Genomic DNA, 56,439 nt, shown 5'->3' with positions numbered 1-56,439 from the left:
CTGGCGCAATGTCGTGCTGGGCCTTCCTGGCTCTCCGGACAGGGAGCGGGCCATTGCCGCGCTCGAGGAGGTCGGCATTGCCCAGCGCGCGGACCAATGGCCGAAGGTGCTCTCCGGCGGCGAGGCGCAGCGCGTATCGCTCGCCCGCGCGCTGGTCCGGGAGCCGCATCTGCTGCTGCTCGACGAACCTTTCGCCGCCCTCGACGCTCTGACCCGTATCAAGGCGCAGGAGCTTGTCGGCGAACTCTGGCAACGGCACGGCTGCGCGGTGCTGCTCGTCACCCATGACGTCGAGGAAGCCCTGCTGCTATCCGACCGCGTGCTGGTCATGAAGGACGGCGTCATCGCCCATGAAGAGCGGATTGCGCTTGAAAGACCGCGCGATGTCGCCGATCCGGAATTTGCCGCGCTTCGCGGCCGGCTGCTCGGCTGGCTCGGCGTGCGCCATGGCCGTCATGAAGAGGTGGCGTAGGGAATAATCAATGTCGGGACACCAGGACGATCTCGTGGATTTGAGTGCAGACGTGCTGGTGGTCGGCGGCGGACTGGCGGGCAACTGGGCGGCGGCCGCAGCGCGGCGCGCCGGCGCCTCCGTCATCCTTGCCGACAAAGGCTATTGCGGTACGAGCGGCGTGACGGCGACGGCTGGCCCCGGCCATTGGTGGATACCGCCCGATCCGGCCGACCTGCGTGAGGCGGCGATTGCAGCCCGCCGCAAGAGCGGCTTCGGCCTGAATGACGCCGAATGGATGGCGCGCACCCTTGCCAGGACCTGGGAAAGCCTGCCGACGCTGGAAGGGCTCTACAAATTCTCGAAGGACGAAAAGGGTGTCACGCAATACCGGGCGCTGCGCGGGCCGGAATACATGCGGGCGCTGCGGCAGCAGAGCGAGAATCTCGGCGTCAAAATCCTCGATCACTGTCCGGCGCTCGAGTTGCTCCAGCGAGGGGACGGCACCATTGGCGGGGCGCAGGGCATCCGCCGGCAGGCCGGCGGCCGCTGGCGGGTGAATGCGGGCGCCGTCATCCTGGCGACCGGCGGCACGTCCTTCCTTTCGCGGCTGCTTGGCTCCCATACGAATACGGGTGACGGTTATCTGATGGCGGCGGAAGCCGGTGCCGATCTTTCCGGCATGGAATTCACCAACTACTATACCGTGGCGGCCAAGGGGTCGACGATGACACGCTCGATGTCCTACGCCTTCGCCACCTACTATGACGAGGACGGGAACGCCATTCCCATTCCGGCCGGCCCCGATACGACCCGGCCACTCGCCGCGGCCCTTTTGAAGGGGCGTGTTTTTTGCGACCTGCACAAGACGCCGGAGGACATCCGCGGCAAGGTTCCGATCATCTCGCCGAATTTCCTGCTGCCATTCCACCGCTGGGGCATCGATCCTTACACGCAGCGCTTCGAAGTGACCTTGCACGGCGAAGGCACGATCCGCGGCATCGGCGGTTTGAGAATCACGGGCGAGAATTGCGAAACTTCCGTGCCGGGCCTCTACGCCGCGGGCGATGCGGCGACGCGCGAGCTGGTGGCAGGGGCGATTTCCGGCGGCGGCAACATCAATTCGGCCTGGGCGGTTTCTTCCGGCCAGTGGGCAGGCGAAGGAGCGGCTCGTTTTGCTGGTTCGGTCCGTTCGCGGTCGCCTGGTCGCCCGATCGGGCAGGCAGGCCTGCGTCCCGACAGCGAACATGCGATCGACCTGCGCGGAGCGCTCGCCGTTGTTCAGGGCGAGATGCTCGCCTACGATCGCAATATCTTCCGCCGCGGCGACCGGCTCGTCCGAACGGCAGCCCTGCTCGATGATCTCTGGACCGCCTTCAGCGGCCATGCCCGCGGAAGCAGCGAAACCGCCCTGCGGACCAGGGAAACGGCGGCGATGCTTGCGACGGCGCGCTGGTCGGCGGCCTCCGCGCTGGCTCGCGACGAGAGCCGCGGCATGCATCAGCGGGAAGACAGGTCGCAGACCGATCCACGCCTTGCCGGCCGCATCGTCTCGGGCGGTCTCGACAGGGTGTGGACGAACCTGGAGTCTTCTCGCCCGATGGAGCTGGCATCGTGATCGAGGTCATCGTCGAAGATCGCTGCGCGAACTGCAACGCCTGCGTTGCCGTTTGTCCCACCAACGTTCTGGATGCCGGCCCCGGCATTCCGGCGATCGCGCGGAAGGATGACTGCCAGACCTGCTTCATGTGCGAACTCTACTGTCCGTATGATGCGATCTATGTCGCGCCCGACTGCGAACGCACCGTCGAAACGGACGTATCCCTCATCGTGCAGTCCGGCTTGCTCGGTGAATTCCGGAGACTCCACGGCTGGGACGAATGGGCCGGCGATCCGCGTTATACCAACGAGCACTGGCAAATGGAGCGGGTATTTCTGCGTGCCCGCGAACTGGCGCAGAAAAGCACGGCCTGACTTCGGCGTTCGCCGATTTACCCTTCCGAGGCCTTGAAGGGCTCGATTCCTATCAAGGCGGTCGGTGTATCCGGGTGTGGAAAGCCTCACGGGCCTACTCCTCTGGAGAGGACGCCCTCTCGAGGACGTCCGCATTTTATATTCCTGGTGGCGGTCAGAGCCTGCCCTCCGCGAGCAGCTCACGGGTACGCTTGAGGATCGACAGCAGCGCGGCTTTGTAGCCCTTGTCGCTGTCGAACTGTGCCTGTTCTGCCTGCTCTTCCGGACCGCCGGGCTGTTTGTCGCGCAAACCGAGATAGCAATAGAAGCTGAGCTGAAGCGCCCGGTCTCGTCTACATAGAGTTCGTTGACGATCGCGCCTTCGCGGGGGCCGGTGGCCTGGAAGAAGGTTACCTTACGCTCGGGTTCCAGCGTGACGATTTCTCGGAGATCGGCGCCGCCGATTGTGGCTTCGCGCACGAAATGGGTGGCGCTCTCCTCGACGACGTCGCAGCGGGTGCAGAGGCCCGGCGGCAGGAAGAGGCGGGCGTCGCGGGCCTTCAGTTCCAGTCCGGCTCACGCCTGCGCGCGGGTCAGCGGCGTTTCGCCCTCGGGGTTCACAGGGACAGTGGCAGTGGAATAGATCATGACGATGTTCCTTCTTGTTGGGGTCGGGTTGCCCGCTGCACTCAGACCGAGGCGGCGAGTTCGGCGGCGAATGCGCGATAGGTGTGTAGCGGACGTCCCAGTAGACGGGTGAGACGCTCGACATCGCCCGCCTCGGGCACCATGCCGTCGCTGACATAGCGCTCGGCCATCAGCCGCATTTCGTAGGCCATCCATTTCGGCATGAAGGTCGCCAGATTCTGCTCGAAAGCGGTGGAATCATCACCGCCATAGACGACGGCGCGACCCAGGACCTCCGACCAGATGGCGGCCAGGTCCGAACCGGTGAGCGTGTCCGGGCCGACCAGGTTGATGGTCTCGATCGGCAGCTTGCCAGGCGCAGAATCGTGACGGACCAGCTCGATTGCCGCCACCTCGGCGATGTCGCGCGCATCAACCATGGCGATACCCTTCCCGCCGATCGGCATCGGATAGACGCCGTGATTGAGGATGACGTCCTTGATCATCAGTTCATTGTCGATGAAGTAGGCCGGACGCAGGATGGTGGCGCTAAAACCCATCTCGTCGATCATCCGCTCGGCACCCGACTTTACGGCGAAGTGGGGCACGTTCACGAACCGCTCGCTATGGATCACCGACAGGTAGACGACCCGCTCGACACCTGACTCGCGGGCAATGTTGAGGGTGATGAGCGCTTGCGTGAATTCGTCGCCCGCCACCGCGTTGAGAAGGAAGAGCGTTCTGATGCCGCTGAAGGCGGCGCGCAGTGCGTCGATGTCGAGCATGTCGCCTTGCACGACGTCCACACCGGCCGGGAAGTTAGCTTTCGAAGGGTCACGGACGAGAACGCGAACGCTGGCATTGCGCTTGAGAAGCTGGCTGACAACGTGGCGGCCGACACGGCCGGTTGCGCCTGTTACAAGGATAGTCATGTGAATTCTCCGGGTTGGTCATTGTTGACAACCCGAATATGATCGGTTCACAGATGGCCCAATAGACGCTTAATCTGGACTCAGCGTCTCGTAGATGGAACACATGGATCTGTCCGCTCTCGCCGATTTCGTTACCGTAGCGCGCCATGGCGGGTTCGGCCGCGCCGCACGCGCGACCGGACGTCCGAAGGCGACGCTCTCGCGCCGCGTGGCTGAACTGGAGGCCAGTCTCGGCCTGCGTCTCTTCGAACGCGGTGCGCGGATGCTGAGGCTGACGGAGGAAGGCCGAGCGCTTTACGAGCGGGCTGGCGCGCTGCTCACGGAACTGGACGAAACGGCGGCAGCCATCGCATCTGGCGGCGACAGGCCACGGGGCCGGTTGCGGATCAGCGCACCATTGCTGTTTTCGCAGACGGCGATGGGCAAGTTGGCTGCGGGATTCGCAATGAAATATCCGGAGGTTCGCCTGGAAATCACGACGGAAGATCGCGCCGTCGATATGGTGGAGGAAGGGTACGATCTGGTGATCCGTGTCAATCCCGACCCGGATGAGAGCCTTGTTGGACGGATCTTCCTACGTGATGGATTGGTGATCGTGGCAAGCCCGAGCGTCGCGCGCCCAGCGGAAGGGGCGGTGATACCAGTCGTCGTCCGCGGCTCGCCGGACCAAGCTAGGACGTGGAGGATGACGACCCCGACCGGGCGATCCGACATTCTCATCGATCCAGTTCTTTGCCTATCCTCGCTGACCACGGTCCGAGACGCCGTCCGGATGGGCATCGGCGCGGCCCGTCTCCCTGTATCGCTGGTCAGCCATGATCTTGCTGCAGGCACGCTGGTGCGTTGGGGGGATGTCGATGGCCCCGAAACTCAGCTCTGGGCTCTTTATCCGTCGCGACGGTTGCTCAGCGCACGCGTGTCTGCCTTCCTCGACTATCTGAAAGTGGCGTTTCCCAAGGGTACGGCGGAAGAGCTGGCGGCTTATGTCGCAAAATAAGCTCTGCTCAAAGCGAAAGTGAAGACATGAGATTTTAGCTATCTTCCCGCGACATCGCGAGTCTGCGGTTCGATTCTCGTTAAGAGCTTTGTGCCTTCATAGCGGTCATTGTGTAGGGGGGCGTTCCCGCGCACCGCCGTCGATCACGCGCGGGCAGATATCCAGCTCGAAAACGAGCCCCTGCCAATCCGAAGCTCCTGCATCCCTTCTCTTCCGGTTCGCACGGGCGATCTGGCGGTAGAGCTTGATCGCGTCTATAGCCGTGAGGTGGTTCGTGGCACGGCCGACATGTGCTTCCAGCAATTCACACCGAAGCGTGGATACATAGTTCGGATCGTAGATAGAAGCATTCATCTCGCTATGACCGAGCAGGGATCGTGCATGTAAGTTGCAAGAACCAATCGTAGCCCAACGATCATCTACGAGCATGAGCTTGCCATGAACATGCACGTCTCCGCGTCCGCCGCGCCCGTTCGGAGACGCAGAGCCAACCAAGGAAAAATTGTCGTGTTCCCGTAATGTCGCGATGGAGGCTGCCAAGTTCTTGCCATACGTTGTCGCAGGCAGTGAAGGATGGAAGCTGCCCTGTCCCGCCGTGTCGACAAGCCGCGATAGGCTGCTTGTCATTGTCTTTTCGTGAGACGGTGAATGGCTCGATTAGTTGGAAGCGTTCTCCCGCAAACCTCCATGGGGAGGGAGATCGACCATCTATTCGTTGTTATGGGATAGATGCGTAGGGCTGACGCCCGTCTGCCTTCTGAACATTGCGATGAATGCGGATGGACTGCTGTAGCCGAGATCATCCGCGATTTCCTGCACCGGCTTGTCATTCTCAAGCATGGAGAGAGAAGCGACCAGCTTCAGCCGCTGCCGCCATTCGTTGAACGATATTCCAAGCGAGCTGTGAAAACGCCGGGAGAGGGTTCTTTCGGTGGCACCAAGACACCGCGCCCATTCAGCCAGGGATCGTCTGTCACTCGGGGTTTCCTGAAGCGCTTCGATGACGGGCCGCAGCAATTCGTCATCCGATACAGGCAGGTAAGTGTCCCTGCGCGGTGCCTGCCGCAGTTGATCGACGAGCACCAGCGCCAGGCGGATATCCGCCTCGGTATTCGGCACCTTGACATTGCGTGCGGCGAAGTCGGCAAGGATGGCCTTGACGAGGGGGCTCATGGCAAGCGTGCATGGCGTCTCCGGCATGTCGGCGCAAAGCGCGCGCTCGATGTAGACCGAGACGAATTGCACGTTCTGCCGGTTATGGCAGCAATGCAGCGCGTCGGCGGGTATCCAGGTGGCGTAATGCGGCGGGCAGAGAAACCGCCGCCCCTCGACCATGGCCTCCATCACGCCTCTCACCGCATAGCCCACCTTGCCCCAGGGCTGGCGGCGCATCTCGAACACGCCGCCCGCGTCATAGCTCTCGGTTCGGAACGACACGGGCGCAGGGCGTTCGCCTTCCCGGATATTATGCTTCATCCTTCATGTCCGATCATCGCAACGGGTTGTCCGGAAAACGCTATATAACGATAATGCGCCATTTGATAGGCCAAGGGCAAATCTCGACGAACCGGAGCGTTCCATATGTCTGTCAAATACTTCCTCTTCTCCCTTCTGGCCGTCTCCATCTGGGCGGGGAACACCATCGTCAGCAAGCTCGCCGCCGGAGCCATTCCGCCCGGCGTGATTGCCTTCGAGCGCTGGTTCCTCGCCTTCGTCCTCGTGACCCCCTTCGTCGCCAAAGACGCCTGGCGGCACCGGAAGACCATCGGCAAATATCTGCCGAAACTCGCCATTCTCGGGCTGCTCGGCATGGCCGTGTGCCAAGGTCTTGGCTATTATGCGGCGAGCTTCACCTCCGCCACCAACATGGCGATCCTGCTCTCGCTGGTGCCGCTCCTGACTCTCATGCTGAGCGCGCTTTTCCTTAGCGAGACGCCGTCATCCCTCGCCCTGCTGGGCGGCATTCTCTCGCTTTGCGGTATTTTCGTCGTGCTGGGCAAAGGCGACCTGTCGCTGCTTCTCTCGCAAGGGGTCGGCCGCGGCGACGCCATCATGCTGATCGCGGTTCTTGCCTATGCCGGCTATGGCATTCTGCTCAAGAAATGGTCCATCCCGCTTGCCGTCTGGACCTCGCTCTATGTGCAGATGGGCGCTGCCGTTGTACTGCTGCTGCCCGGCTATCTCATAGAAGGCGCGGCGAGCTTCACGCCGGCCAATGCGACCATGATCCTCTACACCGCCATTCCCGGCTCAATCATCGCGCCCTTCGTCTGGATGTCGGCCGTGAAGCATCTGGGTGCCGGGCGCACGGCGATCTTCATGAACCTCATCCCTGTCATCACGGCGGTGGTCGCCGCGCTGTTTCTGGATGAGACGCTGCATGTCTATCACCTCATCGGCGGCGGCATGACGATTGCGGGGATCTTTCTTGTTCAGAGAAAACCAAGCCTAAAGAGGCGGGCAGTTGCAGCCCGAGTGAAAAGAATTGATTGATGGATGAGTCAATGCGATCCGCCTCTCCCATTTGCCGCCGGATAGCCACCGATGCCCGCGCGCATGAAGAGGTTCGCGTAGGTCCGCTCGTCCCAGATCTTCAATGGCCGATATAATTCACCCGGAAAGACGCTGACACCGGTCGGCATATCGAGCTTTGGTAGAGAAAAGTCCCTGTTGACCGCGCCATCGGCCCACAGCCTACTGTCTCCCGAAACGGCTGCTGCGGTGAAAGGCGGGCTGAACTCGAAGCTTCACACCGTTTGCGGAGCCTAGGTCCGACTTGATTGCCCAGGAGAGGTTTGTGGTCTTGGCTTGCGGGTTCCCGGCCCTCCCCGCGAAAGCGCTACCTGAGCGGCGGCTGAGATCAGCAAAGCCGCAATAGGCTCCCCCGGCGACAGGCCGCTTCGGTAAGGGCGTCCTCACATTCCGCGTGCCCTGCCTCTTTCGAACAGAACCGGGCTATGATCTTTATGTCACCGGACCGATCAACCGGCCAAAAGAGGCCATAGCGCCGCTCATCGGCGTTGTAGAGACCGACTAGTCCCCTACACATTTACCATGAACCGGCTGTTCACCCGCGCCGATCATCGGGTGCACTTCGAAGCGGACGATGGGAAAGGCGAGCGAAGCCCGCAGCAAAGGATAGAGAGCGTGTTCCTCGCCACCGAGCTGTCAGGGACGAAGGAACGCTATTCCGGGAAAAGCAATGTAATGCCTGCCCTAATACCCCATTCCGGTCCGCCCTCCGGGGTATCTGCATAGTACCTGACACCTATTTGAAAGCTGACTGGTTGCTTACCGATATGGGTCACCTGCGAGAAGGATAGATTGATCGGAACGGTCCACTGGTCGGCTTCCCAGTCGTAAGTGGATTCGGTGTTGAGCGAGATGCTCCTGCCGTTACCGAGATTGTAGGAGACGAAAGGCTGCAGGAATGTCGCATTGACGTCTTCGCGGTCGCCTTCTCCGGCCACCGACCAGATGTGGTTACCGAGGGCGCCGATTGTCCAGGAGTCGCGTTGCGTCAGCACGACGGCGGTAGGACCCAGGCCAAATTTCCCTGTGCCGAGGTTGTCATCCGTTGCAGTAGGAATGAGAAACACCGGTCCCACGCCCCATGTCAGTCCACCAGGGCCGGGCGCTTTTGGCGAGAAGAAGAAGCTCTGCGTGATGTCGCCGATCCCGAATACCGTTTCACCCGGAAAATAGTCGCGATAGCCGATCGGCAGAATCGTCCGGGAAATGACCAGCCAGTCGTCGTTGAGGGAAATCGGGATGACGGGCTGGATGTTCAGCGTGTATGAAAAGCCATCGTCTTCTGCACCGGCTCCGAAGTCGAAATTGCTCTGGAAGGGAACGCTGATCAGGTTGGAGACGGGGTTCGACAGCTTCTTGGAGAGATCGTCGACATCATGCTCCTGAGCGCCGGCGACCGTGGCAGAGCAAGCGAGAAGCAGAAGAGAGACGCTTTTCGAAAGGCCCATTGTTCCATATCCCTCATTTCAAGATTGCTTGCTGCGATCTCGCGGCAGGCAAGAGAAAGGGTCAGCCAGGTATTCCATCCTTCGGCGCGGTTCCCGGCGCCGATTCACAATGGCCCTTGAGGTTCGGATAACCGTCGACCTTGTCATTGACGTTGAACTTGTAGCTGATCTGGGGACCGCTTCCGAAAACGCGCGATTTGAAATCGCCAAGCCTCGCTCCATCCCCACTAGACGGCAACGGAAACGCATTGGTGTAGACGAATCGAATATGCCGGCATGTTCTATCCCCCTTGGAAGACTGCTCTCGGTTCCGATAGCGGGGGAGGTTAGAAGGCAACCCACGTAAAATGAAAGTTAATTACAGTAAATTGTTAACGTTTCTTATTAGGCGGTGACGTTGCTCGGGCAGTCCAAAGCCCAAGCGAGGAATAGACGCGGGCTTATGACCCGGTTCAATATTGCCACGAGACTTTTCGAGGCAGATCCATCCCTTCCGTTCCGCTCCTATCAATGAAGAAGCATATCTTGCGGTCTTCCTCAGCAAAGGGAAGGTGGGGCGTTCGTGACGCTCACCATGAATTGCTCAGGGCGCATCCTGAACTTCGCAAGGCGGTTCCCGCAAGGGGTACGTTTCAAGGCGATTTGGGAGAGAGCGCAACGTAAATTACCGTTGCGTACTTACTTTGGAAGATGGCTCATGCTGCCATTGTCCGGTCAGCAGACTGACGTCCATTGAACCTATTCATCGATAACGGAGAGAACAATGAAAAAGTCAGCGTCCATCGCTCTTGCGGCGATGATTTTCTCTGGTTGCTTGGGCAGCGCATATGCGCAGACGACCGGCGCCATTTCCGACAAGAATGTGAGCGTGATCTATCTGGCCGAGGCAGACAAGGGCAGCGAGGGCGTTCATTCGGTTCCCACGATCACTCATCAGAAGATACTCCAGGCGCAAGAGGAGTTGAGAGCCGACAATGCATTAAGATCGTTCCTGCAGCAGAAGAGGGTCGAACTGAACAACGTCATCATCATCGAGAAGGCCGCGAACGGCGACAGGATCGTGTACGTTCGGTAGATTTATGGTTTGCCGGGGCACCCATCAGGTTAGAAATCTGATGGGTGCCGGACAGTCTCTCTGCTGCGGGCCTGCATGTTAGTGCGTGCGGGCCCTGATCATTTTGTGATGTAGCGAATTGGAAGGCAGATCCACACGGTGGCCAATCTGATGGTGGTAATGCCTAAGAGCAAATCTGAAGCTGAGATACATTGCATCGATGGGCATTCTGTAACTGTTGCGTACTTCCCCCGACGCGGCCGGAAGGTAAGTTTGTTTTCGGTGAACACCCAGGAGGCCGCCGGTGATGCCCGGGCGAAACAACAGCGGAGAAGCATCAGGCGAGGCCGGGCAGCGTGGATTGCTGAAGCTGATGCTGAGACTGCCAACCGTCCGGGGCAGGCTGCAGATCCTCGCAGCGCGATCGTCCTCCCTTGCCGAACTTTGCGAAGCATACGAGGAGGCCTGCGCGATGCTCGACAAGCTCGAAGCCGACCAATCCAATTCCGACACGGCCCTGATCGGGGAATACCGGACGATCTGTATCGATATCGAAGCGGACGTCATCCAATACTGTCTCGATCATCGACATCATGTGCCGGATTAGCACGCAAACCGGGAGCGCCCTTAGGAAGATCGTTAGCATTACATTTATCGGCAGTGCGAAAGCCGTTGGCGTGTCGTTTACCTGTGGTGGGCGTCGTTCTATATGTACCAACATCCAATTGTAGGCGGTGCAGCGATGAACGCTGGTGAAGACAGCAAATGGATAGCGGAAGTATCGGAGGCGGAGGCCAGAAAAGAGCTCGACAGGCTCCTGTCGGATCCGCGGTTTCATGCGACCGAGCGGGCAAAGAACCTCTTGCGATATATCGCGGCGCGGTATTTCGAAGGGGACACGGAAGGGGTGAAGGCCTACGCCATCGCGCTCGACGTTCTCGGACGGCCGCCCCGCTTCGATCCGAATTCGGATCCGATCGTCCGGATTGAAGTGAGCAGGCTGAGGTCGGCGCTCAGCACTTACTACGAGGCTTATGGTGACGAACTCGATATCGGCATCCATCTGCCGATCGGACACTATCTGACGGTGTTCACCCGCTCCGTCGTCATTGCCAGGCCGACCGAAGAGGAGATGGCCGAGGCGGACCGCTTTGTCGATCAGGCAGCCACGGAGAGCAGGCTGCCGCTGCTGCGGCGCCTGGGGCGATATGGCACCTACAGATCGTCGATGGCCGTCCTGGTCCTGGCTGCTCTCGCGGCAGGCTGGGCCTGGACGTCCAACCGCCCCACCTTGTCCGAAAGGCCTGCCGTGACACTGACGATCTCCGCAGCTGACGAGGATTATAGCCATGAGGCGGAGGTTGTGGGTAACTACCTCGTAAGTGCCATGTCGCAGTTCAGAACGCTGGACATCTCGGCCGAAAAGGCAATCCCGACGGCATCGGTGACCCGAGCGCTGCGACCGCCAAGGCGGAATTCCTACGACATAGAGCTTAAGTACTACGCAGACGAGGATGACCGAAGCGTCTGGTGGCAGGTGGTGGACTCCCGGACAGGGAGTATTCTCAAGTCGGGCGTCGAAAGGACTGCGGCAGACGGACGGAGCGCTGCGGCAGCCCGGGACGAAGTGGTATCCGTCCTTGCCAAGCGTTTCGCCACCACGAGGGGTGTCATCAACAATCTCGAGACGCATAGCGATCGCGCCATGCGATCACTGGGGAATACCTGCGTCCTGCGGGCAGAGTACGAGTTGGACGAGGGGACCCAGGAAGATATCATGCGGGCTGGGCAATGCCTGGAGCGCACGATCCAAATCCGGCCAAACGACTCCGATGCCGCCGCCGCCTTGGCGCGCGTGCTTGCGGTGTCCCTGGGCGGCGATCTGGACAGTCCCGCCGGAGCCCGCGCTTTGTCTCTTGCAAATACGGCGGTGTCGGTCGCCCCATCCTCAGACCGGGCATACCTGGCTCTCATGACGGTTCAATTCTATCGGGGAAACACCGAGGCTGCGATCGAAGCCGGCAATCGGGCCCTGCGCCTCAACCCCAACAATCCCGAGGTTCTCGCCAAACTGGCTGCCGTACTTTTTTCCTCCGGCTACAGGAACGCGGCCGTCTCCCTGGCGGAGGATGCCGGCAGGAATATCGAGGCGGTGCCCCGGGATGCTCGTCTCGTTCTGGCGTTGGACGCCTATAGCAGGGGGGATTTCTCCAATGCGTCTCTTCTCGCGGAGCAGATGCCGTGCGGTGATTTCCTCGTCAGGGCACTGAGAGCGGCCGCACTGGGTGAGATAGGTTCTGCCGCCGCCGGAGAACGACTGGCTCTGCTGAGGGAAGCGCTTCCGGACTTTCAACATTCCTTTGCCTCCCGGATGCAGCAGCGCCGCTACAGACCGGAGCTGATTGCCTCCATTCAGGACGGGCTTCAAAAGGCCATGACCATCGCAGCGCCCGCAGGAGCCACGAATTGATCGCCGGCTAGACCTTCCGCGGCGACGGGACGGCGCAGGGGGAGAGATGAACACAACGTCCGCAATTCTCCAAGCCGATCCGGTCAGGAACGGCAGGGGTTTCGTTCCGGCCCTCACTGCCACCTATGAATTTTCGCCCAGTCCCTTTTCATGTCGACGATGAGCCAGTTGCGCCGTTCGGCTTCATTCAGAGCTTTGTCCAGCCGGCCAAATTCCGATTTTCTATCATAGGCGTATTCACGCTCGGCGTCGGTGTGGTGGACAAGCATCGCGAAACCAGGCCCCTTGGCTGCAGTTACCCAGCGCATCATCTCGTAGTCCCCATCCGAGTTGCCGGCCACGAAGACAGGCCTGCGACCGATAAACTTGTTGATGCCGGAAGGTTTTCCCGGACCGTCGTTGATGAAATCGATCTTTGGCAGCCGCCTGAGCACAGGTACGTCGCCCACGAGAGCGTAATCGGTGAGAATGGTGCTGCCGATCACCTGCTCGGGCGGAATACCGTAGGCTTTCTCCGTTATCGGCCGCATGAACTCTACGCCGCCACCGGATACGATGTAGGTCTTGAATCCATTTGCCCGCAGGTAGTCCAGGAGCTCCCGCATCGGCTGATACGTCATCTCGTCGAAGCGCCGGCTCGTCTTCGGGTGTCGAGCTTTTTCGAACCAATCAGTGACGATGGCGTTGAATTGATCGGTCGTCATGCCCGCGTGTGTTTCCATTGCGAGTTCGACGATACCTTTCTCGCCATCCTTCGCTATGTTTCTCAGATCTCCTTCGAGAATGCTCTTGAAAGGTTCCCTGGTGCTCCAGTCGGGATGCTGGGGCGCGAGCGTGGTCACTCTGTCGAGCATGAAGGCGAGCTGAAAGTAGTATGGCTGCTCTGTCCAGAGGGTGCCGTCATTGTCAAAGACAGCGATACGGTTCTCCGGGGGGACATATCCTTCGCTGCCCTCGGCGAGGGTGGCCGTCACAAACTCCATGATCCGGGTCTTTGCTGGCGTATCGTTCCATGAGGGAAGGGGCTCCTGCGCCTGTGCGGGCAGGATGCCGGTGGCCAGAGCGATGGCTGCGAATAGCGCGTAGAGAACAAGACTGATATCCCGGAACGCTTTTATCATAATCGTCTCCTGTGTGATCTTTCCCTTCGTTGAAGGCTGGAAGAAGGTCAGTTCCTCACGGCGCGTAGATTGGGACGTTTGGCCACTATCCAGAGCCGGTAGAACGGATATCCAGGAGATGAAGCATCACTGTGCGTTGGGACACGCGGAAGTACGTTACGGTAACGAGGACATGTAAAAAGCGAGAAAGGACTGATCCATCTCGCTCAGGGTCTGTCACGTTGCCATGCCGCCCTCGGCGGCAGATCAGCTTTTCCTTCCGGTCGAGCAAGGCTCGCCGAAATAGAAAACTGTCCGATCAGGCCGGAGACTCAGGATTTCGGGGTGTTTGTCAGCAGCACTGTAAATGCCAAGGCATTTACTGTTGCGTACCGGGAAACAGCGGGAGGCGATCTTACGATCAGGCCGGCGCGCGCCGATTCAGATGGCACCGTCGAATAAAACATGATAATAAAACTCATGTTTGTTCTGGACTGCAGTCGTATTCATGCTGGAAAACATAGACGATCGGCTCTTCGCCGACATAGCAAGCAGATGGGGTTACAGCGGGTCGGTCTCTTCCGGCGAAGAGGATGGAGAAGACGTTGCTTTCCAGGGCATCGTCCGGGACAGACGTCTGCCGAGCGGCCTGCAAATTTGCACGTCCGACATGCTTTCCTTGCGGGAGAGCAGGCGCACAGGCACTCTTGGGCGCTCCCTCATGCTCATTTTCTCGGTGTTCGGCGATCGGATGAGGTATGTCCTCGACAATGGCCAGGAGGTCGGGATCGAGCCGGGGACAGTCGCATTGCTCTCCGCTGGCGAAGCCCTGACAATGGTGACCGAGGCACAGGGAGGAGAGCGGAACGGTCTGCTTGTCATCCAGGCTCAGGCTTCCGCGCTCGCCGATCCCGACCTGGCCGACGAGATAGACCGCCGGACGCGGTCGAGCAATGTGGCGACCCTCATTGCCGGCCAGCGAACGATGGATCTCGCCAGACGGCTTTTCCGGCAGCCCTTCAATCCTTTGACGGATAAGCTCGTTGCAGAAAGCTGCGCGCTGGAGCTACTCGCGCATGTCGTGGACAACGATGGCGAACGGGGCGGAGCCGTTTTCGGCGGGGACCGCGCGCGGATCATGCGCGTGTGCGAATATCTGGAGGCGCATCTCGAAAAGGAGCATCATTTGCCTGTTCTCGCGCGCGAAGCAGGCATGAGTTTATCCTCCTTCAAGACGAAATTCCAAGCCGTTACCGGGAAAACGGTATTCGGCTTCCTCACCGAAAAGAGATTGGAACGCGCCCTGCGCGGCATGGAGCAGGAAGGTTGGAGCGTTGCCCAGGCAGCCTGGTATACGGGCTATCGTCATCCCACCAATTTTTCGTCGGCTTTTCGCCGTCACTTCGGATTCAGTCCTCGGGACACGAAGCGCCAATGATGCTGCGCGCGCAGGCAAGCGGCAGCGGATGGCCGCTGGCTTCTGACATCGCTCATTTGGCCTTGCGCATAGCTGCTGCCGGTTGCCGCGCCTTCCGCTGAACATTACCAGAAAGCTCATGATTTAAGCGCAGGGGGCTATCATGGGTTCGCCATCTCCGTATTCGGAAAACAAGAACAAGGGCCGATCTGCCGGACATCTGCTCGGCACGGTAGCCGCAATTGCGCTGCTATCGTCCGGCGCCGGAGCCCTCGCGCAATCCGCGGAGGAAGCCGCCGAGGACGACAATGCATCGACCGTTCTGCAACCCATCGTCATCACCGCACGCCGCGGTGCCGAGGATCTCTCCCAGGTGCCCTTGAGCGTCGGGCTTGCGGACGAAAGAGCGATTTCCCTGGAGAGCCCTTCCAACGCGGCGATCGATATCTCCCGGAGCATTCCGAACTACAGCATCAACGATGTCGGCAATCCGCTTTTCGCGTTCGGGGCCATTCGGGGAGTTGGCACGCTGAGCTTCCCGATGAATCCGTTCGATTCGACCATCAGCTATGCCCAGGACGGCATGCCGATCTCCATGTATGCAGGAAGCCAGCAATATCTCGACGCAAGCAGGATCGAGGTCATGAGGGGGCCGCAGAACGTGCTTTACGGCCGGGCGTCCCAGGGCGGCGCCGTCAACATCGTCACGGGCGAGCCGGACGGCACGCGGGATATCAGGCTTCGGGGCGAGATCGGCACGGACGGGGAGTATCTGACGGATTTCATTGCAGGAGGAGAGATCATCCCCGGTATCCTGAACGGACGGGGCGCGATCCGATTTACCGGCGGGGAGGGCAACGTCACCAATCTGACGGACGGCAAGGATCTGCCGGAACGGGACATTGCCGCCGGACGGGGATCGTTGCGCTGGTTCGCAGGCGACGACACCACCATCACCGCGAAGGGGTACTTCGAGCGCGATGACCGCCAGACATTCAACTACATTCTGCGTGGCGGAGACGACTATCCCGCCGTGATGCTGGACAAGCCTCTCGGTTTCGACCGAAACCTCGCGGTCGGCAGCATCGAAGTGAAGCACGAATTCGATGCCTTCGATCTGACGGGAACGCTCGGTTACCAGAACATCGTTTCCCACCAGACGTCGGACAATACCGACGGCCTCATCTACGGCCCGCTTTTCGGCCTGCCGCCGACGGCGTTTTCGTCACCCACCTGCAGCGACTGCACCTCATATCGTTTCGAGGAACGCGCCTGGTCGGGTGAACTGCGGGCAAGCTCGAAGGAAGGCGACGAATATCGCTGGACGGTCGGGCTTAGCTTCTACGATTCGAACTTCCACCATCGCGGCACGAACAGCAGTTCGATGGGCGTCACGCAGAACGGCCTCTACGATGCCAAGCTGAAGATGCGTGACTACTCCGCCTTCGGCGAAATCGACATTCCGCTGTCCGAGTCTTTCTTTCTGACGCCCGGTCTGCGCGCCGGCTACGAAAGCGTGTCGCGCGATGGCAACTATGTTTCCAACGGCACGCCCGGAACGGTTCCGTCCTTCTCCGAATATGGCGAGGTCGACGGGGGATATCTCGCCGGCGGCCTGACGCTGAGTTTCAAGCCGGATGACGACAGGCTCCTGTACGCCTCCGTCAAACGCGGGCATTCGAGCGCCGGCTTTCCATATTTCAATATCGATGCCGTCTACGGCATTCCGGTATCGTCCTATCCCTCTTCGTCCAACTGGACCTACGAGGCCGGCGCGCGGAGCACAGTTCTCGATGGGCGGCTGACGCTCGAGGGCTCGGTTTTCTACAACGACGTGAAGAACGGGCACGTCAACGCCTTTGATCTCACGGCCAGCCAGTTCACGATCGCAGCGCTCGACTACCGCACATGGGGTTTCGAGGCCGGCGCGCGCGCCGAGATCGCCGACGGATGGGAATTGTACGGCAATGTCGGTTACACGCGGGCGGAATTCGTAGACGTTCCCGCCGGAGATTCGTCCGGCGCCAGCAGCGGCGGCAGGCTGCCCGGCGTGCCGGAATGGTCCGGAGCGGTTGGCGTCACGCATCGTCTGGCGCTTGAGGATTACGGCCTTGAAGGGGAAGTCGTCTCCATCGCCGAATTCCAGTTCACCGCGGGCAGAAGGCCTGCCGATCTCGGCAACACCTTCGATCTCAAGAACTACCGCGTCGTCAATATGCGGATCGGTTGGGAAAAGGAGAATTTCAGTCTCTACGCTTACGGCCGCAACGTTTTCGACGACAAGATCGAACTGGCCGGAACCGCATACTCGCCGGCCGTTCTGGCTGTGACGCCCGGCCTTGGCCGCGTCATCGGTGCCGGCGCCGAAATCAAGTTCTGACGGGGAGCCGGCATGCGTTTCGCAATGATACTGGCGTTGGCATGCCAGCCTTATTTTGCAGTCTCCTTCCTGTACGGCGCGGTTCCCGCCGTCTTGCGGCAGAATGGCGCCTCTCTTGAAATGCTGGGCCTGTTCGGCCTGGTCTTCTTCGCCTTCACGGTCAATTTTCTCTGGGCTCCTGTCGTGGACGGGGTTTCGCCGAAGGGCTTCGGCCGGCGGCGGTTCTGGCTGCTTTCGACGCAGATCCTCAGCATAATCCTGTTCTGCCTCCTCGCGTGGTTGAGCCCGGCCAGCGACTTTGCGGCCATACTGGCCATCGGGATGTTGCTGGCGGCTCTGGCGGCCACGCAACGGTCGGCCATTCTCGGTTTCTCGGCCGATGCGCTGGGCGACCGGGAGAAAGCCTGGGGTGCGACGGCGTTCGGCTGGGGCACGGCCATCGGCAACATCATCGGCGGCGCGCTCGGGCTTTATCTGGTCGACCGGGCAGGCTGGCCGGCGTCGCTTCTCGTACTTGCGGGCCTGATGGTCGTCATCACGATCCCGCTCCTGTGGCTGGCGGAGCCGGCCGAGCGGCCATCCTCCCGGAAAGCCGGACTTGGAATCGTCGCCGATGGCAGGACGTGGATGGTGATTGCCGCGCTGACCCCCGCCACCTTCGGACTGGCCGTCGCCTTCGCCATGACGCAGCCGCGTCTAATCGACCTCGGTTTTGGCCTCACGTCGATCGGCGCCGTCTCGGCCGCGGGCAATCTGATCGCCGCGACGCTTGCCGGCCCGGTGACCGGCTGGGTCGTGACGCGGTTGCCGCTGCGGCGCGTGCTGGCCGGAGGGGCCGTAATCGTTGCGGCCGTTATTCTGCTGCTGCTTGTCCTGACGCGGCTGACGGGTGAATGGACGGGGGCGCTTGCGGCGGTAATCGTGGTATTCTCGTCGATCTGCGCGCTTGGCATCGCCTCCAACACGCTCTTTCTCGAAATCGCGGGAGAGGGCAGTTCGGCGGCGACCGAGGTCACTTTCTTTTCGGCAGCCATGTCCGTCGTCGCGCTGGCCGGCTTCATGACGAGTGGATTCATCGCTTCGGCCGCCGGCTACGGCGCAACGTTGGCGATTGCGGCGGGCGGCTCGGCGGCGACGGGCCTCCTGCTCCTCCTTCCCTCGTCCGGCAGAGCGCTTGCCCTCGGAGGCACGTCGCGATGAGCGCGGGCGACCGGAAAGCGCAAGGGCCGGATTATCTCGCCAGCCTGAAGCTCCTCTCGGGGCACATGAAAGCGGCGAAGGGCAGATTTGCCGGTGTCCTGCTTGCCGCCACGGCGTCGGCCTTTCTGGAACTGGTTCCCGTCTGGTCGATCTATCGCCTCGTCGGCGCCGTTATCGCCGGCGAGGCCGATCTTTCCCTGTTCCTCACTCATGCCGGTCTTTCGGCGGCCGCGATCCTTGCCGGCTACGGGCTCTTCGCCTGCTCGACGATTCTAGCGCATATCGTTGCGTTCGAAGCCATATACAGCCTGCGTCTCGATCTGTCCCGGCATCTGGCCCGGCTGCCGCTCGGCTATTTTTCGGGGCGGTCGAGCGCCGATGCCAAGAAGCTGATCGTCGACGAGCCGGAAAGGCTGGAGTCCGTGTTCGCGCACGGGCTGCCGGACGGCGTCAGCGCGCTCTCCACATGGATCGCCGTATCGCTCTGGCTTTTCCTGACGGACTGGCGCATGGCGCTGGCGGCCGTTTTCGTCACGCCGCTTTCGTTTCTGCTGCTCGGCCGTGCGATGGCTTCGGCCGGAGGGCTTGCAGCGGAATACCAGCGGATCGGCGGACGCATGAACGCAGAAATCGCCGACTACGTGGCCGGCATGCCGGTCACGAAGATTTTCAACCGTACCGGCCGGAGCCTCGGCGCGGCGGTTGGCGCGGTGAACGAGCATGCCCGCATTCAGACTGAGATGACGAAGCGTTATCTTCCGCTTGGTGGCCCTTTCTTCACCCTCGTCCTGACCAATATCGTCTTCATCCTTCCGGTCGGCCTCTTGCTGTTGCGGGCCGGCGAGACGGATCTGCAGACGCTTCTGTTCTTCGTCATCGTCGGCGCGAACTATAGCCAGCCGCTGTTGAAGCTCTTCAACCAGTTCCATCATCTGGCTCATCTCAGCGTGGGATCGCGCCTCGTTGCAGATCTGCTGGCGGTACCTGCGCAGCACGACGCCGGCCGCCATCTCACCTTGAATGGCCGCGACATCGCCTTCGAGGACGTCAGCTTCGCCTATGGCGACCGCGCTGTGCTTCGCGACATCAGCTTTGCGGCGCGGGCAGGGGAGATGACGGCGCTTGTCGGCCTCTCCGGTTCGGGTAAAAGCACGCTTGCAAGCCTCGTTCCCCGGCTTCACGACGTCACCGGCGGCAGGATCACGATCGGCGGCGTCGATATCCGCGACATGGCCATCGGGCAACTGATGGACATGGTGGCCTTCGTCTTTCAGGACACGTTCCTGTTCTCCGATACGATCGACGCCAATCTCCGCTTCGGCAGGCCGGATGCCACCCAGGCCGAGATCGAGCGAGCCGCGAAAGCCGCCCGCGCGCATGACTTCATCCTCGCTCTGCCGGAGGGATATGCAACGAGACTGGGCGCCGGCGGCGTGGCGCTGTCCGGCGGCGAACGCCAGCGACTGGCGATCGCGCGCGCGATCCTCAAGGATGCTCCGATCGTCGTTCTCGACGAGGCGACTGCCTTCACCGATCCGGACAACGAGACCGCCATCCAGGAGGCGATCCGCTCGCTGGCGGAAGGCAAGACGCTGATCGTCGTTGCGCATCGGCTGCACACCATCATGCACGCACCGCAGATCGTCGTCCTTTCGTCCGGAAGGGTGGCCGAACGGGGGCGGCACGACGAATTGCTGCGGCAGCAGGGGCTCTACCACAAACTCTGGCAGAGCTACATCGAGACGAAGGCAATCCCGCTCCGTGTGGGGAGCGGGGTGCCGGAGAGGAGTTCGGTATGAGCAGCGCGGCCAATTCCGCAACGGTCCTTTCGCAAGAGCCGGCTTCCGACATCGCCAGCCTGCGCCGGGTCTGGACATTGACCGGTTCCCATGGGCGCCCGGTTCTCTGCGGCCTCGCGTGCCGCTTCGCGCAATCGGGCTTTCTGGGGCTGTCCTTCGCCGCCGTGGTCTGGGTCGTGACGGAGCTTGCCGGCGGGCGCGTCCTCGATACCGGCTGGCTGGGGCAGATCATCATGCTGCTTGCCCTGTCGCTGGCCGGACAGCTTCTCTTCGGTTATCTGGCGGCACGCTACAGTTGGCTCTCCGGCTTCCGGATCGCCAGGGACCTGCGCCTTTCGCTTCTGGAACATTTGCGGCGCCTGCCGCTGGGTTTCCATCTTTCGCGCAGCCGGGGCGATACCCTCTCCGTGCTGACGGGCGACATGCAGATGGTGGAGAGCTTCTTCTCGGACGGTTTGCCGCGTATCGCGCAGGCTCTCGGTTTGCCGCTTGCGCTCCTGACCGTCTTCGCCTTTCGCTCGCCGGAAATCGCGCTCGCTACAGCGATTTCGATGATCGCGGGAGCACCTGTATTCGTCTGGTCGAGCCGTTCGCTCGCGCGGCTCGGCATCGTGCGGCAGGACAGGCAGGCCGAAGCGGCCGAGAAGATGATCGAATATGCACGCGGCATGCCGGTCATCCGGTCCTTCAACCGCGTCGCCAGCGGGCAGGAGCGCTTCACGGCAGCACTGGCAGCATTCCGGGACATCTCGATCGCCATGGTATCGCGTCTTGCCCTGCCGATGGTGGCATTCGGGGCGATCGTCGTGCTGGGCGTCCCGGTCCTGATGGTCTCTTCCTGGGCGCTCCACCTGGACGGTGCGTTCGATCGTGGCGATATCCTGTCCGTGCTGGTGCTGGCCTTCTCGTTCTACACGCCGCTGCTCGGGCTCGTTTCCGTGATGGAACTGGCGCGCTTGGCGGACGCGTCCCTGACGCGGATCGAACGGATCATGGCGGCGCGCCCGTTGCCTCCTGCACGCCGGCCTCAGAAGCCATGCGGTTTTGGAATCCGCTTCGACCGTGTCGGTTTTTCCTATGACGGCCGCAGGCGCGTCCTCGCCGGAGTGAGCCTCGATGTGCCGGAGCGCTCGATGACGGCACTCGTCGGCTCGTCGGGCTCCGGCAAGAGCACGTTTCTCAACCTGATCCCGCGGTTCTTCGAGGTGACGGAGGGAAGCATCAGCATCGGCGGCGTCGACATTCGTGACCTGTCGGAAGAGGACATCGCCGGGCTCATCACCGTCGTCTTTCAAGATGTCCACCTGTTCTCAGGCACCATTGCCGAGAACATTGCCTTCGCCAAGCCCGGCGCCACGCGGCAGGAGATCGAGGAAGCGGCGCGTCAGGCGCAGGCTCATGATTTCATCACGGCGCTGCCTGGCGGCTACGATACGCAGGTGGGGGAAGGCGGATCGTCTCTCTCGGGAGGCGAGCGCCAGAGGATTTCGATTGCGCGCGCCCTTCTCAAGGATGCGCCGATTGTCCTGCTCGACGAAGCGACCGCCGCGATCGATCCGGTCACGGAGCGGGATCTGCGGATCGCTCTTGCCCGCCTTGTTGCCGACAGGACGCTCATCGTCGTTGCGCACAAGCTTTCGACGATCACGAACGCGGACCAGATCGTGGTTCTGGAAATGGGGGCCGTGGTGGAAAGAGGAACCGACAGCGAGCTGTCCAGGCTGAAGGGCCGCTACGCGCAACTCACCGAGGCGCGCCGGCGTGCGGAAGCCTGGAACGTTCGCTGACAGGAACTATCCTGCCGATCTGCCGCGAGGCAAGCCGTGTTCTGGACGGAGGCGAAGGTATTCTGGACTTTGCGTCCTAGGCCTTGGTCCCGGCTCCCCGATATTCTGTAGGCACTCGCGATATCCGCGACCATGCCCAGCACAATCGCCAGGAGCCGACAATGACCGACGATTCAGACAGCACTCCAAAGAACTCTGAAGGCTATCTCGCAGTGTCCCGCCGCGGCGCCATGCTGGGAGCTGTCGCCATCGCCACTGCAACACGTTTCGCCGATTCTGCCGAAGCGCAAAGCGCGGCCCCTCAACCCGCTCTGCCCGTACCGGCCGACAAGGCGCTCACCGTACGGACGACGATCAACGGAGACATGTTGGAGATCAACGTCGATGCGCGCACCTCGCTGCTCGACATGCTACGCGAACAGCTCGGTCTCGCCGGTGCCAAGAAGGGTTGCGACCATGGGCAGTGCGGCGCATGCACCGTGCATGTCGACGGACGCCGCGTCGCCTCCTGCCTCACCTTCGCCGCCAAGGTCGAAGGCCGAGAGGTCACGACCATCGAGGGGCTCGCCGAAGGCGACACGCTCCATCCGATGCAGCAGGCCTTCATCGACCACGACGCGCTCCAATGCGGCTACTGCACGCCGGGCCAGATCATGGCGGCCGTCGCCTGCGTTCAGGAGGGCAATGCCACCTCTCCGGAACGCATTCGCGAATACATGAGCGGAAACATCTGTCGCTGCGGCGCCTATGTCGGGATCGTCGCCGCCATCCAGGATGCCGCAGCCCAGATGCGGAGGGCATGATGCAGCCGATCAGCTACACGAGACCGCGCTCGATCGATGACGCCATCGCCGCACATGCCCGCGCCGGGAATGGCGCACGCTACATCGCGGGCGGAACGAACCTCTACGACCTGATGAAGCTCAACATCGAGCGGCCGAGCGCCCTGATCGACGTGACGGCGATCGACGGTCTCGACGCAATCGATACGGCCGGCGAGACGCTTCGGTTCGGCGCCAACGCCCGTATGAGCGATGTCATGACCGATCCGGTCGTCGAGAACGAGTATCCGGTCCTGTCGGAAGCGCTCTGGAAAGCCGCATCGCAGCAGTTGCGCAACATGGCGGCCGTCGGCGCGAACCTGCTGCAGCGCACCCGCTGCATGTATTTCCGCAACGGCTATGGCGGGGCGAGCGGCGGCAGCGCCGAATACCCGTGCAACAAGCGTGTGCCGGGCAGCGGATGCGCCGCGATCGGCGGCCTCGACCGGGGCCAGGCCGTGCTGGGCGTCAGCGAAGCCTGCAACGCCGTCTCTCCGGGCGACTGGCCCGTCGCGCTGGTGGCGATGGATGCGCGGGTCGAGATCGCCGGGCCGGCCGGCCGACGCTCGATCCCCGTTGCCGATCTCTACAGGCTTCCGGGCGATACGCCCCACATCGAGTTCACGATCGAACGGGGGGAGATCATCGTCGGGATCGTCGTGCCCCGCACACGGGCCGGCATGAGATCGACCTATCACAAGATCCGGGATCGGGAGTCGTTCGCCTTCGCGCTGGCTTCGGCGGCCGTCGCGCTGGAAATGACGGACAACCGGATCGATGCGGCCCGCATCGCCCTGGGTGGCGTTGCGACCCGCCCCTGGCGTGCGGGCGGCGCAGAAGCCGTGCTTGCCGGACAGGAACTGACGGAGGATCTGGCGCTCGCCGCAGGCCGGGCGGCGTTCGAGGGGGCGACGCCGGGGCGGTCGAACGGCTTCAAGGTCGAACTGGGTGCGCGAACCGTTGCCGACGCCATCATGATTGCTGCCCGGAGGACCCCCTGATGCCTGCATCTCCGTTCACCGACCGCGCTCGCGTCGATGCGCTCGAAAAGGTTCTCGGACGCCCGATATACGCTGCCGATATTCCCCTGCCGGGCATGCTCCACGCCGTGACCGTTCCGGCCAGCATCGCTCGGGGGCGCATGACGGCGCTGCCGGTCGAACCCGCATTGTCGATACCGGGCGTGATCCGCGTGCTGACGCCTGAGGATTTTCCGCCGCCCTCCGCGCCGTCCGGCGACAGCCACGGACCTCCGCCGCCGCCGACGCTGACCTGGGAAATCGCCTATCGCGGGCAGCCGGTTGCCCTCGTCGTCGCATCCACTCTCGAAGCGGCGATCGAAGGCGCCGAGGCGATACGCCCGGTGTTCGAGGAGCAAGCTTTTTCGGCCATCGTCGACAGCGACGGCATGGTGCGCGACGGGATCGACGACGTTGCGGCCGGCGATACCATGTCGGCGCTCGAAAGCGCCGCCACGATTATCGATCAGACCTACGAGTCGCCGACGCAGCATCACAATACGATCGAACTTTTGGCGACCACCGCGGTCTGGAGCGATGGCAGACTGGTCATCTACGAAGGCACGCAACGCTCCTCGGGCGTGCAGCACCACGTGGCCAGATCACTGGGAATCGATCCGGCCATGGTCGAGGTGAAGAGCGGCTATATCGGCGGCGGATTCGGGCAGCGCGGGCCGACCCAGAGGCAGACGGCGATCGTCGCGCGCGCCGCAATGCTGCTGCGGCGTCCCGTAAAACTCGTCACGCCGCGCAGCCAGATCTTCCACGTCGCGACCTATCGGCCTCTCAGCGTTCATCGCATCCGGCTCGGCGCCGACGGGGACGGAAGGATGATCGCCGCCAGGCACGATGCCGAGCAGGAACAATCCCGCGAGGGCAGGGACCCGCCGCCCGACCGTTACCACGATGCGCCTCCACGCATCTACGGGATGCCGAACTATCTCGGTACCTCGACCTATCTGCGGCTCGACCGCCAGAACCCCGGCTTCATGCGGTGTCCGCATCCGCAGCCCGCCCTGTTCGCCTTCGAAAGCGCGGTCGACGAACTGGCGCTGGCGCTCGGCCGCGATCCGGTGGAGTTCAGGCTCACCAACGATACGATGACGGATCCGCTGACGGGTAACCCGATTTCATCCCGCTTTCTCAACGAATGTCTCATCGAAGGCGCACGCCGCTTCGGCTGGGAGCGGCGCAACCCCAGGCCACGCTCGATGACGGCCGCCGATGGAACGCAGATCGGTTGGGGAGTCGCCGCCGGCGCCTACCCTTCCATGATGGTGCCGTCGATAGCGACCCTGCGCGTCAATGCCGATGGGAGTGCCCGGATCGCGCTTTCGGGACATGAGATGGGACAGGGAATCCGGACGGCCATCGCCCAGGCGGTGCTCAAGCATATCGATATCGATCCGGACCGGCTCGAGATCGCGATCGGCGACACCGCGGCGGCGCCGCAGCATATCACGGTCGGTTCCTGGGGAACGGCGGGCGCGGTTCCGGCCGCCGAGGCGGCCGCGAAACGCATGCAGGCGCGATTGGCCGAATTGCTGGACGGCCGCGTTGTTGAAGGGAACGCCCACCGCCGGTTGGCCGCGGCCAGGCGTCCGTTTATCGAGATCGAAATCGCCCAGACCGCCCCGGGCCAGGATGCCGACGAGGCTCTCGGCGCCCTGCGTGCCGGCGGCTATGCGGTCGGCGGCCCGGAATATCCCGGCTTCACGGCCATGAGCTATATCGCGCATTTCGTCGAGGCGCGCATCGAGCCGAGGACACGGCGCATCCGCGTGCCGCGCGTCGTCAGCATCGCCGATTGCGGCCGGGTGATAAGCCCGCGAACGGCCCGCAGCCAGATCTATGGCGGCGTGGTTTGGGCCATCAGCGCCACGCTCCGGGAAGAGACGGAGATCGACCCGCGCTACGGCGGTTATCTCAACTGCGACATAGCGGACTACGTGGTGGCCGTGAACGCCGACATAGCCGACATCGAGGTGGATCTGATCGACCAGCCGGATCCGCTTGCCAACGAGACAGGCCTCAAGGGTCTCGGCGAGGTCGCCATGGCGGGCGGCTCGGCCGCGATCGCCAATGCGATCCATCACGCGACCGGCATCCGCCTGCGTCACATGCCGATCCGTATCGAGGATCTGCTCTAAGGCACCTTACCCTTCGAAAGGAAAACCCATGCCGTCCACACCCTTCAGCGAACGTGCGCGGATCGATGCGCTCGAAAAAGTCCGAGGCCGGCCGATCTATTCCGCCGACATACCGGCAGAGGGCATGCTTCATGCCATGACCGTTCCGGCGGGTATCGCACTCGGTACGATGACAGCCCTGCCGACGGAGGCTGCGATGGCGGTGCCGGGCGTCGTCCGCGTCCTAACGCCGGACGATTTCCCGCCACCGCCGGCGGAATCCGACGGTTTCCCGCCGCCGCCGACATTGACCTGGGAAATCGCCTATCGCGGTCAGCCCGTCGCCCTCGTGCTCGCCGAGACGCTCGAAGCCGCGATCGAGGGCGCGGAGGCCGTCCGACCGCAATACGAGGCGCGACCGTTCGTACCTTTCATGGACAGCGAAGGCGCCGTGCGAGAGCCCGTGGAAGACGTGGTTGCCGGCGACGCGATGCCGATTCTGCAGACCGCCGCGACGACGATCGATGAATATTATCGCTCGCCGGCTCAGCATCACAATCCGATCGAGCTGCTTTCCACGACGGCGGTTTGGCATGACGGCCGTCTGACCGTCTATGAAGGTTGTCAACATACGACCGGTACCAGAAACGCTGTGGCGGGCGCGCTGCGGATCGATCCGGCGATCGTCGAGGTGAAGAGCGCCTATATCGGCGGTGGCTTCGGACAAAAGGGAATTCCGCTCCGCCAATCCGCAATCGTCGCGCGTGCCGCGATCCTGACGGGGCGGCCGGTCAAGCTCGTCACACCGCGCAGCCAGATATTCCATACCGCCACCTACCGCCCGCGAAGCCTTCACCGGATCAGGCTGGGTGCCGATCCCGGCGGGCGGATGATCGCCGTCCGCTATGACGCGGAGCACGAACAATCCCGGACCGGCTTCTTTCCGCCGAACGAATATCACGAGGTGCCGAGCCGGCTCTACGATATCCCGAACTATCTCGGCTCCGCATCGAACCTGCGCATCGACCGGCAAGATCCCGGCTATATGCGCGCTCCTCACCCCCAGGCGTCATGCTTCGCGTTCGAAAGTGCCGTGGACGAAATGGCATATGCCTTGGGGAGAGACCCGCTGGAATTCCGGCTCGCCCATGACACGACCAGCGATCCGGTGAGCGGCAATCCTCTTTCCTCCCGCTTTCTCAACCGCTGCCTCGAAGAAGGTGCGCGACGCTTCGGGTGGTCCAGCCGCCTCCGCGAGCCGCGCTCGATGACGGGGCCGGATGGAACGCAGATCGGGTGGGGCGTCGCCTGCGGCGCCTACCCCTCCAGTATGACACCGAACATCGTCACCTTCCGGGTGAACGCGAACGGCAGCGCCCGTCTCGCCCTGTCGGGCCACGAGATGGGGCAAGGCATTCGCACATCCATCGCGCAGGCCGTGTTGAAGCATGTCGATATCGATCCCGATCGCCTCGAAATCGCCATCGGCGATACGTCTGCCGCCCCTCAGCACATAACGGCCGGATCCTGGGGTACAGCCGGCGCGATCCCTGCGACGGAAGCGGCCGCCCGCCGCATGCAGGAGCGGCTGACCGAACTGCTCGATGGCCGGGCGATTGAGGGAAACGCTCATAGAAAACTCGCCACGGTCAGACGTCCCTTTCTTGAAGTCGAGGTGTCGCACCTCGCTCCCGGGCAGGAACCGTCGGCACTCGATGACTTGCGGCAGGCAGGGTTCGCCGCTGCCGGTCCTGCTTATCCCGCATTTACCACTATGAGTTATTTTGCACATTTCGCGGAAGTGCGGGTTGAGCCGCGAACACGACGAATCCGCGTGCCGCGCGTCGTCAGCATCGCCGATTGCGGCCGTGTCGTCAGCCCGAGAACCGCCCGCAGCCAGATCTATGGCGGCGTGGTCTGGGCGCTCAGCGGCGTGCTGCATGAGGAAACTGCGGTCGACGGGCGCTTTGGCGGCTACCTGAACTGCGATCTTGCGGATTACGTGGTCGCCGTCAACGCGGACATCGGGGACATCGATGTCGGCATGATCGACGAGCCCGATCCGCTGGCCAACGAAACGGGCCTCAAGGGCCTCGGCAACGGGACGATGGTGGGAGCCTCGGCCGCAATCGCCAATGCCATTTATCATGCGACCGGCATCCGGGTGCGGCGCATGCCGATCCGCATCGAGGATCTGCTTTAAATCGCGTGCAGCATGCCGCTGGATCGCGTTTAGACGAACGCGATCCAGCGGCCCGCGAAAATGGCCGCGATCCAGAGCGATATCGATACTGCCGCGGCCGCCCGGCCGAGCCGGCCACCGACGAGATCGACGATCCGTTTCGATCGGCCGAAGATGCGCAACATCACGGCATTGACCCCGGCCATGAGCAGGACGCTCATCTTGAAAAGGAATGCCGGGTTCTGCGCGTAGTTTCCGATGCGGACCGAGGCGAGCAGGAGGCCGGACGCCGCCGCGACCGCAAATCCGATGAGTGCGGCACGCACGAGCGTCGGCAACGCCGCATCGAGCTGCGGGCCGATGACGCGCAGAAGCCGCAAGTCCGCCGGTACGATCGAGCCGACCAGGATGGCGATCCCGGCGATATGAATTGCGGAAATCGCCGGATAGATCCCCGGTGTCATGACGATGAGACGAACCGGATGTAGGGTCTCGATCCATCCGAAGAAGACGTCTAGCTGCATCCGTTCACACCAGGCGCCCAGTCGCCGGTATAGGAGAGCGTCTCGCCGCCGGACAGCCTTATCCAGCTGCTGCGCAGCTGGTGCGGCGGCAGGCAATTGCGCGTCGCCACGATCACGACGCGGTCGCCCACGTTCAACCGGTCGCCCAGGGCGTAGAACGCGCGGGCCGGCGAGAACTCGATCTGCCGGACCTGCCCGACATCCTCGGGGCGCGCCAGGGGTCTCCCGAAGTATTCGCCCGCCCGCCCGACTTCGAAATCGGGAAGCTCGGCAGTATCCACATGGACGGAGAGAATGGGGTGAGGGGGCGTGAAAGCGGCTTCGGTCACCGTGCCGGACAGGACAATCGGCCTGCTGGCGTCATATCGCCCCGTTACGCCGTGGTGGGCGAGGACACTTCCCGACAGGCCCAAAGAGGTAAGAGTTACCAAAAGTATATTCCAGCGGACAGGCTTGAGCATGCAAAGACCTTTCATGATTGCAGGCCATTGATCTGGCCTATCCAGGCTACGAACTTGCCGCTGCATGCTCTATAGGCGCGAGTCTCAAATAGTTCCGCGATCGTCCAAAGCGAGCGGATGACAAGCCTGGCAACCGCCACTCTCCAACGCTGCGGTACGATTACTGCATCGCCGCTCCCTGGGAAGATGAAACTCTGCCGATATCAATCTGGGTGTGTGATCGCATAGCAGCCTGTTCGCCATCGACGCGTGACGCGGACTTGCGATGGCCGTATTGCCGCGGCGTACAGCCCATGATGCGCTTGAAGGCCGCTATAAAAGCGCCCTCCGCCTCATAACCGAGCGAGTGCCCTATGACCGAAACGGTGTCGCTGGAGTTCTCCAGCCTGTCGCTGGCCAGCAGTATCCGCCAGCGGGTCAGATATTCCATCGGGGTCTCGCCGGCAGCCTCCTTGAAGCGCTGTGCGAAGCTCGACCGGGACATGGCGGCAATGCTCGCCAGTTCCTTCAGCGTCCATCGACGGGCCGGGTCGGCATGAATGGCGCTGATGGCCGCGCAAAGCTGCTTGTCGGCGAGTGCGGCGAACCATCCAGTGCCTTTATCCGCCCCCTCGGCCAGGTGCAGTCTCAAGGCCTGCAGCAGCATCATGTGAGCCAGATGCTGCGCGACGAGCGAACCGCCCGGCTGCTGTTCGCGCAGCTCCTGCCGCATACGGTCGATTGCCCAGCGGAGTGCCGTCTGTTCGGATTCCTTGTCGATATGCACGACAGGAGGCATCATTCCCATCAGGACGGCGGCATGGCCGCCGCTAACGGTAAAGCGGCTGCCTGCCAGGAAAACGCCGCCGCCTCCGTTGACCGTGACGACACCGCCTCGCTCGGCAGGAGGAAAAAACGCGCTGGACGGTTCCGACATCAGTCGCAAGTCGCTGGCGAGGCGAAAGGGCCGGCCAGAGGGCAATACGAAACAGTCGCCGGCATTTAACCGCACCGGATCGGAACGTCCTTCGATCGATAGCCAGCAGCCGCCGGACACGATGGAATAGCACTTGATGACATCATGTTTGATCGGGAAATAGATCGACCAATCGCCTCCGGCATCAAAGCCGGAAGACACGTGGCTCTGTGGCTTTAGCAACGACAGTGCATCTGAGAGGGGGTCCATGATCCTCCAATCCCGTTAGGATTCCTCATTACGACGATGCAAGAACATGCACCGTCTCATGCTTATTCCAAATGAAAGTTACTTCACGAACGTGTGTTGCCCGGGTGCTGTGCATGTATCGGTTGCTTCGGCAAAGAATCGCCATAAAAAGCATATAATGTATATAAATACATTTTTTTATTGCCCTGCAGCGGCTGCTTCTGTAGCATTGCGGCAAGGCCGACCGGCTTGCCGTTCGATTGCGAAATCGGGCGCGCCTACAATTTCAGGGAGGAGAAATCATGGATCTTGCAGGGACCGACAGCGGTCTGCAGCGGCAGATAGAGGCCACCAGGGCCATCGACGACCACGCCCATCCTTTACCGCTCGGTATCGAAGCTCCGGGAAATCCGGACCAGCCGATACAGCGCTACGACTACGAGCTGCCGAAGCGCATGCGCCAGGACAATCCTGAATACCTGGATGCCTGGGCTGCGCTCTGGGGCTACCAACATCGAGATTTCGACGTCCCCCATCTTCGCGACCTCATGGAGCGCAAGACCGCGATCATGGCGGAGAAGGGTGCCGGCTACAATTCCTGGGTGCTCGATCGCATCAATATCGACCGGATGGTGAACATCAACAGCGACATGCACGATTCGTTGCCGACCTCGCGCTTCCCCTGGTGCGCGCATGTGGAATGGATGCTGTGGCCGCTCGCTTGCGAGCCGATGCCCGGCGGGCCTTCCAAGATGCTGTCGGAGACCATGGTGCGTAAACGCCGGGCGCTGGGTCTCGAAAAAGCTCCGGGTACTTTCGACGGCTACATGGACGACGTGGTCTTTGCCGGACTGAAGCAGATCAAGGAGTCCGGCGGCGTCGGCGTCAAGTTCAACACGCCGTACTATCGCGACCTTTCCTTCGGGAAGCACGAAAAGGCGGACGTGTCGGCGCTCTACGCCAGGGGGATCAGGGACGGAAGCCTGCCGCCTGCAGAGCACAAGGTGGTCCAGGACTATGTTTTCCGGGCGCTGGTAGTGGAAGCCGGCAGGCTGGATCTCGGCGTGCAGATGCATACAGGTTACGGCGTCCGCCGGCAGTTCGGCATTTCCGGGAGCAACCCGCTGCTGATGGAGCCGGTCTTCCGCGAAGCCGAGGGAACCCGCTTCATGATGCTTCACGGCGGCTGGCCGTTCGTGAAGGAAACGGTCGCACTGATGGGCTTCACGAATGTCTACAACGACTTCTCCTGCGCCGACATCTACCAGTATCCGCGTTCGCTGGCGCAACAGATCCGCCAGGCGCTGGAGTGGTTTCCGGAAAAGCTGATGTACGGTACCGACGCCTACTCGGATCGCGTATTCGGCATGTTGTCCGGCACACCTCCCAAGGCGAATCCGCTGCACGGCTGGGAGGAAAAGGCCTGGATCATCGACCGCACCGGTCGCCAGGCGCTGGGCCTTGCGCTGAGCGGCATGCTTGCCGATCGCGTCATCACCGCGAAGGAGGCCGAAAGCTACATCCAGATGGTCATGCGCGATACGGTCGTCGGCTTCCACGGACTGGACGGCAGCCGGCATTAAAACTGCCACTCGCGCGAGCCGCGCATATCGAGGCCTGCCGGAATGCCAGGGCGCGGTCTCCTCAAGGGAGCCGCGCCTTTAGCGCCGGTTCAGACCGGAAGCTTGAAAAGCTCCGCCGCGTTTTTCCAGACGATACGCTGCCTGTCCTCATCCGATAGGCCCGGCATCGTGTCGATGTGGTCGAAATAGTTCTCCGGGATCGCCGGCCAGTCCGATCCGAACATGACCTGCGAGGCGCCGGCATTCTTGATCAGAACGCCTAGAGCATCCCTGTCGAACGTGTTGCTGTCGTAATAGAAGCGCTTGAAATAGCTGCTTGGCTTCTGCTTCGCCGCATCGCGCGCGCCGCCGCGGTTTGTTTCCCAGCAGTAGTCGACCCGGCCGGGATAGTAGGGAAGATAGCCGCCGCCATGGCAGATGCCGACCTTGAGGTTCGGAAATTCGTCCATGACCCCCTCGTAGATCAACGACGCCATGGCCAGCGTTTCCTCGTGCGTGTTGCCGATGGCGTTGAACAGGAAGTATTTCTTCATGCGGTCGAAATCGACGGCGTTCAGCGGATGCACGAAGACAGCGACGTCGAGTTCCTCGACCTTCTTCCAGAACGGCCGGAACTGAGCTTCGCCGATGTCCCGGGCACGAACATGCGAATTGATCCAGGCGCCGCGGAAGCCCAGCTCCTTGACGCAGCGTTCGAGCTCCGCAGCCGCCAGCTCGGGGTTCTGGAGCGGCACGGCCGCCATGCCGAAGAGGCGGTCCGGCCTGTAGGCGCAGAATTCCGCGATGCCTTCGTTGGCCAGCCTTGCGGCGGTCAGGCCGTTTTCGGGCTCCATCCAGAGGCAGGTGTTCGGGAAATTGACGCTGATGATCTGGATATCCACGCCACGCTCGTCCATCTGGCGGATCCGCACCTCCGGCTCCGTCGACACGACTTTGCGTTTCTCCTCCAGCTGGATCATGTTCGCGCTGGCGTTGCTGCGCGAGTTCTCCACATACCAGTCGTCGGTTCCCGGTCCGGTCGCAGTGATGGGGTACTTCTTCATGAATTCTACCACCTCCGGCACGCGGATATGGGAATGCATGTCGATCACGAGGGGGTATTTCTTGGCCATATCATCCTCCCTTTGCAGCGGCGCGGTTTGCGCCGGTAGATTATCGAGCTTTCGAAGAAAGGCGCGTGGCTTCAGGCGCTGCGCTGCAGGGGCTTCGGATCGCCTGCGTCCCCGCGCATGATCCCGATCAGAAGACCGTCCGGCGGAATGCTGTCGCCGCGCCATGCAACGTGCTGGTCCGGCCGCACGAGGACGAGGTCCGCCCCGTAGAGATCGCGAAGCCCGGGCTGCCTGAGTTCGAGGACGTCCAGCGGCAGGCGGACTGCCTCCGCATCGGCCAGAAGCTCTCTCACGCGCGCGCCGTCGCCTACCAGAACGAGAAGCGTGAACCCCTTGCCAAAGAGGTCGTAGAGCGACGTCTCGGCGTCGAGCCAGGCGTGCGGGGCCAAATGTCCCGGGGCCGCCATCGGCGTGTAGCGTGTGATGTCGAGTGGCGGTTCCGCGGCTTCCGCCGGCGCCAACGCCGGCGAATGGCCGTAACGGTTGCCGAGCACGAGACCGAGCGAGCGGAACTCGGGCGCTTTCAGACGTTCGATCTCTTCCGCAGCACGGGCCCGCGCCGAATCCGCTTCCACGCCTGTCCCGCCAAGGATCGGGTCTGCAAACCGTTCGGACAGGTGGGACACGTTTTTTGTCGCGCTGTCGATCACCTGGAGATGCATCTGGCGCCTCTCGGTTTCATAGCTTTCGAGCAGTCCTTCGCTGCCCCAGCCTTCCAAAGCCGCGGCGAGCTTCCAGCCGAGATCGACGGCGTCGCCGATGCCGAGGTTCATCCCGTGCCCACCGAAGGGCGAATGAAGGTGGCAGGAATCGCCGGCAAGGAAGGCACGTCCCTGCCGATACCGTTCCGCGATCAGGCTGTGAACGACCCAATCGTCGCGCATGGCGACCTCGAGCGGAACCTCGCGACCGATGGCGCGCCCGACCACCGCAAGCAATTCGTCGGTTGGGGTATCCCGACCCGCGACGCGAGCGCAGTACCACAGGTCGCCGTGATCCATCGGGCCGATGACGCAGGTGGCGGCGGGATCGACGATCCAGTGGAAGAGAGCCTTGGGGAGTGCCGGATCATCGATCAGCCCGGGCAGGCGGAGGATCAAAGTGGCGAATGTCACCAGATCCCGCTGGCCCTGCATCCGGATGCCCAGCAGGCGGCGCACCGAACTGCGGGCTCCGTCGGCGCCGACGATGTAACCCGCTCTGATCTGCCGGAGGCGGCCGGCGTCCCTGACCATTGCAGTCACCCCGTTATCGTCCTGCTCGAAACCGATCAGTTCGCTTCCGAACCGAAGCGTGGCGAGCGGGTGCCTGGCCACATGCTCGGCGAGAATGCCTTCGATGACATACTGGGGAATGAATTCCGCATGTTCGGGAAACTCGTCTCGCCGCCGCGGGCTCGCGCAGAAAGCGTCCTCAAAACTGAAGATCGGGCCTGAAAAAAGCGACGTCTGGAACACGGTGCGCCGCGGAAAGCCGGCGGAGAGAGGCGAACGTTTGCGAACTTCGCCCGCCAATCCCCATCGGCGCATATGGGTCATCGTCCGGACATTCGTCGTCTTGGCCCGGGGCTGGATGCCGGTCCGATCGTTCTTTTCGACGACATGTACCCGGCGCCCGCGCATGGTCAGCTCGGTCGCCAGAGCCAGTCCCGAAGGTCCGGCGCCGATTATCAGGACTTCGGTTTGGCTATCCTCCATCGAAAACCCCGAGGTTCAGGCTTCGGCCGAGACGGCGTTTCGAAGCAGGCCGACCTTTTCGATCTCGACTTCGCAAATGTCGCCGGGCTTCATGAGGATCTTGGGATCGCGTGCGAAGCCAACGCCGGACGGCGTGCCGCTGACGATGAGGTCTCCGGGTTCGAGGGTCATGCCGATACTCAGCTTGGAGACCAGATCGGCGATGGAAAAGATCAGCTGGTCGGTATTGGCGTCCTGGAGAATCTCGCCGTTCAATCTGGTTTGCAGCCGCAGGCCGGCGGCGCCGGCGGGCAGTTCGTCCGCTGTGACGAATTCGGGTCCCATCGCGCCCGTGTTGTCGAAATTCTTGCCGATCGTCCATTGATTGGTCCGCAGCTGGTAGTCACGGATAGAGCCGTCGTTGAAGATCGTATAGCCCGCGACATGATCAAGGGCGCGTTCGATCGGAATTGCTCTCCCGGCCTTGCCGATCACGGCGACCAGCTCGCCTTCGTAGTCGAACATTTCCGACACTTTCGGGCGGATCAGATCGGCACCATGCGGCACCAGATTGCGGTTGAAGCGCACGAACACGGTGGGGAAGCTCGGCACTTCCATCTTGCTCTCGGAAGCATGGTCCGCATAGTTCAGCCCGACGCATAGTACCTTGCCCGAGCGGCGGAACGGAAGCAGATAGGTCACCGCCGACATGTCCACCGGCTCGCCGCCGGCCAATATCTCGGCAGCGGCCTCGAACCGGCCGGTTCGTACAATCGCGTCGAGATCGCCCGGCCAACGGGGTGCATCCACGGTCAAACCATGCCAGCCAGCGGCGGTCTTGACCGCCAATCCCTCCAGCCCGCCCGCCAAATAGCCAACGAAGCGCATCCATGCCTCCTGATACGTTGTTCCGCATATCTCGAACATTTCGGAAAAAACTTCATATTGCAACAAAAAATATATATATTTGCGTATTTTCTGGTTTTCTGGCATAGCATGCATCATGGAAGCTATTGCGAATCACAAAAGTCAGACGGCGCGGACCTACGAGGTCCTGCGGGACGCCATCATAGATGCGGAGTATCCGCCCGGGGAAAAGCTCCGCATCGAGCAGCTCTGCAAGGTGCTGAACGCCAGTTCAGGAGCGGTGCGGGAGGCGCTTTCGCGGCTGACCGCGGAAGGACTCGTGCTGGCCGAACCCCAGCGCGGCTTCGCCGTCGCGCCGATCTCCCGACGAGACCTCGAGGACCTGACCGAGGTCCGGGTCGAGATCGAATCTCGCTGCCTGGCCGAATCCATCGCCAAGGGAGATATCGGCTGGGAAGGAAGGGTGCTTTCGCTTCAGCATCAACTTCGTTCGCTGGAGCACGGCCCCTATTCCCCCGGCTCCCCGGAGGCGCGGCTCTGGCATCAGCTGCACGAGGCGTTTCACCAAGAGCTGACGGCGGCCTGCACGAACACGTGGTGGCAGCGGCTGCGCCAGCAGCTCTATCTGCAGTCCGAGCGGTATCGGCGTCTTTCCGGGCCCTATGAGGGAACGCGGCGCAACGTCTCGGCCGAGCATGACGCCATCGCGAAAGCCGCGATCGGGCGGGATACCGAGACTGCAACCCGCCTCATGGCCGAGCACCTGCGGCGGACGACCGACATTCTTCTGAATTCCCGCATACCCTTCACGGACGTTCCGGCGCGGAAACGATAGTGCCTGCGCCGTCCGCCGCACATGCGGCATGCCGCTGCCGGGAAGGAATCCGCTCGCCGTCGCGACCTAGAATGCGACACGATCCCCGCCCTTGAGGGCGAGGATTTCGCGCACTTCGTCCGGCGTTGCGATCTCGTGTCCGAGCTCCTCCAGGATTCGCCGCACCTTCCGGACCTGCTCCGCATTGGACGCCGCCAGCCTGCCGCGTCCGATATGGAGTGAATCCTCCAGCCCCACACGCACATTGCCGCCGAGCTGCGCCGCGGCGGCGGCCATCGGCATCTGGGCGCCGCCCGCGCCCAGCACGGACCAGCGATAGTTCTCGCCGAACAACCGGTCTGCGGTCCGCTTCATGAAGACGAGGTTGTCGATCTCCGCCCCTATCCCGCCGAGAATTCCGAGCACGAACTGCACGAAGACTGGCGCCTGGAACCAGCCCTGGTCGAGCCCGAATTTCAGGTTATAGAGATGCCCGACATCGTAGCACTCGTGCTCGAACTTGACGGCATGCGGCCGCAACGCATTCGCCGCCTCGCGGATATCCTTGAAGGTGTTTCGGAAGATGTTGCCTTCAGATCCGGCGACGTAATCCTTCTCCCAGCCGAACTTCCAGCTCTCATAGCGATCCGCCAGCGGATGGAAAGAAAAATTGATCGACCCCATGTTGAGAGAGCACATCTCGGGGGAGAACGCGAGAGCCGGCCGGATCCGCTCGGCAACCGTATGCGTCAGGCTGCCGCCGGTAGAAATGTTCACGACGGCGCCGGTCGCCTGCTTGATGCGCGGCAGGAAGGCCGAGAAGTGGTCCGTGTCGATCGAGACGCCGCCGTCATCGGGCCGGCGGGCATGGAGATGCAGTACCGCAGCACCTGCCTCCGCCGCTTCTATCGCCTGCGTCGCGATGTCGTCAGCCGTGTAGGGCAGCGCGTCCGACATGGTCGGCGTATGGATCGCGCCGGTGATGGCGCAAGTGATGATCGTCTTCTTCTGTCGTGCAGCCATATGGGCACCCTTTTGATGAATCGCGGTGCGGATATCCGGTCGATAGCGGTTCAGAGCCGATGCTCGGCTTCCGAAGGTATCCGGGCGGAACGGTCTTTCATGCCGTGACCAGATCGAAGCCGAAGCTGGTTTCCCAGTTGGTCATCTGCTCGGGCCGCCAGCTCTGCGGTCGCAATGGATTCTGGCGATGCCAGGGGCGCGGCTCGTAGATGCCCGTGGCCGGAACGTAGACGTCCATCTGGGTGTAGAGCTCGACCATCACCCGGTCCGGATCGTAATGGTAGCCGGCAAGGTTGTGGCCGGCACAGTGCCGGGCAGGTCCCCAAAGCGTCGGGAGGCCGGCTGCGGCCAGCGTGTCGCACGCCTTGGAATGATCGGCATTGTCGGAAAGCTCGAAGGCGATGTGATGGACGCGAGATTGGGGCAATCCCACCAGATTGACGACGTGATGGTCCCGGTTGCATGTCATGAAGGTGGCGATGCCACCTATGTCGTCCGTGTAGTGGAAGCCCAGGAAGTCCTCGTAGAACGCACGCAGCTTTCCGGCTTCCGGCGTAATGACGGCAACGTGACCGAGGCGCATCGGCGCGACGCCGGTGCGGCGAAAGCCGGGGCCGATCGAGGCATCCGCATAGAACTGGAAGACATTTCCGCCCGGAGCGACGACTTCGACGAGATCCGCAATGCCCGGCTGGCTGTCGGTCTTCCTTTCCGCGGAAAGGCCGAAGGCCTCCACGTCGCGAATGAAATCACCGATTTCCGTCTCCGGTTTCAGTTGATAGCCGAGATGTAGAAGCGCCTTGTCGTCGGCGTTTCGGAGGACGAGATTGTGGTGCTCCGCGCCGACGGACAAATAGACGGTCGAGCTGTCGCGGGCAGCCTCGGCCAAACCGATCACCTCGCAATAATGCGTCTGCGATCGCGGCAGGTCGCCCACGCCGAGAGCGACATAGCCGAGCTGAAACACCCGCGGGTCGAACGTTCTGGTCATCCGCTCCTCCTCTGAGACCTGTTTGCTACCTACAACAGAAAAATCTTCATTTCAATAAAAAATGTTTTTTCTGTTGATGTGCGGAAGAGGGGACTCTAAGATGGTTGAAGGAGAAGGACATGGGCACCTCGACAGTGAGGTGCGATCAAGGAGGATCTAACTTTGCTGCAGCATATTCAACGCGGCGAGCTGCGGGCTCCGCCGGTGCTACCCCGTCGTCCACGAAAGCACCAGATCATGGTGCGTCTGCGGAGCGCGTCCGGAAAGGGTATCCGATGACGATCGATATTTTTACGCATTTCTTTCCCGAAAGGTATCTTCAAGAGCTCAGCGCCCGCGGGACGGGTCTCGGCGCGATCGCCGGGCGCATGAAGGGCCTGCCCGCCATCCTTGATCTCGATGCCCGCTTCCGGGCCATGGACGTGCTGGACGGTTACAGGCAGGTCGTCGCCTTGCCGAATCCGGCGGTGGAGGACGTCGCCTCCCCAGAAGTTGCGGCGGATCTCGCCCGGATCGGCAATGACGATTTGGCTCTCCTGGTCGAGCGCCACCGCGACCGGTTCCCAGCGTTCATCGCCTCGGTATCCTTGCTCGACGTGGACGCCGCTCTGTCGGAAACGCGACGTGCCGTGGAGCAACTCGGCGCGAAAGGCATCCAAGTCTACACCAATATCGCCGGCAAGCCGCTGGACCTTCCGGAATTCGCACCGGTCTTCGGATTGATGGCCGACTACGACCTGCCGATCTGGCTGCATCCGACACGCACAGCCGCCATGACGGACTATCCGTCGGAAGCAAAGTCCCGTTACGAGATGTGGTGGTGCTTCGGTTGGCCATACGAGACCTCGGTGGCCATGGCGCGGCTGGTGTTTTCCGGCATCTTCGACCGGCATCCCGACCTCAAGATCATCACCCACCATCTCGGCGGAATGGTTCCCTTCTACGACGGCCGCCTGGGTCCCGGCATGAGATTTCTGGGCAGCAGGACGCCCGACGAGAACTACAGCAACGTCCTGACTTCCCTGCGAAAGCCGCACATGGACTACTTCCGCATGTTCTACGCCGACACGGCGATGTTTGGCGGGACGGCCGGTCTGCCGACAGGCCTGAAATTCTTCGGGGCCGATCACGTCGTCTTCGCAACAGATGCTCCTTTCGCGCCGGTTCGGGAGACCTTCGAGGCGTTGAACGAACTCGATCTCACGGCGAACGACAGGCAGAAGATCCTCGAAGGCAACGCCAAGAGGCTGCTGAAGCTTTCGTCCACGTGAATACACTCAAGCAACCTGAAAGCACCAAGGATGGAGGACGATCACTCATGGGCAGGCTGAGCGGCAGAACGGTCATCGTGACCGGCGGGGCACGGGGCATAGGGGCGTCATATGCAAAGGCGGTGGCCGCCGAGGGAGCGAATGTGGCGGTGTGCGACATTCTCGATCCTGGCGAAATCGTTTCGGAGATTGGCGCGCATGCCTGGGGCGGCGTTTGCGATGTCGCCGATGCCGCGTCGGTGCGGGCATTCGTGACGGGCGTGCTCGACCGCTTCGGCCGGATCGACGGTTTGGTCAACAACGCCGCGCTGTTTGCGTCGCTTGGGAAGAACAAACCCTTCGACCAGATCGATTCCGAGGAATTCGACCGCGTCATGCAGATCAACGTGCGCGGGGTTTTCGAATGCTGCAAGGCGGTGATGCCGACCATGCGCGAGCAGAGCTACGGCAAGATCGTCAACATATCCTCCGGCACCTTCTTCAAGGGCACGCCGGGCAAGGCGCATTACGTCGCGTCGAAGGGCGCCGTCATCGCGCTGACGCGAGTCATCGCACGCGAGACAGGCCGCGACGGCGTGCGGGTGAACTGCGTGGCTCCCGGTTTCACGCTGAGTGAAGGCGTGCTCGAATGGGGCGAGGAGGTCGCCGCCCACAGCGCGCCCTCGATTGCCTCGCGCTGCATCGCGCGCGATCAGCAGCCCGAGGACCTCAACGGCGCGGTCGTCTTTCTCCTCTCCGCTGAGAGCGACTTCATCAGCGGCCAGACCCTGGCGGTCGACGGCGGCTCCGTCATTCATTGAACCATCGCGCGCGTGCTTTTCGGCAAGCCCGCGCGCTGCCGGCGAAAAGGTCCGTGAGCTAGGATTTCGCCGCCCGGATCGCCTCCCAGATGCGGCCCGGCGTCAGGGGCATTTGCACCTCGGTCACGCCGAGCGGCCGCAGGGCATCCTCCACGGCGCTGACGATGGCCGCCACCGAGCCGGTCGTGCCGGATTCGCCGACGCCTTTTGCTCCCAGCGGATTGGATGGTGTCGGATCCGGCAGGTCAACGATGGTCATGGATCGCGGCATGTCCTCGGCGCGAGGCATGGCATAGTCCATGAACGATCCGGTCAGGAGCTGGCCGGCCTCGTCGTAAACCACTTCCTCCATCAACGCCTGTCCAAGACCCTGCGCGATGCCGCCGATGAGCTGGCCCTCGACGACCGGGTGGTTGATGACGGTGCCGCAGTCGTCGACCGCCGTGTAACGGACGATTTCGAGCCGGCCTGTCTGGGGATCGATCTCGACCTCGCAGACATGGCAACCGTTGGGAAACGAGAAGCCCGGCGACTTGAAGACTTCAACGGCGTCCAGCGTTGCGTCGATCTGTTTGCCTTCAGCCTTCAGCGCCGCGACCCGTTCGGGAATATCGAGAAACGCGATACGCTCGCCGGTCCCAGCGATAGTGTAGCAGCCGTCCGAATAGCTGATGTCGTTGTAGCGGCCTTCGCCGATCGCGCCGACGATCATGCGGCCGCGGGCAATGGCGTTTTCCGCCGCCTGCAAGGCGGCCGAGCCGGTCATCTGACCAACGCGCGAGCCGACTGCCGGCGAACCGGCGGGGACCTCGTCGGAATCGCCGGCGATGAAGCGGATGCGCTCGTGGCCGATGCCCAGGCGCTCGCCGACGATGTGCGTTATGGTCGAGGCGTGCCGCTGCCCGGTCGAGACGCCCGTCACCCGCAGCTCCACGATCCCCTCCTCGGTCACGCGGAAGTCGAGCGGTTCCATGAAGTTGGCGCCTGCGGTCTCGGTGAACAGCGAGCAGCCGATTCCGCGAACGAAGCCGTTCTTCCGCGCCTCCTCGCGACGGTGCTCGAAGCCCTTCCAATCGGCGCGCTGGACGGCTTCTTCAAGGACCGCCGCGAAGTCGCCGCTGTCGTACACCTGGTTCATCGGCCCCGTATAGGGGATACGGTCGCGTGGGATCAGGTTGCGGCGGCGCAGTTCGATGGGATCGATCCCGATCTGCCGCGCCGCCCTGTCCATGAGGCGTTCCAGCATATAGGTCGTCTCGGGACGGCCCGCGCCGCGATAGGGCGATGTCGGGATGGAGTTGGTATGGACGCCGATGCTCCGGATCGCGATCTCGGGCGTCAGATAGGGGCCGGCGATGTTCTCCGAGATCACGGACGACTGGAGGCGGGGTCCGATTCCGATGGCGTAGGCGCCGATATTGGAGACGATGTCGCAGGAGATTGCCGTGACATGGCCGTGATCATCGAAGGCGCCGGTAATCTCCAGCGTGCTGTCGCGGCCGGCCTGATCGGCCATCAGGGCTTCCGATCGCGTCGAGGTCCAGCGCACGGTGCGGCCCAGAAGCCGGCTCGCCACGGCCACCGCGACATATTCCGGGTAGGCGTAAACCTTCAGGCCGAAGCCGCCCCCGACATCCTTGCTCACGACGCGGACGCTTTCCGGCGGCACGCCGAGCGCGTCGGCAAGCCCCTTGCGCAGGAACGTCGTTCCCTGGCTGCCGGCATGCAGTGTGTAGCGCCCGCTCGCCGCGTCGTAGCTGGCTATGGCCGCGCGCGGCTCAAGCGGACTTCCCGCCACCCGCTGGTTGCGCAGGCTGACGGAGACCGTGTGCGCCGCCCGCGACAGGGCGGATTTTACGCCCGCGTGGTCGCCGGCCAGCCATGTGTAGCTCCGGTTGGTCGGCGTCGCTTCCCAGATCGGCGTATCCGGCGGTTCGCCGGCCACTTCGGCCGCCATGAACGGCGGCAGCTCCTCGATGTCGGCATCGACGAGGTCGGCGGCGTCCTGCGCAGCGCCTGGTGTTTCCGCCACGACCAGCGCCAAGGCTTCGCCGATGTGACGGATCCTGTCGCGCGCGAGGGGTGGACGCGGCGTGCGGACATAGGGAACCTCCGTCCTGCCGTCCACTTCGAACAGGGGCACCATGAAGGTGATGGGGTTGCAGCCGGCGGCGGCTAAGTCCTCGCCGGTAAGGACCCCGACCACGCCAGGCGCGGCCCTGGCCGCTTCGGTGTCTATGCCGCGAATGATGCCATGGGCGATGGACGACCGGACGAATACGCCGACCAGCGCATCGCGCTGGGCCATGTCGTCCGTATATTGCCCCCGGCCGGTCACGAGAGCCTTGCCCTCGAGATCGAGCGGAGCCTGTGCCGTCCCGGATTTGCCAGCCATGCGTTTCTTCCCACGTTCGGCCCCTATGGTCCTGCGGATTGCGGACCGCATGCGGGCACGGTAACCACGATTGCTCAGCGCGATAGGATCGCCCGGACGGCGCGTGCGGTCAGTACCGGGACAAGGTGAGCGCGATAGTCCTTGGAACCGAAGATGTCCGCGATCATCGAATCCGGCGATACAATCAGTTCCTCGACCGCCGACGGCTCGAATTCCTCCGTCAATCGGGCCTCCGCCTCGCGCCAACGGAACACCCCGTCTCCCGACGCGCCGGTCACCGCCACGCCGACCCGATCGGGGAACCGTGCGACGAAGACGCCGGCGAGCGCGAAGCGGGAGGCGGGCTGGGTGAACTTCTGATAGTTCGCCTCGCCGGGTACGGGGAAGCGCACCGCCGTTATGATCTCGTCATGTTCCAGCGCCGTCGTGAAGATGCCCTGGAAATAGTCCATGGCGGCGATCTCCCGCCGGTCGGTTACGATCGTCGCGCCGCAGGCGAGAACCGCGGCCGGATAGCATGCGGCGGGATCGTTGTTGGCGAGCGAGCCGCCAATGGTTCCCCTGTTGCGGACAGCCGGATCGCCGATCCTGCCCGCCAGGCTCGCCAGCGCCGGAAAGAGCGTCCTTGCGCTGCTTGCGACGGCTGCATGAGGCATGCCGCCTCCGACGACCAACTCGCCGCCTTCCGACGTCAAGCCTTTCATGCTTTCGATGGTGCGGAGGCTTATCAGCTTCGACGGCGACGCGAGGCGTTGTTTCAGTGCCGGCAGAAAGGTCTGCCCGCCGCCGAGAAACTTGGCGTCCTCGTCCCCGGCCGCGAGAGAAATCGCTTCCGCTATGGTCCGTGCCTGGATGAAATCAAAATCCTGCACGGGGGCTCTCGTCGGTTGTCTGGGCGTGCTCGGATGCGAGCTCGCCGAAGGGTTGCCCGGAAGCCGCGAGGATGGCCTTGATGATATTGCGGTAGCCCGTGCACCGACACAGATTGCCTTCCAGATAAATTCGGATTTCCTCGACCCCGGGTTTCGGGTTTTCCTGGAGAAGCGCCGTTGCGCTCATCACCATCCCCGGCGTGCAGAAGCCGCATTGCAATGCATGGTGATCGACGAACGCCTGCTGGACCGGCGACAGCGTTCCATCCGGCAGGGCCGCGCCTTCGATGGTCACGATCTGCGCGCCTTCAGTCTCCTGCGCCAGCATGGTGCAGCTCTTGACCGCCTTTCCGTCGACGTGGACCACGCAGCAGCCGCACTGGCTGGTGTCGCAGCCCACATGCGTTCCTGTGAGGCCGAGGGTGTCCCTGAGAAAGTGGACGAGCAGCGTCCGGCCTTCCACGTAGCCGGACACGCATCGGCCGTTTACCGTCAAGCTGATTTCGTGCATTGCACCACCTCCCAGCGGTCAGACCCCGACGGTCCGGTTTTCCACGACGGTTTTGAACCGCAGAAAGAATTCGTCGGCCATCTTCTTCGCGAACCCGTCGATCAGCCGGCTCCCGAGCTGCGCCAGTTTGCCGCCGATCTGCGCTTCGGCATGATAGTCCAATGTCGTGCCGTCGTCGGACGGCGTCAGCCTTACATGGGCGCCGCCTTTCGCGAAGCCGGCCGCGCCGCCTTTGCCTTCGCCTCGAAGCACAAGGCTCCCAGGCTCATTCATCTCTTCCAGCGTCACGACGCCCTTGAAGGTCGCCTTCACCGGGCCCACCCGCTGGACGACGGTCGCCTCGAAGCCCGTGGCCGGGGTTCCCGCCATCTCCTGGCACCCCGGCACGCAGCTCTTGAGGACTGCCGGGTCGAGCAGTGCCGCCCATACGATGTGTTGCGCAGCGCCGATGTGCTGTGCCCCCTTCATTTCCATCGACGGCTCCTACCGCTTGTCCGCGCCAGATGCGCCATGCCTCATGTTCCCAAACGTCGGACCGCGATGTCAACAATAAAATGTTTTATGTTATAAAAAATGTATAAAATGTTGATTTGGATCGATATGACTCAGGCTTTCTTAAAAATCTACATTTTTTATTGCTAAATGAATTTTTTTTGATAATGTTTGGCCCAAGGGGAGTAGAAATTGCGGCTGGGGTGACGGTTTTGCCGGCATGCCAGGGGACCGGATGAAGGTCGACGCCGTGAGGACACAACAATCAGGGAGGAGATGTGGTGATTTCCCGTAGGCAAATGCTGATTTCCGCAGTCGCGAGCGCTGTCGCTCCGAAGATTGCGTTCGCAAACGAGATCTATCCTTCGCGCGCCGTGACGATTATCGTCCCCGTGGCGCCGGGCGGGCTGGCAGACATCATCACCCGCGCCGCCGCGGAGCGTCTTTCCGCGCGTTCCGGGCAAAGTTTCATCGTTGATTACGTGGTGGGCGTCGGAGGCTCGAAGGGAAACCAGGATGTCGCCAACGCGGCGCCCGACGGCTACACCCTGGGGCTGACAACCGAGGCGCTCCTGCTTGTGAACCCGCATCTCTACAAGAATGTGCGCTACACCGCAGACGATTTCGAACCCGTCGGCATTCTGGCGGAGCTTCCGCTCCTGCTTCTCGTCCAAAGGGATCATCCGGCAAAGACCTTGGCCGAGTTCGTCTCCATGGCCAAGGAAAAGCCGGGCGCCATGAGCTACGGTTCGTCCGGAGCGGGAACGATGCCGCATCTGGTCTCCCACCAGTTCGCCAAAGCAGCCGGAATTTCGCTCGTCCACGTCCCCTACAGAAGCGGGTCTGGAAGCGTGACGGATCTGATCGCCGGCCGGCTGGACCTTCTCGCGGCGGGAGCGCCGCTGGTGGCCGGCTCCATCGGGCCGGACGGCCCGCTGCGGCCGATCGCCGTCGCAGGGCCTCAGCGCATCCCGACATTGCCCGATGTGCCGACGGTGGCCGAAGCCGGCTTTGCCAACTTCAAGCTGCGGAGCCCCTGGTGGGGCCTGGTCGCGCCGCGCGGAACACCGAAAGACGTCATTGATCGCCTGAACCGCTGGCTCGCGCTGGACGCAATGACCGAGGACGAAAAGCAGAAGCTGGTCGCCACGAAGCTGGAACCGGAGTTCATCGGATCCAGCCAGATGGCCGAGATAGTCCGTTCGGAAGGTCCGGTCTGGAAAAGCGTCATCGAGGAAATGGGCATTTCTCTGGAATAGAGGACCATGTCCATGGCTTGCCGCCGGGGCTGGCGTCCAGTGGAACGGCCAGCCGCAACTCCCTCAAATGCCAATATGGAGACCGCGTGTGAAGACACGAAGCCATGATCTTTCGAACCTTGTGTGTGGCGGCTTTTTCGTCGTCGTCGGACTGTTCTTCGCGGTGAGTTCCACGCGACTTGGCGTCGGAACCTCCCTCGGCATGGGGCCGGGCTATTTCCCGCTGCTGCTTTCAAGCGCCCTCATTCTGATCGGGATCGTTGTCGCGGGAAGTGCACTCGGCTCCGCCGGCGAGCGGTTCTCGGCGATGACGTGGCGTGGCTTGCTGTTTATCCTGCCGGCTCCACTGGTTTTCGGGATGACCGTGAGGGGGCTCGGTTTCATACCCTCGCTTTTCCTGACCGCCTTCCTTGCCACGTTCGCATCCGGCACGATGCGCGTTTCGACCGCGCTGCTCCTCTCCACGGCATTGACCGCCTTTTCGACGCTGGTCTTCAGCTATGCCCTAGGCTTGCCCTACGCGCTTTTCGGTCCCTGGTTGTCGAGGTTTTGATCCGTGGAACTCTTCAGCAACCTGACGATCGGCTTTGCGGCCGCAACGACCTTCTCCAATCTTCTCTTCTGCCTGGCCGGCGTACTGATCGGCACCCTGATCGGCGTGCTCCCGGGCATCGGAGCAACCGCGACCATCGCCATGCTCCTGCCGCTCACCTATCAACTGGAGCCGATATCGTCGCTCATCATGCTAGCCGGCATCTATTACGGCGCCCAGTACGGAGGATCGACGACCGCCATCCTTATCAACATGCCGGGAGAGTCCTCGGCAGCCGTTACGGCAATCGACGGCTACCAGATGGCTCGCAACGGCCGGGCCGGCGTCGCCCTCGCCGTCGCCGCAATCGGCTCCTTCGTCGCGGGCACGATTGCGACCCTGCTCGTCGCGATTTTTGCGCAGCCGTTGACGGCTGTCGCGCTGCAATTCGGACCGGCGGAATATTTCTCGCTCATGGTCCTCGGTCTCGTCTTCTCGACCGCATTGGCGCATGGCTCCATCGTCAAGGCGCTCGGTATGTTGCTGCTCGGGCTCCTGCTCAGTCTGGTCGGCACCGACCTCTATACCGGAGAGTACCGGTTCACATTGGGCATCGAGGGATTTGCCGACGGCCTGGACGTCGTAGCCGTCGCGGTTGGCGTCTTCGGCATCGCGGAAATCCTGCGCAACCTCGAAAATCCGACAACCCGCGAGGTGCTGACGCGCAAGCTCTCCAGCCTGATGCCGACCCGCGAAGATTTCCGCGCCATGTTCGGCCCGATCCTTCGCGGTACCGGCATCGGGTCCGCGCTCGGCATACTTCCAGGCGGCGGACCGATCCTGGCAGCTTTCGCTTCCTACACGATCGAGAAGCGCGTTTCAGACCGTCCTCAGGATTTCGGTAGGGGAGCGATCGCCGGCGTGGCCGGTCCGGAATCGGCCAACAATGCCGGCGCGCAGACCTCGTTCATCCCGCTGCTGACGCTCGGAATTCCCGCCAATCCCGTGCTCGCCATGCTGATAGGCGCCATGTTCATCCAAGGCATCGTGCCGGGTCCCAACGTGGTCGTCGAACAGCCGAGATTGTTCTGGGGGATCATCGCCTCGATGTGGATCGGCAATCTCATGCTGGTGGTGCTCAACCTGCCGCTGATCGGCGTTTGGGTGAGGCTGCTCGCCATTCCCTACTACGTACTCTTTCCGGCGATCATGGTCTTCTGCTCGATCGGAGTCTTCAGCGTCCAATCCAATCCCTATGACCTGCTGGTCGTATCGCTGTTCGGCCTCGTCGGCTACCTCCTGGGCAAACTCAGATGCGAACCGGCGCCGCTGATGCTCGGTTTTGTGCTCGGACCCATGCTGGAGGAGAACCTGCGCCGAACGATGACCCTGTATCGCGGGGATGCGACGGTGTTTCTAACGAGGCCTATCAGCGCCACGCTTCTGGCGATCGCAATCGTGGTCCTGGTCGTCACCCTTCTTCCCAACGTCCGCCAGAAGCGGGAGGAGATATTCGTCGAAGAGGACTGAGCCGGACAACATTTGTTGCAGTCATGATTCCACCCATCCTGAGGATTTCGCAGATGAACCCGATCTACAGCGTAAGGTCCGGGCCCTGGCTGGTCGTTCTTGGATCGACGGTCGGCTTAATGGTCAGCAATGCGCCGATCATGGTGTTCACGTTCGGTGTCTTTCTAAAGCCGATTACTGAAGAGATGGGCTGGTCGCGGGGAACGATGTCCCTAAGCATCACGCTTTTTGCCATCGGTTCGGGATTGATAACGCCGGTCGTGGGCCGGCTGACCGACCGATGGGGCGTGCGGCGGGTCCTGCTCCTTGCCGTCACGCTATTCGCGGCAAGCGTCGCCGCGGTCTCGCTCTCGTCCGCCAGCGTTGTTGCGTTCGTGGCACTTTATACGATTTCCGGCCTGGTCAGCAGCGGGCAGTCGGCTTTGCCTTATGCGAAGGCGATCTCGTCCTGCTTCGATGCTCACAGAGGGTTGGCACTGGGGATTATCATGACAGGCGTCGGCATCGGAGCTGCGCTCGTCCCGCTGTTTGCGGCCTATGTCGTCGACAGCTTCGGATGGCGGGAGGCCTATGTCGCACTGGGCGCGTTGACCTGGCTTGTCGCTTTTCCGGCCGTCTTTCTTTTCGTGACCGAAGCGCCCGCCACAACGGACAGTCCCGCTTCGCCCGCGATGGCGGGCGACGATCTCGGAACCGTGCTGAGAAGCCGAACCTTTTGGGCAATCGCCATATCGATCCTGCTCGTCAATACCGCCGTGAGCGGAGTGATAGCTCATCTGGTCGCTTTGATGACCGATCGGGGATTGCCGGTCGAGATTGCGACATCGATGCTCGTCGTCGTCGGTTTGTCGACGATCCTTGGCCGCCTTATCTCCGGCTATCTTCTCGATAAAATCTTCGCGCCGTATTTTGCGGCAGCCATATTCCTGGTCCCGCTGGCCGGCATGGGGGTCCTCTGGTTCGGCAGCGCGTCCTCCGCAACGGGGCTTATCGCTGCCGCCTGCTTCGGCTTCGGCCTCGGCGCCGAAGTCGACGTCGTCGGTTACCTGGTGGGACGTTATTTCGGCCTTCGCCGCTACGGAGAGATTTACGGCTATATCTTCGCCATCTTCAGCATAGGGACCGGGATCGGTTCCTATCTCATGGGCGTGAGCTTCGACATGACGCACTCCTATGGAACCGCACTGGCCGGGTTGAGCCTTGCGCTGTCGGCCGCAAGTTTTATCATCTTCAGACTCGGACCTTATCGGTTCGGCCCGTCGCACCCTGAGAAGCTTGCCACGCAGGCCGCATAGGGCGCGGCCAGATCAGGGGACCTCCCGACCATTCATGTTCGCCAAGATCTCGGTGTATCAGCCGAGACCGCCCTGTACACCCAGGAGGAGACGGACGAGCTCCGCCTGCCGATGGGTGCCTGTCTTTTCGAAAACCCGCTGCTGGTGAGTGCGCACGGTGGACAAGGATAGCGACAGCGCGTCCGCGACGGATTGCAGGCCGTCGCCCCGCGTGATCCGAACGGCCACCGCCGCTTCCGCCTTCGTCAGCCTGTAAAGCCGCTGCAAGGTCGACACGTCCGTTGCGGGTTCCCGCTCCGGATCGATCAGCAGCACGAGAACGCAGGCGTTTGCTCCGGATGTGCCTTTTCCTACAACAAGGATTTAACCGTACATGCTGCCAATGCTATCCAGCTTGTGCCAGTGATGGTAAGAAGAGGAAAAGCGGTGGAGATCGTTCTGTGGTGGAGGATCTGAACCGAGGAGCAGTCGCAGCGCGTTATGGCGAGGGTGCCGACAGCGGAGCTCTTGTAGGAGCTTGCCGCGCCGATGACGTCGAGCCTTTTTCCGTTTACACATTTCGGCTTCGGAGTTCGGAGGATCTGCGAGAGGCCGTTCGCGGAGCCGATCTCAAGATCGTTCAGCTCGCGCCGGGTGCATTCACCGGTCAACTCACGCATGCCGCCCTCGGGGGCGTGTCTTTCAGCGCCGGTGATTTCCATCCCGACATCCGCGCAAGGGGTGTCATGAATCCGCACCTGGTGACTGTAGGAACCATGGTCGAAAGCGGCGGAGAAGTTCTGCAGTGGGACTATAATATTGCTCCGGGCGAGGTCGTGGTATTCCCGAAAGCGGTCGAACAGGAAGGCCGCTTCACCGGCCGGTCGCGCTATGCGACAATCACGCTCGCCGCCGAGGAGCTTGCCTTGCATGCCGCCGGCGAAGCTTCTCTTCAGGATCCCGATTTCTGGACAGTCATCAACAGGTTCCGCCGCGCGCGGAACCTGCGGATGAGAACTTGCCAGGCTCTTTGCTCCAAAATCGAAGAATTGCGTTCCGGCAGGCTCCCGCGGACTGCGGGCGGCATCGATTTTCTCCGGCGCGTCCTCATCGAGTCGTTTCTGAAAGGGGCGATCGAGGAGGTCTATCAACGCTATGACGAGCGCTGTCACCGCAACGCGAAGCTGGTCCGGAATGTCGAGGATTATGTGGACGCGCTCGGAGCGGATCGATCGGTGCACGTTTCGGAACTCTGCTTCGTCTTCCAGGTATCCCGACGAACACTGCACCGGGCCTTTTACGAAGCGCTCGGCATGGGGCCGATCGCATATTTGCAGAAGAGGCGGCTTGCCGCCGTTCATCGCATCCTGGTCTCGCAAGAACTCGGGCCTGGCGGCATCACGCAGGTAGCGCTTGAATACGGCTTTGCCGATCTCGGGCGCTTCGCGGGCTACTATCGCCAGCTTTTCGGAGAAACACCCTCGCAGACGCGCTTGAAGCGGCTGTCGTGAGTTGCCGCAATCCGATCGATCCAGCCGATTCCGAAGTCGAGCTCAGAGGTTCGCGAGGGCACTCTGCCCCAGAGGGTCCGTCGTCCCTGTTCCAACGGCGATACCGCCGGATTCACGATCTGTAACCGTAACGTACTTGTCGAGTTTTCCTGATGGCGTAGACTTGTGGAGGTTCCGGACGAGTGCTGCCTCGGTTGTCGTGCTTCTGCCTACAGGATTGTCCGGGTCATTCGGGGTGCCCCTGCACTGCGGTAACGAGTACCGAGATCGCACATAAGGAGAAACCAATGAGAAAAGTCATTTTTCTTGTGCTGGCGGCGGCCTTGGCTTCCTCCAGCGCCTATGCGCAAAGTTCCGGGCGAGGGAGCTATTATCAAGGGGTAAACAGGGACGAGACACCCGCTGAAACCGCGGCGGCGCGCCGCTATCATGAAAGCCGGTACGGCATGACCGATCCCACCAGGACCGGAAGCATCGGACGGTACCGTTCCGATCCCGCCTTCGACAGCGGCGATTACTATGTTGGTGTGCAGCGGCCCGACTGATCAACTCGGGATAGCGCACCTGAACCGGTGCGCTATCCTTCCCGCGGATACCAGTTCGATCCGCTCAGAACTTTCCGCTCACAGTGAAGAAGAACGCGTCGCCCTTCATCCGGTTTTCGACGGCCAGTTCGTGAGCCCAGCTCAGGCTGAGATCGATCTCGGTGGTTCCGACCTTCGCCTTGTATTTGACCAGCGGGCCAATAGCGACGGAGCGTCCCTTGAACCCGTCGTCGCGCGCGTTCGCGAACGCACTGTCGTCATCCTCGAACTGATAGAGAAACCCGGCGATCGCACCGACCTGCCAATTCTCCGTCACGCTCTTGGTCATGGCGAGGTCAAGATGCGCGGTTGCCCCGCTATAGTTATCGGTATCGGGATTGCGCGTGTTGATATCCACGCCGAGCTTCGCCGATAGGTCAAGGCCGTGTTCGGGGATCAGCCGCGTGATGCCGATCGTCGGAGTGAACGTCCAGTAATTCAGACCCACAAACGCGAGTTGGCCTTCCTGCCACCTTCCCGTCGGCGCCGTGATCGTCAGGCCGGTCGAAATCCATAGATCCTTCGCGTCGTTATGCCAGCCGAAAAGGAGCGGCGTGATCGCGATATCGCCCAGACCCGCCGTTTCGTCGACGACATCCGCAAGACCGACGGTTGCCTTGGCATAGGTGTAACCGAACGGCAGTGCGGCCTGAAATGCATAGGTCCAATTTCCGGGAAGGTCCCAGTTCGGGACATAGATTCCGGCGAGGATCGACGCCACCGTGTCGGCTTCGAGACCGACGGCGACCGTTCCGTCACCATAGGGAACCGCCCCGCTCGCGTCGCCATGGTAGTAGGCGTTGGACCAGCCCCAGTACAGGCCGGGAACTGGCGGGACAATGCCGGCTCCGGGCGTCGCATACGCTCCCGGAATGTATCGTCCTGCTGCGGCTTCGGCCGCTTTTGCGACATCCGGGCTGCCGATCGCCGCGATGAGCGGTAGAATCGTCCTGAATTTCATGTCAGGCCTCGCTGAACGCCAGCACGGCACGGCCGCGCTGATTTTACCCCCAAAGCACGCGTAAAAGCGGTTGGCGGCTTCCCGATTCTACTGCAAATATGCGACAAAATCGATGCATCCAGCAAGCGAGGCGTTTTGGCGCCCGCAACTTCTGAGAACTCGGGGCGAACACAAGCATTGGCACAAATTGCATAGCTTCGCGCATTCGCTGGAGGTTTAATAGGCAACCTCACGCCTGGATTGAGCGGGCGCGGGAAGGTTGTCGTCCTTGCTTCAAGGGATGTGGCATGCCGATGCCGACGGATTTGGTCCGTTATGCTGGACGGATCGCGTAACCGGTTACGGAGGAGCGTCATGCACGGTGAGCATCACCAATCCAACGACGAATCCATCGGTGAGAACGAAGTCAGGCTTGCCATGGACCGGTTGTTTGCCGATCCGCGATTCCATGCATCGGAACGCAGCCGGACGTTCCTGAAGTATCTGATCGACCGGTATTTCGAAGGCGACCGGGTGGTCAAGGCCTATTCGATCGCACTCGACGTGCTCGGCCGCCACAAAGACTTCGATCCGGGCGTCGATCCGATCGTGCGTGTTGAAGCGACTCGCCTCAGAGGGAAGCTGCAGCACTATTACGAGGCCTTCGGTGCACCGGGAACTGTGGCAATCCATCTTCCGAAGGGCCGCTATAGCCCGGTTTTCACCCGGCTGCCCGAACAGCTGCAGACATATCTCGACGAGGTAACGACGACGATAGAGGAGGTCGAGGCCGAAGGGGATACGTGTTCGTCCCGGTCGCGCAGGAACTGGTCCCGGAGCGCGGCGACCTCAGCGGTGGTCCTTATCCTGTTCGGCACGTCGTTTGGATACACGGTTCTGGGCGAGCAATGGCGGGAAGGAGCTTTGACGGAGCGGCCCTCGGTGATCTTCTCCATGACCTCTGCAGACGTACGGTTATCGGACGAGGCGGATTCCACCCTTGCTTCTCTCATGAAGGCCACGTCCAGTTTTCAGACAATGCGCGTGGCCGCAGAAGCGGATGGCAGCACGGGTTCCATCGGTGAAGGTTCGAAGGAGAAACCGCGCACCTACGCGGTCGAACTCAAATACTTCGGCGATGACGCGAGCCGCAGCATTTTATGGAACGTTCTCGCGCCCGGCGTGGAGGATCCGATCGGAACCGGCGTGGAAACGATGCCGTTGGACGGATGGGGCGTCGCTTCGGTCGAGCGCCAGCTTGTCGCAAGGCTTTCGTCGCGGTTTGCCGCCGCAAGGGGCGTGATTAACGAGTATGAGAGGAAACAGCATCGGGGGATGCTGGGCAACGCCTGTGTCCTCGAGGCGGAAAAGGGGCTTGGCGACAGCAACGTCGAGGAATTGGCTTCAGCCCGTGACTGCTTGTCCCGCACCCTCGCGCAGCGCCCGGATGACTCCGATGCGGCTGCCGCGCTGTCGCTGATCATGCTCTCCTGGGAGCTCGGGATGCCGACCGAAGCGAAGCTGAAGCGGGCACGCCAACTCGCGCGTCTTGCCGTGGCGACCACGCCATTTTCGGACAGAGCCCACATTTCCCTCATGAACGCGGAGTTCTTGAGCGGGAACATTGAGGCTGCGATATCGGCAGGAAATCGAGCCATGTCGCTGAATGCCGCCAATCCGGATGTCTCGGCAAAATTGAGCCTTATTCTCTTCTCCGTTGGCTATTGGGATGCGGGCGTGGGCCTTGCCCGCTACGCTCTTGACCACTACAATTCCGCTGCCCCTCGCGAAGCCAAGCTCGTGCTTGCGCTCGACGCATACCGCCGCGGCGAATATTCGGATGCAGCGCTCCTGGCGGAACAGGTTCCTCCCGAGGATGATCTGGCCGAGGCTCTTCGCATCGCTTGTCTGGGGCAGCTCAACCCATCCAACTCCGCAACTCAGTCTCTTGCGGCAGAAGACAAGACAATCGGCATGATCTTCGACCGGATGATAACCGCCAGGAGGATCGATCCGTCCGTTGCAACCGCGCTGCGGGAGGGGCTCGTCAAAGCAGGATTGACGCCGGCTCCGGCACCTCGAGAGCAGGAACCAGCCACGAATGCCGCCTCCTGAAGACGAACGTGGCGATCAGGATCGGGGTTTTGAATCGGCCGTCAAGTAGTCCAGGACAGCATCAGAAATCATCTGCTTGTGCCGGGCGTAGAACTCGGGCTCGGAAAGATCCCGCCGGAAAATCGTGCCGAACGTATAGCGGTTCGAGACCCGGAAGAAGCAGAAGGCGCTGATCAGCATATGCAGGTCGATCGCATCGACATCCCGCTTGAAGACGCCCGTTTGCCTGCCGCGCTCGAGAACGTCGGCGAGCGTTTTGATGATCGAAATATTGAGATCGCGTATCTCGGTGGACCGTTGCATGTGCGCTGCCTGATGGATGTTTTCGATGCTGACAAGCCGCACGAATTCAGGGTTCGCTTCGTCGTGGTCGAAGGTGCTGGCTATGAGCGTGCGCAATGCCTCGTCCGGAGCCATGTCCGACAGTTCCAGGTCCGCCTCCAGCGAGCGAATCTTCCGGTAGGCTTTTTCGAGCACCGCCAGATAGAGGCCTTCCTTGCCGCCGAAGTAGTAATAGATCATCCGCTTCGAGGTCTTGGTTCGCTCGGCAATGGCGTCGACCCGCCCCCCGGCGAGCCCTAACGCCGCGAATTCCTCGGTGGCAACCGCAAGGATATCCTCCTTCGTTTTGTCTGGATCGTTCTTCCGGGGTGCTTGCCTGGGTCTCGGCATTCTCGACGTAACTCTGATGGACGAACCGATGGGGCCACTTAGGGCTGTCGCTCGTTCATAATTCAGATCGCATCCCTGTTTCAATCGGATTAAAGACTGAAGTTGACACGAACTAGTTCGTACATTAACCATGCTCCATGGGTCAGTGCGGAAGCTAGGAGGAGAAGCGGGGCCTTCGGCAAAAGCGCCACGGCGGCGTTGTCCGATCGCGTTCGCCGGCCAGATGGACAATATTTCACAGGCTTTGAAGGCGGGGCTGATCGGGGCGGGCATCCAGGCCTCGCTGACACCGGCCATGCACATCCAGGAGGGGGCGGCGCAGGGCTTGCGTTATGACTACGAGCTGATCGATCTCAACCAGCTCCACCTGACGCCTTCCAATCTGCCGGCCCTCCTCGATGATGCCGAGGCAAGGGGGTTCTGCGGGCTCAATATCACCCATCCCTGCAAGCAGGTGATCATACCCTTTCTCCATGAGCTTTCCGACGAAGCGCGTGCGCTTGGCGCCGTCAACACGGTGGTGCTGAAGGACGGCAGGCGCTTCGGCCACAATACCGACTGGTGGGGTTTTGCCGAAAGCTTCCGGCGCGGCCTGCCGGACGCCGAACTGAACGATGTCGTGCAGCTCGGCGCGGGCGGCGCGGGCGCGGCAACCGCCTTTGCGATCCTGACGCTCGGTGCAAAAAGCCTGACGATCTTTGATCAGGAGCAGAACCGGGCCGAAACGCTGGCGGCGAGCATGCAGCGACACTTTCCGCAGAGCCGGGTTTTAGCGGGCACGAACCTCGACGCGGCGATGGCGGCGGCGACCGGCCTCATCCATGCGACGCCGATGGGCATGGCGAAGTATCCCGGCGTTCCCCTGCCGTCCGAATTGCTGCGTCCGGATCTCTGGGTGGCGGAGATCGTCTATTTCCCGCTGGAGACCGAACTGCTGAAGGAGGCCGCGAGGCGAGGCTGCCGGGTCCTGAACGGCGGCGGCATGGCCGTCTTCCAGGCGGTCGGCGCCTTTCGCCTTTTCACCGGCCGGGAGCCGGATATCGCACGCATGACACGTCACTTTGAAACGATGACCGCTTGAACCGGATTTCAGAGGAGACCAGCGATGAAAACGTCGATAGCGACGGTATCGATCAGCGGGGACCTTCCCGAGAAGCTGGAGGCGATTTCGAAGGCTGGGTTTGACGG

50 protein-coding genes and 1 pseudogene (1 of these 51 only partly in view) are annotated in these 56,439 nt (G+C 62.1%); 30 read left to right on the top strand and 21 right to left on the bottom strand.

Translation table 11 applies throughout. From position 1 onward, the window contains the following. The 3 genes in view from ACMGE0_RS22540 to ACMGE0_RS22530 are tightly spaced (at most 10 nt apart) and all read left to right on the top strand, a layout consistent with a single transcriptional unit that may run on beyond the window. Nucleotides 1-472 carry the 3' portion of an ABC transporter ATP-binding protein gene (locus ACMGE0_RS22540; protein ID WP_436818132.1) on the top strand. 293 nt of this gene lie to the left of the window's left edge, so 472 of the gene's 765 nt are visible here — the last part of the coding sequence; its start codon lies off the left edge, out of view; its stop codon occupies nucleotides 470-472. Nucleotides 473-482: 10 nt separating this feature from the next. Next, entirely contained in the window at nucleotides 483-2,069 is a 1,587-nt protein-coding gene (locus ACMGE0_RS22535) for an FAD-dependent oxidoreductase (protein ID WP_436818131.1), read from the top strand. After that, a complete protein-coding gene (locus ACMGE0_RS22530; RefSeq protein WP_436818130.1) occupies nucleotides 2,066-2,425 on the top strand; it encodes a 4Fe-4S binding protein in 360 nt (119 codons plus the stop codon). The genes ACMGE0_RS22535 and ACMGE0_RS22530 overlap by 4 nt, the downstream gene beginning before the upstream one ends. Nucleotides 2,426-2,579: 154 nt before the next feature. Here the strand turns inward: ACMGE0_RS22530 and ACMGE0_RS22525 are convergent. Then, nucleotides 2,580-3,052, bottom strand: a pseudogene (locus tag ACMGE0_RS22525) (AtaL-like protein). 41 nt (nucleotides 3,053-3,093) lie between these two features. Then, complete coding sequence (locus ACMGE0_RS22520; RefSeq protein ID WP_436818129.1) at nucleotides 3,094-3,963, bottom strand: SDR family oxidoreductase; 870 nt, start codon at nucleotides 3,961-3,963, stop codon at nucleotides 3,094-3,096. 103 nt (nucleotides 3,964-4,066) lie between these two features. Here ACMGE0_RS22520 and ACMGE0_RS22515 point away from each other — a divergent pair, with 103 nt between their 5' ends. Further along, nucleotides 4,067-4,960 (top strand): LysR family transcriptional regulator, encoded by an 894-nt coding sequence (locus tag ACMGE0_RS22515; RefSeq protein WP_436818128.1) that lies wholly within the window; start codon nucleotides 4,067-4,069, stop codon nucleotides 4,958-4,960. A gap of 105 nt (nucleotides 4,961-5,065) precedes the next feature. Here the strand turns inward: ACMGE0_RS22515 and ACMGE0_RS22510 are convergent, their stop codons facing one another. Both ACMGE0_RS22510 and ACMGE0_RS22505 read right to left on the bottom strand, forming a co-directional pair. Beyond that, complete coding sequence (locus ACMGE0_RS22510; RefSeq protein WP_436818127.1) at nucleotides 5,066-5,587, bottom strand: phospholipase D-like domain-containing protein; 522 nt, start codon at nucleotides 5,585-5,587, stop codon at nucleotides 5,066-5,068. 81 nt (nucleotides 5,588-5,668) lie between these two features. Continuing rightward, entirely contained in the window at nucleotides 5,669-6,436 is a 768-nt protein-coding gene (locus ACMGE0_RS22505) for an AraC family transcriptional regulator (RefSeq protein WP_436818126.1), read from the bottom strand. Between the two features lie 105 nt (nucleotides 6,437-6,541). Here ACMGE0_RS22505 and ACMGE0_RS22500 point away from each other — a divergent pair, with 105 nt between their 5' ends. Beyond that, nucleotides 6,542-7,453 carry a DMT family transporter gene (locus ACMGE0_RS22500; protein WP_436818125.1) on the top strand — a complete coding sequence of 304 codons (912 nt, stop codon included), beginning with the start codon at nucleotides 6,542-6,544 and terminating at the stop codon, nucleotides 7,451-7,453. A 433-nt stretch (nucleotides 7,454-7,886) separates the two neighbouring features. Then, the gene (locus ACMGE0_RS22495; RefSeq protein WP_436818124.1) at nucleotides 7,887-7,997 is read left to right on the top strand and encodes a DUF6065 family protein; all 111 of its coding nucleotides are present in this window, start codon (nucleotides 7,887-7,889) and stop codon (nucleotides 7,995-7,997) included. A gap of 148 nt (nucleotides 7,998-8,145) precedes the next feature. Here the strand turns inward: ACMGE0_RS22495 and ACMGE0_RS22490 are convergent, their stop codons facing one another. Further along, nucleotides 8,146-8,940 (bottom strand): transporter, encoded by a 795-nt coding sequence (locus tag ACMGE0_RS22490; RefSeq protein ID WP_436818123.1) that lies wholly within the window; start codon nucleotides 8,938-8,940, stop codon nucleotides 8,146-8,148. Nucleotides 8,941-9,703: 763 nt separating this feature from the next. Between ACMGE0_RS22490 and ACMGE0_RS22485 the strand changes: the two genes are divergently transcribed. From ACMGE0_RS22485 to ACMGE0_RS22475, 3 genes are all read left to right on the top strand, one after another. After that, entirely contained in the window at nucleotides 9,704-10,015 is a 312-nt protein-coding gene (locus tag ACMGE0_RS22485; protein ID WP_436818122.1) for a hypothetical protein, read from the top strand. Between the two features lie 286 nt (nucleotides 10,016-10,301). Next, nucleotides 10,302-10,601 (top strand): hypothetical protein, encoded by a 300-nt coding sequence (locus tag ACMGE0_RS22480; RefSeq protein WP_436818121.1) that lies wholly within the window; start codon nucleotides 10,302-10,304, stop codon nucleotides 10,599-10,601. 135 nt (nucleotides 10,602-10,736) lie between these two features. Beyond that, nucleotides 10,737-12,464, top strand: coding sequence for a tetratricopeptide repeat protein (locus ACMGE0_RS22475; protein WP_436818120.1), 1,728 nt, complete (start codon nucleotides 10,737-10,739; stop codon nucleotides 12,462-12,464). A gap of 113 nt (nucleotides 12,465-12,577) precedes the next feature. Here the strand turns inward: ACMGE0_RS22475 and ACMGE0_RS22470 are convergent, their stop codons facing one another. Further along, on the bottom strand, nucleotides 12,578-13,585 hold the full coding sequence (locus tag ACMGE0_RS22470) for an HAD family hydrolase (RefSeq protein WP_436818119.1): 1,008 nt from the start codon (nucleotides 13,583-13,585) through the stop codon (nucleotides 12,578-12,580). Between the two features lie 487 nt (nucleotides 13,586-14,072). Here ACMGE0_RS22470 and ACMGE0_RS33720 point away from each other — a divergent pair, with 487 nt between their 5' ends. The 9 genes from ACMGE0_RS33720 (at nucleotide 14,073) to ACMGE0_RS22425 (ending at nucleotide 28,319) form a co-directional block, all read left to right on the top strand. After that, nucleotides 14,073-15,002 (top strand): helix-turn-helix transcriptional regulator, encoded by a 930-nt coding sequence (locus ACMGE0_RS33720; protein ID WP_495885023.1) that lies wholly within the window; start codon nucleotides 14,073-14,075, stop codon nucleotides 15,000-15,002. Nucleotides 15,003-15,144: 142 nt separating this feature from the next. Continuing rightward, a complete protein-coding gene (locus ACMGE0_RS22460; RefSeq protein ID WP_436818117.1) occupies nucleotides 15,145-17,361 on the top strand; it encodes a TonB-dependent receptor in 2,217 nt (738 codons plus the stop codon). 12 nt (nucleotides 17,362-17,373) lie between these two features. Next, complete coding sequence (locus ACMGE0_RS22455; protein ID WP_436818116.1) at nucleotides 17,374-18,561, top strand: MFS transporter; 1,188 nt, start codon at nucleotides 17,374-17,376, stop codon at nucleotides 18,559-18,561. Beyond that, entirely contained in the window at nucleotides 18,558-20,360 is a 1,803-nt protein-coding gene (locus tag ACMGE0_RS22450; RefSeq protein WP_436818115.1) for an ABC transporter ATP-binding protein, read from the top strand. The genes ACMGE0_RS22455 and ACMGE0_RS22450 overlap by 4 nt, the downstream gene beginning before the upstream one ends. After that, nucleotides 20,357-22,147 carry an ABC transporter ATP-binding protein gene (locus ACMGE0_RS22445; protein WP_436818114.1) on the top strand — a complete coding sequence of 597 codons (1,791 nt, stop codon included), beginning with the start codon at nucleotides 20,357-20,359 and terminating at the stop codon, nucleotides 22,145-22,147. The genes ACMGE0_RS22450 and ACMGE0_RS22445 overlap by 4 nt, the downstream gene beginning before the upstream one ends. A 161-nt stretch (nucleotides 22,148-22,308) precedes the next feature. Continuing rightward, nucleotides 22,309-22,950 carry a (2Fe-2S)-binding protein gene (locus ACMGE0_RS22440; protein WP_436818113.1) on the top strand — a complete coding sequence of 214 codons (642 nt, stop codon included), beginning with the start codon at nucleotides 22,309-22,311 and terminating at the stop codon, nucleotides 22,948-22,950. After that, nucleotides 22,950-23,969 carry an FAD binding domain-containing protein gene (locus tag ACMGE0_RS22435; protein ID WP_436818235.1) on the top strand — a complete coding sequence of 340 codons (1,020 nt, stop codon included), beginning with the start codon at nucleotides 22,950-22,952 and terminating at the stop codon, nucleotides 23,967-23,969. The genes ACMGE0_RS22440 and ACMGE0_RS22435 overlap by 1 nt, the downstream gene beginning before the upstream one ends. Next, on the top strand, nucleotides 23,969-26,137 hold the full coding sequence (locus tag ACMGE0_RS22430; RefSeq protein WP_436818112.1) for a xanthine dehydrogenase family protein molybdopterin-binding subunit: 2,169 nt from the start codon (nucleotides 23,969-23,971) through the stop codon (nucleotides 26,135-26,137). The genes ACMGE0_RS22435 and ACMGE0_RS22430 overlap by 1 nt, the downstream gene beginning before the upstream one ends. A 28-nt stretch (nucleotides 26,138-26,165) precedes the next feature. Then, nucleotides 26,166-28,319 (top strand): xanthine dehydrogenase family protein molybdopterin-binding subunit, encoded by a 2,154-nt coding sequence (locus tag ACMGE0_RS22425; RefSeq protein ID WP_436818111.1) that lies wholly within the window; start codon nucleotides 26,166-26,168, stop codon nucleotides 28,317-28,319. A 29-nt stretch (nucleotides 28,320-28,348) separates the two neighbouring features. On the opposite strand, the gene ACMGE0_RS22420 is transcribed toward ACMGE0_RS22425, so the two are convergent. The 3 genes from ACMGE0_RS22420 to ACMGE0_RS22410 form a co-directional block, all read right to left on the bottom strand. Then, entirely contained in the window at nucleotides 28,349-28,822 is a 474-nt protein-coding gene (locus tag ACMGE0_RS22420; protein ID WP_436818110.1) for a DUF6644 family protein, read from the bottom strand. After that, nucleotides 28,813-29,253, bottom strand: a complete 441-nt coding sequence (locus ACMGE0_RS22415; RefSeq protein WP_436818109.1) for a DUF6152 family protein — start codon at nucleotides 29,251-29,253, stop codon at nucleotides 28,813-28,815. The genes ACMGE0_RS22420 and ACMGE0_RS22415 overlap by 10 nt, the downstream gene beginning before the upstream one ends. A 190-nt stretch (nucleotides 29,254-29,443) precedes the next feature. Continuing rightward, nucleotides 29,444-30,448, bottom strand: a complete 1,005-nt coding sequence (locus ACMGE0_RS22410; RefSeq protein WP_436818108.1) for an AraC family transcriptional regulator — start codon at nucleotides 30,446-30,448, stop codon at nucleotides 29,444-29,446. Nucleotides 30,449-30,729: 281 nt separating this feature from the next. Here ACMGE0_RS22410 and ACMGE0_RS22405 point away from each other — a divergent pair, with 281 nt between their 5' ends. Beyond that, on the top strand, nucleotides 30,730-32,010 hold the full coding sequence (locus ACMGE0_RS22405) for an amidohydrolase family protein (protein ID WP_436818107.1): 1,281 nt from the start codon (nucleotides 30,730-30,732) through the stop codon (nucleotides 32,008-32,010). 89 nt (nucleotides 32,011-32,099) lie between these two features. Here the strand turns inward: ACMGE0_RS22405 and ACMGE0_RS22400 are convergent, their stop codons facing one another. The 3 genes from ACMGE0_RS22400 to ACMGE0_RS22390 form a co-directional block, all read right to left on the bottom strand. Then, nucleotides 32,100-33,122: an amidohydrolase family protein gene (locus ACMGE0_RS22400; RefSeq protein ID WP_436818106.1), complete on the bottom strand. Its 1,023-nt coding sequence runs from the start codon at nucleotides 33,120-33,122 to the stop codon at nucleotides 32,100-32,102. A gap of 71 nt (nucleotides 33,123-33,193) precedes the next feature. Further along, nucleotides 33,194-34,819 carry an FAD-dependent monooxygenase gene (locus ACMGE0_RS22395; RefSeq protein ID WP_436818105.1) on the bottom strand — a complete coding sequence of 542 codons (1,626 nt, stop codon included), beginning with the start codon at nucleotides 34,817-34,819 and terminating at the stop codon, nucleotides 33,194-33,196. A 15-nt stretch (nucleotides 34,820-34,834) separates the two neighbouring features. Beyond that, nucleotides 34,835-35,686 (bottom strand): fumarylacetoacetate hydrolase family protein, encoded by an 852-nt coding sequence (locus tag ACMGE0_RS22390; RefSeq protein ID WP_436818104.1) that lies wholly within the window; start codon nucleotides 35,684-35,686, stop codon nucleotides 34,835-34,837. Between the two features lie 115 nt (nucleotides 35,687-35,801). On the opposite strand from ACMGE0_RS22390, the gene ACMGE0_RS22385 reads away from it, so the two are divergent. Beyond that, complete coding sequence (locus ACMGE0_RS22385) at nucleotides 35,802-36,500, top strand: GntR family transcriptional regulator (protein ID WP_436818103.1); 699 nt, start codon at nucleotides 35,802-35,804, stop codon at nucleotides 36,498-36,500. A 66-nt stretch (nucleotides 36,501-36,566) separates the two neighbouring features. Here the strand turns inward: ACMGE0_RS22385 and kce are convergent, their stop codons facing one another. Beyond that, the gene (gene kce, locus ACMGE0_RS22380) at nucleotides 36,567-37,502 is read right to left on the bottom strand and encodes a 3,5-dioxohexanoate:acetyl-CoA acetone transferase (RefSeq protein WP_436818102.1); all 936 of its coding nucleotides are present in this window, start codon (nucleotides 37,500-37,502) and stop codon (nucleotides 36,567-36,569) included. A 97-nt stretch (nucleotides 37,503-37,599) separates the two neighbouring features. Further along, nucleotides 37,600-38,493, bottom strand: a complete 894-nt coding sequence (locus tag ACMGE0_RS22375) for a VOC family protein (RefSeq protein WP_436818101.1) — start codon at nucleotides 38,491-38,493, stop codon at nucleotides 37,600-37,602. A 275-nt stretch (nucleotides 38,494-38,768) separates the two neighbouring features. On the opposite strand from ACMGE0_RS22375, the gene ACMGE0_RS22370 reads away from it, so the two are divergent. Both ACMGE0_RS22370 and ACMGE0_RS22365 read left to right on the top strand, forming a co-directional pair. Then, a complete protein-coding gene (locus tag ACMGE0_RS22370; RefSeq protein ID WP_436818100.1) occupies nucleotides 38,769-39,764 on the top strand; it encodes an amidohydrolase family protein in 996 nt (331 codons plus the stop codon). 47 nt (nucleotides 39,765-39,811) lie between these two features. Beyond that, on the top strand, nucleotides 39,812-40,564 hold the full coding sequence (locus ACMGE0_RS22365; RefSeq protein WP_436818099.1) for an SDR family NAD(P)-dependent oxidoreductase: 753 nt from the start codon (nucleotides 39,812-39,814) through the stop codon (nucleotides 40,562-40,564). Between the two features lie 58 nt (nucleotides 40,565-40,622). Here the strand turns inward: ACMGE0_RS22365 and ACMGE0_RS22360 are convergent, their stop codons facing one another. The 4 genes from ACMGE0_RS22360 to ACMGE0_RS22345 all read right to left on the bottom strand — a co-directional run bounded on the left by ACMGE0_RS22360 (nucleotide 40,623) and on the right by ACMGE0_RS22345 (nucleotide 44,816). Beyond that, the gene (locus tag ACMGE0_RS22360; protein ID WP_436818098.1) at nucleotides 40,623-42,959 is read right to left on the bottom strand and encodes a xanthine dehydrogenase family protein molybdopterin-binding subunit; all 2,337 of its coding nucleotides are present in this window, start codon (nucleotides 42,957-42,959) and stop codon (nucleotides 40,623-40,625) included. 74 nt (nucleotides 42,960-43,033) lie between these two features. Beyond that, nucleotides 43,034-43,831, bottom strand: coding sequence for an FAD binding domain-containing protein (locus ACMGE0_RS22355; protein ID WP_436818097.1), 798 nt, complete (start codon nucleotides 43,829-43,831; stop codon nucleotides 43,034-43,036). Further along, entirely contained in the window at nucleotides 43,818-44,342 is a 525-nt protein-coding gene (locus ACMGE0_RS22350) for a (2Fe-2S)-binding protein (RefSeq protein WP_436818096.1), read from the bottom strand. The genes ACMGE0_RS22355 and ACMGE0_RS22350 overlap by 14 nt, the downstream gene beginning before the upstream one ends. A gap of 18 nt (nucleotides 44,343-44,360) precedes the next feature. Further along, complete coding sequence (locus tag ACMGE0_RS22345; protein WP_436818095.1) at nucleotides 44,361-44,816, bottom strand: SRPBCC family protein; 456 nt, start codon at nucleotides 44,814-44,816, stop codon at nucleotides 44,361-44,363. A gap of 299 nt (nucleotides 44,817-45,115) precedes the next feature. Between ACMGE0_RS22345 and ACMGE0_RS22340 the strand changes: the two genes are divergently transcribed. The 4 genes from ACMGE0_RS22340 (at nucleotide 45,116) to ACMGE0_RS22325 (ending at nucleotide 49,450) form a co-directional block, all read left to right on the top strand. Then, nucleotides 45,116-46,093, top strand: a complete 978-nt coding sequence (locus ACMGE0_RS22340) for a Bug family tripartite tricarboxylate transporter substrate binding protein (protein WP_436818094.1) — start codon at nucleotides 45,116-45,118, stop codon at nucleotides 46,091-46,093. Between the two features lie 88 nt (nucleotides 46,094-46,181). Further along, nucleotides 46,182-46,646, top strand: a complete 465-nt coding sequence (locus ACMGE0_RS22335; RefSeq protein ID WP_436818093.1) for a tripartite tricarboxylate transporter TctB family protein — start codon at nucleotides 46,182-46,184, stop codon at nucleotides 46,644-46,646. Between the two features lie 3 nt (nucleotides 46,647-46,649). Continuing rightward, nucleotides 46,650-48,155 carry a tripartite tricarboxylate transporter permease gene (locus ACMGE0_RS22330; protein WP_436818092.1) on the top strand — a complete coding sequence of 502 codons (1,506 nt, stop codon included), beginning with the start codon at nucleotides 46,650-46,652 and terminating at the stop codon, nucleotides 48,153-48,155. A gap of 53 nt (nucleotides 48,156-48,208) precedes the next feature. Further along, complete coding sequence (locus tag ACMGE0_RS22325; protein ID WP_436818091.1) at nucleotides 48,209-49,450, top strand: MFS transporter; 1,242 nt, start codon at nucleotides 48,209-48,211, stop codon at nucleotides 49,448-49,450. A 57-nt stretch (nucleotides 49,451-49,507) separates the two neighbouring features. Here ACMGE0_RS22325 and ACMGE0_RS22320 read toward each other — a convergent pair whose 3' ends face one another. Then, nucleotides 49,508-49,765, bottom strand: coding sequence for a helix-turn-helix transcriptional regulator (locus tag ACMGE0_RS22320; RefSeq protein WP_436818090.1), 258 nt, complete (start codon nucleotides 49,763-49,765; stop codon nucleotides 49,508-49,510). Between the two features lie 23 nt (nucleotides 49,766-49,788). Between ACMGE0_RS22320 and ACMGE0_RS22315 the strand changes: the two genes are divergently transcribed. After that, entirely contained in the window at nucleotides 49,789-50,940 is a 1,152-nt protein-coding gene (locus ACMGE0_RS22315; RefSeq protein WP_436818234.1) for a helix-turn-helix transcriptional regulator, read from the top strand. A 287-nt stretch (nucleotides 50,941-51,227) separates the two neighbouring features. Beyond that, on the top strand, nucleotides 51,228-51,485 hold the full coding sequence (locus ACMGE0_RS22310) for a hypothetical protein (protein WP_436818089.1): 258 nt from the start codon (nucleotides 51,228-51,230) through the stop codon (nucleotides 51,483-51,485). 64 nt (nucleotides 51,486-51,549) lie between these two features. Here ACMGE0_RS22310 and ACMGE0_RS22305 read toward each other — a convergent pair whose 3' ends face one another. Next, nucleotides 51,550-52,485: a SphA family protein gene (locus ACMGE0_RS22305; RefSeq protein ID WP_436818088.1), complete on the bottom strand. Its 936-nt coding sequence runs from the start codon at nucleotides 52,483-52,485 to the stop codon at nucleotides 51,550-51,552. Nucleotides 52,486-53,028: 543 nt separating this feature from the next. Between ACMGE0_RS22305 and ACMGE0_RS22300 the strand changes: the two genes are divergently transcribed. Next, nucleotides 53,029-54,579 carry a tetratricopeptide repeat protein gene (locus ACMGE0_RS22300; protein WP_436818087.1) on the top strand — a complete coding sequence of 517 codons (1,551 nt, stop codon included), beginning with the start codon at nucleotides 53,029-53,031 and terminating at the stop codon, nucleotides 54,577-54,579. Nucleotides 54,580-54,594: 15 nt separating this feature from the next. On the opposite strand, the gene ACMGE0_RS22295 is transcribed toward ACMGE0_RS22300, so the two are convergent. After that, entirely contained in the window at nucleotides 54,595-55,251 is a 657-nt protein-coding gene (locus tag ACMGE0_RS22295) for a TetR/AcrR family transcriptional regulator (protein ID WP_436818086.1), read from the bottom strand. Nucleotides 55,252-55,474: 223 nt separating this feature from the next. Here ACMGE0_RS22295 and ACMGE0_RS22290 point away from each other — a divergent pair, with 223 nt between their 5' ends. After that, entirely contained in the window at nucleotides 55,475-56,332 is an 858-nt protein-coding gene (locus ACMGE0_RS22290; RefSeq protein ID WP_436818085.1) for a shikimate dehydrogenase, read from the top strand. Nucleotides 56,333-56,439 lie beyond the last annotated feature (107 nt).

Source organism: Neorhizobium descurainiae, assembly GCF_051400715.1.
GTDB lineage: Bacteria > Pseudomonadota > Alphaproteobacteria > Rhizobiales > Rhizobiaceae > Neorhizobium.
Note: the sequence above shows the minus strand (reverse complement) of the source record. Positions and strands in the feature narration are given on the sequence as shown.

Excerpts from the sequence above, each read along its gene's own strand:
- ACMGE0_RS22455 (WP_436818116.1), top strand. The coding sequence starts at position 17,374 with ATGCGTTTCGCAATGATACTGGCGTTGGCATGCCAGCCTTATTTTGCA.
- ACMGE0_RS22485 (WP_436818122.1), top strand. The coding sequence starts at position 9,704 with ATGAAAAAGTCAGCGTCCATCGCTCTTGCGGCGATGATTTTCTCTGGT.
- ACMGE0_RS22435 (WP_436818235.1), top strand. The coding sequence starts at position 22,950 with ATGCAGCCGATCAGCTACACGAGACCGCGCTCGATCGATGACGCCATC.
- ACMGE0_RS22475 (WP_436818120.1), top strand. The coding sequence starts at position 10,737 with ATGAACGCTGGTGAAGACAGCAAATGGATAGCGGAAGTATCGGAGGCG.
- ACMGE0_RS22505 (WP_436818126.1), bottom strand. The coding sequence starts at position 6,436 with ATGAAGCATAATATCCGGGAAGGCGAACGCCCTGCGCCCGTGTCGTTC.
- ACMGE0_RS22305 (WP_436818088.1), bottom strand. The coding sequence starts at position 52,485 with ATGAAATTCAGGACGATTCTACCGCTCATCGCGGCGATCGGCAGCCCG.
- ACMGE0_RS22410 (WP_436818108.1), bottom strand. The coding sequence starts at position 30,448 with ATGGACCCCCTCTCAGATGCACTGTCGTTGCTAAAGCCACAGAGCCAC.
- ACMGE0_RS22400 (WP_436818106.1), bottom strand. The coding sequence starts at position 33,122 with ATGGCCAAGAAATACCCCCTCGTGATCGACATGCATTCCCATATCCGC.
- ACMGE0_RS22290 (WP_436818085.1), top strand. The coding sequence starts at position 55,475 with ATGGACAATATTTCACAGGCTTTGAAGGCGGGGCTGATCGGGGCGGGC.
- ACMGE0_RS22430 (WP_436818112.1), top strand. The coding sequence starts at position 23,969 with ATGCCTGCATCTCCGTTCACCGACCGCGCTCGCGTCGATGCGCTCGAA.
- kce (WP_436818102.1), bottom strand. The coding sequence starts at position 37,502 with ATGGCTGCACGACAGAAGAAGACGATCATCACTTGCGCCATCACCGGC.
- ACMGE0_RS22480 (WP_436818121.1), top strand. The coding sequence starts at position 10,302 with ATGCCCGGGCGAAACAACAGCGGAGAAGCATCAGGCGAGGCCGGGCAG.
- ACMGE0_RS22425 (WP_436818111.1), top strand. The coding sequence starts at position 26,166 with ATGCCGTCCACACCCTTCAGCGAACGTGCGCGGATCGATGCGCTCGAA.
- ACMGE0_RS22315 (WP_436818234.1), top strand. The coding sequence starts at position 49,789 with ATGTGCCTTTTCCTACAACAAGGATTTAACCGTACATGCTGCCAATGC.
- ACMGE0_RS22385 (WP_436818103.1), top strand. The coding sequence starts at position 35,802 with ATGGAAGCTATTGCGAATCACAAAAGTCAGACGGCGCGGACCTACGAG.
- ACMGE0_RS22460 (WP_436818117.1), top strand. The coding sequence starts at position 15,145 with ATGGGTTCGCCATCTCCGTATTCGGAAAACAAGAACAAGGGCCGATCT.
- ACMGE0_RS22310 (WP_436818089.1), top strand. The coding sequence starts at position 51,228 with ATGAGAAAAGTCATTTTTCTTGTGCTGGCGGCGGCCTTGGCTTCCTCC.
- ACMGE0_RS33720 (WP_495885023.1), top strand. The coding sequence starts at position 14,073 with ATGCTGGAAAACATAGACGATCGGCTCTTCGCCGACATAGCAAGCAGA.
- ACMGE0_RS22365 (WP_436818099.1), top strand. The coding sequence starts at position 39,812 with ATGGGCAGGCTGAGCGGCAGAACGGTCATCGTGACCGGCGGGGCACGG.
- ACMGE0_RS22405 (WP_436818107.1), top strand. The coding sequence starts at position 30,730 with ATGGATCTTGCAGGGACCGACAGCGGTCTGCAGCGGCAGATAGAGGCC.
- ACMGE0_RS22445 (WP_436818114.1), top strand. The coding sequence starts at position 20,357 with ATGAGCAGCGCGGCCAATTCCGCAACGGTCCTTTCGCAAGAGCCGGCT.
- ACMGE0_RS22450 (WP_436818115.1), top strand. The coding sequence starts at position 18,558 with ATGAGCGCGGGCGACCGGAAAGCGCAAGGGCCGGATTATCTCGCCAGC.
- ACMGE0_RS22390 (WP_436818104.1), bottom strand. The coding sequence starts at position 35,686 with ATGCGCTTCGTTGGCTATTTGGCGGGCGGGCTGGAGGGATTGGCGGTC.
- ACMGE0_RS22490 (WP_436818123.1), bottom strand. The coding sequence starts at position 8,940 with ATGGGCCTTTCGAAAAGCGTCTCTCTTCTGCTTCTCGCTTGCTCTGCC.
- ACMGE0_RS22395 (WP_436818105.1), bottom strand. The coding sequence starts at position 34,819 with ATGGAGGATAGCCAAACCGAAGTCCTGATAATCGGCGCCGGACCTTCG.
- ACMGE0_RS22535 (WP_436818131.1), top strand. The coding sequence starts at position 483 with ATGTCGGGACACCAGGACGATCTCGTGGATTTGAGTGCAGACGTGCTG.
- ACMGE0_RS22520 (WP_436818129.1), bottom strand. The coding sequence starts at position 3,963 with ATGACTATCCTTGTAACAGGCGCAACCGGCCGTGTCGGCCGCCACGTT.
- ACMGE0_RS22510 (WP_436818127.1), bottom strand. The coding sequence starts at position 5,587 with ATGACAAGCAGCCTATCGCGGCTTGTCGACACGGCGGGACAGGGCAGC.
- ACMGE0_RS22370 (WP_436818100.1), top strand. The coding sequence starts at position 38,769 with ATGACGATCGATATTTTTACGCATTTCTTTCCCGAAAGGTATCTTCAA.
- ACMGE0_RS22295 (WP_436818086.1), bottom strand. The coding sequence starts at position 55,251 with ATGCCGAGACCCAGGCAAGCACCCCGGAAGAACGATCCAGACAAAACG.
- ACMGE0_RS22500 (WP_436818125.1), top strand. The coding sequence starts at position 6,542 with ATGTCTGTCAAATACTTCCTCTTCTCCCTTCTGGCCGTCTCCATCTGG.
- ACMGE0_RS22420 (WP_436818110.1), bottom strand. The coding sequence starts at position 28,822 with ATGCAGCTAGACGTCTTCTTCGGATGGATCGAGACCCTACATCCGGTT.
- ACMGE0_RS22375 (WP_436818101.1), bottom strand. The coding sequence starts at position 38,493 with ATGACCAGAACGTTCGACCCGCGGGTGTTTCAGCTCGGCTATGTCGCT.
- ACMGE0_RS22470 (WP_436818119.1), bottom strand. The coding sequence starts at position 13,585 with ATGATAAAAGCGTTCCGGGATATCAGTCTTGTTCTCTACGCGCTATTC.
- ACMGE0_RS22350 (WP_436818096.1), bottom strand. The coding sequence starts at position 44,342 with ATGCACGAAATCAGCTTGACGGTAAACGGCCGATGCGTGTCCGGCTAC.
- ACMGE0_RS22345 (WP_436818095.1), bottom strand. The coding sequence starts at position 44,816 with ATGGAAATGAAGGGGGCACAGCACATCGGCGCTGCGCAACACATCGTA.
- ACMGE0_RS22325 (WP_436818091.1), top strand. The coding sequence starts at position 48,209 with ATGAACCCGATCTACAGCGTAAGGTCCGGGCCCTGGCTGGTCGTTCTT.
- ACMGE0_RS22440 (WP_436818113.1), top strand. The coding sequence starts at position 22,309 with ATGACCGACGATTCAGACAGCACTCCAAAGAACTCTGAAGGCTATCTC.
- ACMGE0_RS22515 (WP_436818128.1), top strand. The coding sequence starts at position 4,067 with ATGGATCTGTCCGCTCTCGCCGATTTCGTTACCGTAGCGCGCCATGGC.
- ACMGE0_RS22360 (WP_436818098.1), bottom strand. The coding sequence starts at position 42,959 with ATGGCTGGCAAATCCGGGACGGCACAGGCTCCGCTCGATCTCGAGGGC.